The following is a 47,554-nucleotide window of genomic DNA, read 5'->3' on the forward strand; positions in this document are numbered from 1 at the left end:
AGATGTGTATAAGAGACAGGGGTAAGGGTGATTAATGTCTAGAGTTGAGATTCCTACTGTCTACTCCTACTCCCTATTGCCTTAATCAGTGGTTGCGGCTACTGGCGGCATCCTCTAACTGACGCATCACTGCATCCAGGTTGAAGGAGGCTGGCTTCTGGCGGGGAGGAAACTGCAAAAACGCCTCAATTTGTTGCGCCACCAGTCCCTGCATACCGTACATCAGATAGGCATGGGAAATCAGCCAGTCCCAATAGGTATTGGAATTCTCATCTGCCCGTTCAAACGGATCGCGGCGTAGATGGAACATCTTGGGTGCCCGCAATGGCACAAATGGCTCAAACCAACATTGCAGTTGCTTTGCCCGCTGCTCCATCAAGACCAGCTTCCAATCCCCATGTCGGATCGCGATCAGTTCACCATCGTCACTGAAGTAAAAAATGGCGTTGCGGGGGCTTTCCTTGACTTCACCTGTGAAATAGGGCAGCAGGTTAAAGCCGTCAATGTGGACTTTGTACGTGCGATCGCCGATCGTGTATCCGTTCAGTAGCTTTTCTTTGATATTCGGTTCCCCGGCGGCAGCTAAGAGGGTCGGTAGCCAATCCTGGTGGGAAACAATGCCGTTGATTACTGTCCCGGCGGGAAACTTCGCCGGCCAACGGACAAACGCTGGAACTCGCCAACCCCCTTCCCAGTTGGTGTTCTTTTCACTGCGGAAGGGGGTAATCCCGGCATCGGGCCAGGTGTTGTAGTGAACCCCATTATCAGTGGAGTACATGACGATCGTGTCTTCCGCCATGCCCAATTCATCTAGCTTGTCGAGCATTTTGCCAATCAGTTCATCATGCGCCACCATGACATCGTTGTAATCACCCTGACCGCTCTTACCTTTGTGTTTGTCAGGGCAGTGAGTCCGAAAGTGCATGGCGGTAGTGTTGTACCACATAAAGAACGGCTGATCGTCCCGATGGCACTGGTCAATGAAGCGGAGGGCGTGTTCAGTCACCTCTTCATCAATGGTTTCCATGCGTTTCTTGGTCAGCGGCCCCGTATCTTCTACCTTCTGTCCGCTCTTGCCATCTGCCCAACTGTGAATCACTCCACGCGGCCCAAACCGTTGTTTGAAGGCAGGATCTTTAGGGTAATCCGGGTCTTCCGGTTCTTCCTCGGCATTGAGGTGGTAAAGATTGCCAAAGAACTCATCAAAGCCATGCATGGTGGGTAGAAATTCGTCCCTGTCGCCCAGGTGATTCTTGCCAAACTGTCCGGTTGCATAGCCCAGAGGTTTGAGCAATTCCGCGATCGTCGGATCTTCCTTGCGTAAACCGAGATCGGCTCCTGGCATCCCTACCTTAGTTAAGCCTGTCCGGATGGGATTCTGTCCGGTAATAAAGGCGGCACGACCAGCCGTACAGCTTTGTTGCCCGTAGTAGTCAGTAAAAGCAACTCCTTCATTGGCGACGCGATCGATGTTGGGAGTGCGGTAGCCCATCTGCCCCCGGCTGTTATAGCTGATATTCCACCAACCAATATCATCACCCCAAAGAACCAAAATATTTGGTTTCTTGCCCATTGTCATAACTGCTTGTCTCCAGTGGAGTTGGAAGGAATTAATGAATTAGCCAATAAAAGCTGAGAATATTTAGCATTATCTAATACTGTTTTTGTCGTAGAATATTCAAAAATCGCTCTTCTGGCTTGAGTATCAGCGCTTTGTTCTTAACCCTTTAAACGGAATTCTGTAAACACCTCGTAATAGGAGCCGTATCATGTCTGGTAGTTCCGTCCTCCAGTACCGTTTTCGCAACTCCGAGGCACTGAGTCAGGCTTTGAATGCTCGACGGCAGACGACGATCCGGCAACTGAGCTTAAAAGCCTTGCAGTGTGATTTGCTGTTGGTTGAGAGTAAACAGATTAGCTTTTCCTTTACTCAAATATCGTCGCCATTACATGTGATTGGAGCCAAAGGCAAGGGCTGTCTTGAATTTAGCTTTATTTTGCAACCGGGTCAGCAGGACTTTTTTGCCCACGAACTCGCCATCCCCCAAACCACTCTATTTGGATTTGATCCTACACGGGAAGTGAATCTGATCGTGCCTGCCAATAGCCTCATCTGTGTCGCCCAAATTCCAGAGGAGGTGTTTCACCTCTGGGTCGAACTGATGCAACGCTGGGATTTGAATGCTCACTTTTTCAAAACTAACTTTGTCACAATTCCAGACATGATTGATGGTGTGCAAGGTTATCTAAAAAATTTATATGATATAGCACGCCATCATCCTGAGTATTTCAGTGTGGCTCACTCGCTCCCGGTTCTGGAAGATTTCATTCCCTTACTGATCGAGTCCATTCCCACTGCTGTTCCCCCGTTGGATTTATTGTTGCGATCGCCCCGGCGATTTGATCTGGTCAAGCAAGCTGAGGAGTATATGCGATCGCATCTGGAAGCCCCGATCACCTTGATGTCACTCTGTAAAGCGTTGCACATCAGTGAACGACCGCTGAACTACGGGTTTCAGGAAGTGTTTGGGACGAGTCCAATGGCCTATCTGAAAACCCTCCGGTTGCAGGCAGTCAGAACTCAACTGCAACGGGCCGATCCCGAGACAACCGCGATCGCAGAAATTGCCAACCGCTTTAGCTTCCAGAGTCTAGGTCACTTCAGTCGCGACTACAAAACCATGTTTGGCGAATTACCATCAGACACCTTGAAGCAAAGAGAGCGATCGCTGAGAGGATGATTGGAAAGCCTTTGTGCTATCGCGTTCAATCAAGATTAGTTCATTGCTTGCTCAGAGTTTTTTCATTGACATTAACTGTAATCAGTGGCTATTTTCTAGCCGTTTGTAATTGTTACTTTCCTCAAATGTACAATCATCAACACTTCATTTGAACAATTATGGAATTTATCGCTGTAGCACTCTTATCGACAACATTACTCTGTTTGGGTATGGCTGGAAGCATTGAAACTGGCTATAGGCTCGGTAAGCGCAGACTAAAAAAGTATCCCAACAGTAAAACTGAGGGATCGGGTGCCGTTGAGAGTTCTGTTTTTGGTATTTTAGGTTTAATTTTAGCATTCACTTTTACGGGAACATTATCCCGCTATGAGCATCGAGTCAAGCTGGTTTTACAAGAGGCAAACGCCATTGGCACTGCCTACCTCAGGCTTGACTTACTACCAAAGGATACTCAAGATAAGTTGCGTCCACTTTACCGAGAGTATGTTCAATCTCGCATCAATGTATTTGAGTATTATAGAGATCGGCAGCTATCTCATTCTTACTTCCGCCAAAGTCTAAACTTACAAGGTCAAATTTGGGAGATTGCCAATGCGGCTGTTCTGGTAGATAAAAACCCTGGAGTCATTACCCTGGTTCTAAGCTCCACCAATGACATGATTGATGTTGCTAATGAACGGCTGCAAGCAACCCGCACCCATCCCCCAATGATTGTTTACATTCTATTATTTACGCTTGCCCTGGCTTCAGCTTTTTTGGTTGGTCAAACTATGTCCGCCAATCAAAGAAGACCATTACTCTATATGGTCACATTTTGTGTAACCATATCTGCCATCACGTATGTCATTCTTGATTTAGAAAATCCTCGACTTGGGCTAATCCGAATTAACCTAGGCGATAAGGTACTGGTAGAAACTTTAGAAAATATAGAAAATGCGAATTAAACAGGGTGCGTTCTCCTAATTTTTGCTCATGAACGCACAATCAACCGAAAGCCTAAATGGCAGGTAGAGGTATCGATCGATTCATGCTATGCGAGGAGGGCGATCGAGGATGCGCATCCGAGGTTTTTGATGCCGGAATATTCAAAAATTGCTTTTTTAAGCATCGAGATAACTGCGCCGCCTTAAGATGTTATGCAAAATCGCATCTTGCTTGAACTCACTCTATTGAAGTTTTGTCAATGTCCAGGCAATTGATCAAAACATGATCTTGATACCGAATTAGGCTATTACGCATTGAATAAACTCGTATTAGAAGGAAGGAAAGCAGCAGTTATAGTTGTCCGTTGATGTTTCCAACGATCTGGGAAGTGTTTATGGCGCAAGAACGATTGAAAATTTATGCTCGTTTGAGAGCGCCAAAAGCGGCTGCGATCGCGGGGATTATCTTTGCCGTTTTGATCTTCACCTCGATCGTGCTACTGCTGATTTCTTTGCCTGAGCATCCCAGAGAAAGCATGGGGTGGCTGGCTACCAATCAAAACAATCTACTTTTGGTATCCAGTTTGGTTCCCTTCGCCGGGATTGCCTTTCTCTGGTTTATGGGGGTGGTGCGGGATCATCTAGGAGATCAAGAAGACCAGTTCTTTGCCACTGTCTTTTTTGGCAGTGGGTTGCTCTTCCTGGCGATTTTATTTATTGCTACGGCATTAACAGGGACAATCATTATTTTGGCTGGCAACCAGCCTAACCTGATCATTGCATCAAGCATTTACGACCTCGCCTGGACGCTTTCACGCAACCTGATGTATACCTATGCCACTAAAATGGCGGGGGTCTTCATGATTTCTACCAGTAGTCTATTTATTCGCACCCGAGTCATTCCCCGGTGGATGTCGCTTTTGGGGTATCTCCTGGCAGCCATCATGATTTTTAGAATCAGGCAAATCGATCGCGTGGGTTGGGTGTTCTTGGGCTTTCCCCTCTGGATTTTGTTGGTTAGTGTCTACATTCTCATCACTCAATATCGAAAGCAGCCTGAAGTGACACCAATTGAACAATAACGAGAATGTTTGAAACTATATGAGTGTGAGGTTGATTTTAAGATGAAGATTCAAGTTGTACAAAAATGTTTGCGATCGCGCCGTCATCAGTTATCGCAACCCAACATATTGCAACTCAGTCTCTTGAGTACATTCCTGTTGAACTTGGTAATGGTGCTGTGTAGCACAACGGTCAAAGCCGCAGAACCAGATTTCAAAAACTCAACCCCAGAAGCTCCAGCAGAATCAACCCTAGCTGTTCCACTCAACTCGCCTACATCCCTAGCAGATGATGCCTTGCCTGTGGTGACTGAAGTTCCTGGTGCGATCGTAAATCTCAATCCTCCAAGTCAACCACTTTTGACTCAACCACTTCTGAGCATTGAAGCAGACCCTTCTTCCATCCCTGTGATTGAAGATACTTCAACAACCCAACCCATCAGCAAAACAGCGAGTGATTTGTCCGGAGCAAATGCACCTCAAACCAGCGCTCAAGCACCCCTTGCCCAAACAGAAACCACGATCCCGGCTGACAGTTCATCAGAGGTCAAACCAGTTAACAATCCCCTGATGCCACCACCGGGTTGGCGCTTTGATTTTGAGCCTTATCTGTTTCTTCCCCTCGATGTGAAAGGTGATATTTTCTTTGGCAAAGGCAGAAGGCTGCTGTTTCCCAATCGTCCAGGGGTCATTTTAGGTGATGCGGGAATTAATTTAGATGTAGATGCTAGACTCTCTGATATCACAGCCAGAATCACCAATATCTTTGGCATATCGGGGCGGTTTCAAGCCTGGAACGGCAACTTTGGCATCGTTGCAGAAGGATTGTATGTCAATTCCGGGTTTCGCGGCAGTAGCGATGGCAGAACCTTTACCCTCAGAGATCGATTTGACATCTCCATTCCGGGGTTCCAGATCGATACAAGAAATACGCTATCTTCCTTCTCTCTGGGAGCCAGTTATCGATTCTTAACTCTCCCTCTCAGAACCATTACCGATCCTGCCAACCCCAGCAACTACTATCCAGCCATTTCCTTGGAAGCCCTGGCAGGTTTTCGCTACCTGTCCGTTTTCCAAAGTGTGGAATTGGCTCGCGGACCCGACTTTGAATTCAGTGGTAGTGAAGTTAACCCCATGTTGGGTGGAACTGCCAGATTAATGCTGAGTGATCAGTTTGCCCTCTTCTTTAGAGGCGACATCTCCAATCTGGGAGGCGGCAATCTCAAGCAATACTATAATCTGTATGCCGGAGTGGACTGGAAGTTTTCGAGTAGTTTTGCCCTCCGCCTTGCGTATCGGTTCAACCGAATTGAGTTTGTCAAACAAGGTCGCTTTGACGGGGAGAATGGCTTAGATCTCCGGACTCAAGGTGTGCAACTGGGATTATCCTGGCAGTTTTGATTGAGCTAATTGTCCCAATCAGGCAGGATGTCAGTATGCAAAAGCCATTAAGTTCCGTTGCAGATTGATTAGATAGCTATTTTAAAATGTCAAAATATGTTCAAAGAAGGAAAAATAAACCCCTTGGAACAGTAGGGTTTTTGATGACGTTGCTCAGAACATGATTCTGAGGCAAGTTAGTTGTACTCTTAGCTCGATACATTTGCATCGAAATCTCACCTTTGTCCTGTCCTGATCCGGGTGCTCGCGCTCAATCAGTTCTGTCGTCGTGAGGTATTACCTGTGAGGCACTTTTCTAGGGGAATGAGTTCCCCTCTCTCTACGCTTGTCCCATCTTCCCGACATGATTCGTTCTCGTTTCAATGGCAACAGTCATCAGCCTTTGGTTGCCATCACGCTTCTCATTTCCCAGTTGATCAGTGGTCATTGCTCAAGTCAGCTTCCTTCCTCTTGGGTAAAGGTCCAACGATCGATCCAGGCAACACTTTAACCGATCGTTCCTTTAGTCAGTTGATTGTGTTTGGGGATAGCCTGTCCGATATTGGCAATTTGTCCAGCGTCGCCGCTAACTTTGACATTATTTTTCCACCACTACCCTTCGCTCAAACTGGCTCCATTGGCAAGGCTGGGCGAATGACGAATGGAGATCTGACGCAACCAGAAGTTCCAGGGAACCTCTGGGTCGAATATTTTGCTCCCCGTGTGGGTTTACAAGATCAAGTGAAGAATTTAGCTGTGATTGGCTCCACCTCGGGACATGCGAATGTGGTTCCAGCGACGGCCGCCGATCTGGGCATTACGTTGCCTGAAGAGTTACAACTACCAGGAGTGCTGGATCAAATTGCGGGTTATGTGGCAGATCTCAACACCGCCAATCAACCGGCCGATCCAGACGCACTTTATGTAGTATGGGGTGGCGCTACAGATTTTCTCACCCTGTTTCCGACTCCCTCACTATCCTCAGTTGTCAATGCAATAGTGGCTGGAGTGGCGAATGTTGCTAAGGCCGTCACAACTCTAGTCGGAACCGGCGCAGAAACTATCGTCGTTCCCAATCTGCCTAATCTAGGGTTAACTCCCTTTGCGGCTGGTTATAATGCTGCCGGAGCCAATGTTGTTTCTGAGGCAACACTGTTTAGCATTGGGTTTGATTTACTGTTGCAACCGACTTTAACGGTTCTAGAGAGGAAACTTAAGCAAGTGAATCCAGAAGTGGATATTATCCAGATAGACACCTTCTCACTCAGTGAAGCCATCGCTGATGGGAAGTTTGGATTTGAGCATACGATCGACCCTCTATTCAGCCATCTATCTGATCCAAACCTCAATCCCAATGGCTTCGCGTTTTCTGACCCGTTCCATCCCACTACGAGAGTCCATCAGGTATTTGCAGACCTATTCCAAGCCGCTCTATCTCGTCCTGTTGCCAGTCGTGTACTGCAATCGAGTATAGAAGCTATCAATGATCTGATTCCTAGTCGTGAGGGGGCATCATTCATTAGCAGTCTCTTTGGAATGGCACCAGAACATCATCATTTCAAGCACTCGGTCTATCCCAACCGGATGGCGGCATGAGCCATGCGTGGGTAGCACCAATCCGCTTCAGCCAGACACTGGCAATAGAAGTTTTGCATCCATCCTCTGCAATAAGGCAGGATATTAACGTCTTGAAAATCGGGTGACCTTTCCTACTCTCTGCTGAACTCAGGTATCGGGACGATCGTTTCTGATCAATCAGATTAGAGTTGATACGATACACTGGGATAGCTTGCTAGAGGATATGGTCATGGCACGAGGGAATGGGAGCAAAACGGAACCAGTGGCAGAACAGCCCTTGGAAGAGGTTTCGACCGTAGCGGAGTTAGAGGAAACCGCCGCGATCGCAGACGTAGCAGACACATCGGAGCCTGTAGCGGATAGCCAGGATATTGATGATAGTTTAAACGCGTTAAAGACTTTACTGAGTACCGTAGAAAAATTGCAAAAGGTGCGGCAGGAAGTCGGAGACATTAAACCCCTATTGCTGCGGATGTTGGATGGTGAAGTGATCACGGGCGAAGAACTGGAACAACTCAAAACCGGAGTAGGAGGGTTGTTTAAGTTAGTTAGGGCTTACACAGATCACCAAACCGCCTTAGCTAAAGCTCAACCCGCCAGAGAGCTATTAGATCAAGTGCTGAAAGTGCGGAGTTAATCGGTTTAGTGGTGCTCGATCGCTGGCGGATGGGTCGCTTGCCAGATTGAAATTAACCTTGCCCTGTAGCGGTTTACCGACGCTGATCGCTATGGTAGAGCTATGAAGCATCGGAAGTGGTTTAATCTGCGGCAACGCTGGCAAACAATACGGCAATCCTTATCACTTTACCGCTATTGCGGACATGCCATTCATTTAGTTTGGACAACCAATCGGCTGCTCACGATCGCCCTTGCCTCCTTCACCCTGATAGCGGGTGTGCTACCTGCCGCGATCGCCTATGTTGGTAAGCTGATCGTCGATGCGGTCGTGGTCGCGGCGCAATCGGGGGAGCCTGGCAGTCCGACGATCGCGCTGACGTATCTGGGCATCGAAGCGGTACTGGTGGCACTGCTGGCGGGATGTCGGCAGGGGTTTACCCTCTGTCAATCGTTGCTGCGGATGTTGTTAGGGCAAAAGGTCAATTTGCTGATTCTGGAAAAAGCCTTGACCCTGGAAATGCAGCATTTTGAAGACCCAGAATTTTATGACAAGATGACCCGAGCGCGGCGAGAAGCCTCCAGTCGTCCACTCAGCCTGGTATCTCGCACCTTCGGGCTGGTACAGGATACGGTGTCTCTCGTCGCCTATGCCGGGTTATTGCTGAAATTTTCGTTTTTAGCCGTCGTAATTTTGATGCTGACCGCCATTCCCGCATTTGTGGCGGAAACCCGGTTTACCGGGGAAGCGTTTCGCTTATTTCAGTGGCGTACTCCCGAATCACGGGAACAGAATTATTTGGAATGGCTGATGTCCAACGATACTGCCGCTATGGAAGTGAAACTGTATCAGTTGGGGGCAATGTTGCTCAGACGGTATCAGGCAATTTTCGATCGCCTCTATCGGGAAGACCGCAATTTAACCATTCGGCGTGGCATCTGGAGCTATGGGCTGGGGTTAATCAGTACCGCCGCCTTCTACAGCGTTTATATCTGGATTATTTTAGAGGCGATCGTTCGGCGGATTTCCCTCGGTGACTTGACCATGTATCTCACGGTATTTCGTCAGGGACAATCCAGTTTCTCGAATATCCTGAGTGGAATTGGGGGCATGTATGAGGATAGCCTTTATTTATCTAACCTGTATGATTTTCTCGACCAGGAAATTCCTTTATCCAGAGGTGCAGTCAGACAAGGGATTCATCCTGGTGATGGTCTACGGTTTGAACAGGTGACGTTTCGCTATCCCGGCAACGATCGTCCTGCCTTACAGCACGTCTCGTTCCATCTGAAACCGGGAGAAAAACTGGCGATCGTCGGTGAAAATGGTTCTGGTAAAACCACGTTAATTAAACTGTTAACGCGGCTCTATGCTCCCGACTCAGGACGCATCTTGTTAGATGGAGTAGATTTGCAAGATTGGGATCTTCAGGTCTTGCATCGCCGGATTGGCGTGATTTTTCAGAACTTCGTGCGCTACCAGTTTACAATCGGCGAAAACATTGGGGCAGGCGACGTTGAAGCGATCTTGGATGATCACCGTTGGGCGATCGCGGCAGAAAAAGGCACCGCCCATGATTTTATTGCCACGCTACCGGAAACCTATTACACCCGGTTAGGTCGCTGGTTTAAAGGGGGACGAGAACTCTCTGGTGGTCAGTGGCAGAAGATTGCCCTTGCCCGCGCCTTTATGCGAACCCAGGCAGATATTCTGGTGCTGGATGAACCGACCTCAGCGATGGATGCGGCGGCTGAAGCCCAAATTTTTCATCACTTTCGCCGCATGACTCAAAACCAAATGGCAATTTTGATTTCCCATCGGTTTTCAACGGTACGGATGGCGGATCAGATTATGGTGCTGGTGCATGGGGAGATCGTTGAGCAGGGCAGCCATGAGCAACTCCTGCAAGCTGATGGACTGTATGCCGAGCTATTTGCGTTGCAAGCGGCTGGCTACCATTGAATGACCCTTGAGCCGCGATCGTGGGCAGGCAGAGATTATCATGCTTAGTTAGAATAGCTAGGTTTCACCTGAAACCATTGGATCTAGAATGGGGCATTTTACGTCATAGTCATGATGCCGTGGATATAAGGTGAACCGTGATTCAGCTCGTCGTCTGCCTCTAACATCTTATGGGAACCCTGGTTGGTCGATACTTTCAGAATCAGCGCTACGTCCTCGATCGCGAATTGGGACGAGGCGGATTTGGCATCACCTATAAAGCGACCTTGTTGTCGCTAGGACAAACGGTGGTGGTCAAAACCTTGGATGAATCGCTCCGTCAAGATCCCAACTTTGCTCAGTCACAGCAACAGTTTCAGGCGGAAGCTAAACGACTGGCACTCTGTACCCATCCCAACATTGTGCGGGTGATTGACTTTTTTATTGAAGATCATCTCCCCTTCATTGTGATGGAATATGTGCCGGGGCAAACCCTGGATACGATCGCCGCTTCCGACCCTCCTATCCCTGAAGCGACTGCCCTGCATTACATCCGGCAGATTGCTGAAGCCCTGAAAGTTGTCCATCGCAATAATTTATTACATCGAGACGTTAAACCCCAGAATATTATTTTACGACAGGGAACTAATCAGGTCGTGCTGATTGATTTTGGCATCGCCCGCGAATTTTCTCCCGGTTTAACCCAAACCCACACCAGCCTGGTTTCTCCCGGTTATGCACCGATCGAGCAATACCTGCCCCAGGAACGCCGTTCTCCGGCGACAGATGTTTATGGTTTAGCCTCAACGCTCTACACCTTACTGACGGCGCAAGTCCCGATCGCATCCATCCTCCGCGATCGCCAACCCTTACCCAGTCCCCGCGATTTACGTCCTGAGTTGACGGCGGCGGTTAACCAGGCAGTCTTATACGGCATGGCAGTGGAACCCCGCGATCGTCCGGCGAGTGTAGATGATTGGCTGCGTCTGTTGCCGGATGCCTCTGCGGCTCAACCATCCCTGGGCAAAGCTACCAGCCAGGTTGCGACGATCGCCGTCAGTCCAGGGTATCGCTCCTCTCGCCCAGCCGATCCGGTCAGAGAGCCAGGAGCAGTCGCTGACTCTAGCCCTTTTAACTGGCGACCCTTACTGGCGATCGGGCTGGCTGGCATAGCTGTGTTTGTGGCGATCGCGGCCATTCTCTCGCGCTCCACCCCACCCACCACTCAACCTACTACGGTACCCACAGAACCATCCCCAGACACATCGGTAACTAGCCCAGTGCCGACCTTCTCTCCCAATCCGGCTCCTGTCCGGGTCAGCCCATCACCGGAACCGTCTCCCTCTGCCCCAGCCGAGCGATCGCCAGACAGTACCGAATCCCCATCCCCATCCCCAACTGCCACCCCAGATCCGGACGGTCAGGAGGTTGTTCCACCAGCCAGCAACCCAGCCAGCAACGAGACACCCGCTCCCACGGAGCCAGCCCCGACCCTCAATCCTGAGCCCCTGCCACCGGAACCGTCTCCCCCCGCGCCTGAGTCACCGCCTGCCCCACCGGATGCGGCTGAACCCCAATCGGTGAAAGAATTGGAGAAACAAGCCATTGAGCAACAGCGAGAGGTAGAAAAACGCCAAAGAGCACAACAGCGGGAGGCGGCAAAACGTCGGAGAGAACAACGGCAGGACGCTGACGTGATCATTGCGGAATAATCAGCCAATTCCGATCGCTAGTACATTACAGCAGTCTTTAAATGCGTAGACCATAGTGAAGATGGGGAGTAGGGAGTAGGGAGTGGCGAATCTGTGGCTTAACCAGCACTCAGCACCCAGCACTGTCCACTGGAATACTTACTGAACTTACGCCGTTGACGACTAGCCAAGGGCTGAATCAGCAGTGGCGATTGACTTTTTTAGTCTGGTCACAATTTTTTCACATTTCATCTCTAGAATAGTGCTTAATACTACAAATACGCTGAACAACGATCGGGAAAGGGTGATCGGTTGACGGCTATCCCCTGGCTATCTTGGTTTACTTTTGTACCAAACCTAATAGTGTTGAATTGAGTGAATTCAGGTACCGAATAGATCCATCAGTCACCGATTCACGGTTTTACTTGCATCCTTGGAGTTTAGTCAATGCGATCGAGTCTTGGGTGGTGGCAATTTCGTCAGCCGATTATAGGTGGTATTCTTGTTGCCCTATGTTCTGGGCTGATTGGACAAACGGCGGCTATAGCGGAAGTTAGCTCTGATGGGACGCTTTCGACAACGGTTTCTCAATTTAATAACAATTTTTTTATTACCAATGGTAGCCGCTCCGGCAATAATTTATTCCATAGTTTTCGCCAATTTTCTGTGCCTATAGGTGGCTCCGCTGTTTTCAATAATGCTCCTGATGTACAAAACATTATCAGTCGAGTCACAGGTGGTAGTGTTTCTAATATCGATGGCTTTATTGGAGCCAATGGTCAAGCCAATTTATTTTTGATTAATCCTGCCGGGATTATTTTTGGACCTAATGCCTCGGTGTTTGTGGGCGGTAACTTTGTTGCCAGCACCGCGAATAATGTGATCTTTGCCGATGGCACTCGATTCAACACTACCGATACCACCTCCACCCCACTTTTAACTATTAGTGCCCCGATCGGCTTGCAATTGGGAGCTAATGCGGGGGCGATTCAAATGCAAGGTACGCCTGCCCCTAACTTTTTCTTGCGACCCCCTCAATTCTTTTTAGCCAAAAGCGTGGCGTTGATTGGCAGTGAACTAAACTTTAATAGCACTAGCCTATTTGTACCAGACGGGCGCTTGGATTTATGGGCAGTCCGCAATGCTGAAGTTAGCCTTGATTCTCAAGCTGGTTGGCAGTTGACCAGTCCAACGGCGACGGCTGACTGGGGCACGATTACCCTCCGCCAATCCTCCTATCTTGATACCAGTGGAGCGGCTGGAGGAGCAATCAATATTCGGGGACGGGGACTGACCCTTCAGGATGGTTCTGGCATTACTTCGGCTACAGCTGCCTTTGGTCGAGGTCAGGGTATTAACGTTAAAACGACTGAATTTGTTGATTTATTAGGTGTATCTGATCCAGACAACTACCCAACACCTGGGATTTATACCAGTGTCACAGGCAGCAATGCGACAGCGGGTGATATTGCGATCGAAACCGGGCGACTCCGGATCACCAATGCCGCCTGGTTACAATCGCTGATCAGTTTTGGGTTTGACCCTGTAACCTTTGAGCTGTTTCCAATTAATAATTCTAAAAGTGGTGATATCACGGTTCGAGCCGCCGATGTCGAGGTGATTGGCTATAGTCCGTTTACGAGTGCCTTTACCGGGATCCAGTCTCCCAGTGCCATTACCACCCTAGTCTCGGGAGGTTACAACAATGAAAGTGGCAAAATCACGATCGATGCCGATCGCGTCAGGTTACTACAAGGCGGACGGATTAGCACTGATTTAGTCGGGAGTCTCGGGGTCTCTATTCCTGGAGTGATTTTTACCAGTGGCAAAGCGGGCGATATTGCCATCCGGGCAACCGAGCGCCTGGAGATCGAAGGGGTTATCCCGTCTGGGTTAACGGCGGCTGTGATTACGTCCATTCAACCCGGTACGCAAGGGCAGAGCGGTAACATTACGATCGACACGGGCAATCTGACCATCTCCAATGGCGGGGCGATCTCTAGTGCCCTGGCGGGGTATGGGGCAGCAGGCAACATCAACATTCGAGCCACCGAAACCTCGGTGAGTGATCCCCAGATCGACAGCATTAGTAACACAGTCAGTGGCATCACCGTTTCTGTTGCTGAAGGCGCGATCGGTGAGGGAGGTAACATTACCTTGCGTGGCGATCGGCTACGGGTGTTCAATGGCGGACAAATTACCTCATCCAGTTTAGGACAGGGGTCGGCGGGGAACGTGAATGTGCAGGTGAATCAAATTGAGGTTGAGGGTAGTCATAACCTGCCGAATGGTCGCCAACTGCACAGTAGTATTTCGGCATCCTCGAATAGTAGTTTTGCTGCCGGATCAGTCAATGTTACAACAGACACATTACGAGTTCGGAATGGTGCCGAATTGACTGTTAGTAATGCGGGTAGCGGGGATGCGGGCAACCTGAATATTACGGCTCGCAATATTTTCCTCGACAACCATGCCAGCTTACGAGCCGAGGTGAATGGCGGAAGTCAAGGAAATATTCGGCTGCAAGCCAGTGAGTTGCTGTTACTCCGGCATGGTAGCAACATTACCACCAATGCCCGGGGAGCCTCGACGGGGGGCAATATTGATATTCAAGCCGGATTTATCATCGCTTCCCTGAAGGAAAACAGTGATATTGCGGCGAATGCCATCCTGGGCAGTGGAGGCAACATTCAGATCACGACTCAGGGTATCTTTGGGCTCAAGTATCAGCCTCGCCTCACCCCAAACAGCGATATTACTGCCAGTTCCCAATTTGGTCTGAGTGGCTCGGTGCTGATCAATACGATCGATGTTGACCCCAGTTCTGGGTTAGTGCAACTCCCAACCAACCTGACCGATCCGTCCCAATCTATTGCTACCGGGTGTTCCGATGGGCAGAACAGCCGGTTTGTGGCAACGGGGCGAGGTGGTGTTCCCCAGAATCCGACCCAACAGGTAACGAGCGATCGCAGCTGGAATGACATGCGGGATTTGTCTACCTATCGTCATGCCGATCGTCCGGTTGCCCAGCCTCCTACACCACCAACCCTGCTGGTTGAAGCGACCAACTGGCAATATCATGCCGATGGGACGATCGAATTGGTTGCCCAGCAATCCCCGGCAACAATGCCGCACTTTATCAACTGTAGCGGTGTTGCCGCAACAGCCACGTTACAACCATGAATTTAGATCAAGTGACGCTCGATCAGTGGGCTGAATTTAATAGTTTGGGAAAACTAACTTGGTCACTAGCCATACTGTAACTGGATGCTGAGATTCGCAAGGAATCAATTCACGTCTTCAGCCCCCTATCGAGGATGCCTTGATGCTCAAAGCACATGCCCTGTGCCCAATTTGGTTAACCCTATGGATGGCATCGATCGGGATGTCTATGCCTGCTATTGCCCAGATCACTCCCGATGGTACACTCTCCACCACAGTCTCCCCCACCGGAAATGACTTTACGATTACAGCAGGCGATCGCGTTGGTAATAACCTCTTCCATAGTTTCAATCAGTTCTCAGTACCTACTGGTGGTTCTGCCTTCTTCAACAATGCCGTAGATGTGCAGAATATTATCAGTCGAGTCACAGGTGGTAGCCTTTCTAACATCGATGGCTTAATTCGCGCCAACGGTCGTGCCAACTTATTTTTGCTCAACCCCAGTGGGATTCTGTTTGGGCCGAATGCGCGATTAAATCTTGGGGGTTCCTTCATCGCCACAACCGCCACCAGTATCCGGTTTGCCGATGGCATAGAGTTTAGTGCTACCAATGCCACTACAGCACCTTTGTTGACCATAAGTGTGCCGATCGGGCTGCAAATGGGGAGCAATCCAGCGGCGATCGCAGTGCAAGGCACAGGTCATGCAGTTACCTCCGGTACTATCCTAGCCCCGTTCATTCGGAATCCTAGTGCTTCAGAACTGAGGGTGCAGCCTGGAAACACCCTGGCACTGGTCGGGGGGAACTTAACTCTGACTGGGGCCACCCTGAATGCCCCCGAGGGACGCATTGAATTGGGTAGTTTAAGCGCTCCTGGACAGGTGAGTTTGACCCCCATCTCCCAGGGGTATCAGTTAGGGTATGAGCCTGGTCAACGGTTTGGTGACATCCAACTGATGCAGAAATCCTTGCTAACAGTTGGAGCATTACCCAGTCTGGGCGCATTCAATGCCGGGTCGATGCAGTTACAGGGACGGCGGATGCAATTCAGTGATGGTTCAATGGTGCTGTCCAGCAATCTGGGTAGTCTACCCGGTGGTGAGATGCTCCTCCAGGCTTCAGAGGCGATCGTGGTGGTTGGTGCATCCCCTGATGCATCTATTACAACTGGTATTCGTTCCGAAGCGTTGAATACCGGCAAAGGTTCGGCGATTCGGTTGATCGCTCCCCGCTTCATCCTGGCTGAAGGCGCAGGGATTAACACCACTGCCTATAGATTTGCCTCCAGTGGCAATATTGCGATCGAAGCTGGATCTGTGGAAGTATCGGGTTCCTCGACCATCAACCCTACAGGGGTCACCTCTCTGACGACCAGTTCCCGCAGTGCTAAATCCGCAGGCAATCTTTCTATTACCAGTAACAGGCTCTTGGTTTCTGGGGGTGCGGCAATTTCTTCCGTGACCTTTGCGGCTGGCTCCACCGGACAAGTCAGGATTCGCAGTACCGACACGACGATCACTGGAGACAATTTTGCCGGACTCTATAGCAACATTAGTGCCATTACCTATGGTACGGGCAAAGCCCAGACCTTGACGCTGGATACAGCCCGCTTGCAAGTTCTAAATGGGGGCGCGATCGCAACAACATCGTGGGTGATTGGTGAGGCAGGCAATGTCAACGTCAATGCCACAGAATCAATTTTCATTAGTGGGCGCAGTCCAGGGAACAATAGCAGCATTAATTCCGCCGTTATTCGCCCAGAACCACTGCTTCAGCGAGCGTTTGATCTACCCAATGTTCTCTCAGCCAATGCGGGTACGGTGCAGATTACAACCCCTACCCTAACCCTGACAAATGGCGGCACCGTTAGTGTAACCAATCAAGGAACGGGGAATGGAGGCAAGGTTCAGATTGTTACCAATCGGCTGTTTCTCGATCGCCAAGGGAGTATTCAAGCTCAAACGGCCTCAGGCGAAAGTGGTGATCTGACGTTACAGGTGAGAGATCTGATGCTACTGCGCCACAATAGCCTCATCAGTGCCACATCGGGCGGCATTGGTAATGGCGGTAATATTACCATCACTTCCCCTGTAATCGTTGGTGTAGAAAACAGTGACATTATTGCGAATGCCTTTCAAGGTCGGGGGGGCAATATTCAAATTACAACCCAGTCATTGTTAGGGCTACAGTTTCGCCCTCAACTCACCCCAGACAATGACATCACAGCAAGTTCCCAATTTGGCGTGAGTGGGACAGTGCAAGTCAACACGCTTAATGTTGACCCCAGTTCAGGTTTAGTAGTATTGCCAGAAACTGTCGTTGATCCTGCCCAGCAAATTGTGGCGGATTGCTCTGGGAAACCAGGCAGTCGGTTTGTGGCAACAGGACGGGGTGGTGTCCCCCAGAATCCCACTCAACAGGTAACCAGCGATCGCACCTGGGGGGATCTGCGGGATTTATCGGTCTATCGTCACTCCGATCGTCCAGTTGCCCAGGCTCCCATCCCTGCCCCAATGATTGTTGAAGTCACAGGCTGGCAGCGTGATGCCGATGGCACGATCGCATTAGTTGCCCAGCCATCCCCAGCCACCATGCCTCACTTCATCAACTGTAGTGGTCAACTGGAACCAACTGCCGCCATACCGCCCTGATCTGAGTCAATTTAGCGACTGACGACTCAGTGAATATCAAGCTAATTTTTGGTTTCTTTAAAAACCCCGGCTGATTGAACTATTTTTCTCCAATGTCACAATATTTTCACATTTGATGGTTTAGGCTAGTTCACAACCTAACTTAGGTTCAAGTTCGCTGGTTCATGCTGATGCCGTTGTCCGCCCCAATGACGGGCTTTAGCCATCTGCCTCATCCCACCCCCTTGCTTGCTATGTCCCTTCTCTCTTTCCCACGGTTCCCCTGGCATCTGCTACTGCTAAGTTTCTGCCTGACAAGCGGGATGCTACCCACTGTCGCCTGGTCGCAAGTGCCACTTCACTCATCCACTCTGGTCAACCAGACCCAGGTTGCCTCCAGCCCAGCGATGCCCCTGGAACAAGGTCGGGAGCTATATCGATCGGGTCGATTTACCGAAGCGGCTGGGGTTTGGCAATCCGCTGCCCAACACTACCAGGCTCAGGGCGATCGCCTCAATCAAGCCCTGAGCTTAAGTTATCTTTCCCTGACATATCAGGAACTCAACCAATGGGATGCGGCGCAACAAGCGATTCAGCAGAGCCTGACGCTACTCAAGACTGCCAGCCCCCCTGCCGATGCGATTCTGTGGGCACAGGTATTGAATACGCAAGCCAGCTTACAACTGCATCTGGGACAAGCGGCAGCCGCCCTCGAACAATGGCAGCAGGCGCAAAAGTTTTACCAACAGGCTGGGGATACCCTCGGCAGTGTGGGAAGTCAGATTAATCAAGCGCAGGCGTTACAAAGTCTGGGCTTTTATCGTCGAGCGAAACAGCTATTGGAAAACTTGAACCAGACGTTAACCGCTCTCCCCGATTCAGATGTGAAAGTTAGCGGGTTACGATCGCTGGGTTTAGCCCTTCAAACCATTGGCGACCCCGACAAAAGCCAGCAAGTATTTACCCAGGGCTGGGCGATCGCTCAAAAACTGGATGCCAAACCCCAGTTTAGTTCCCTGCTGCTGGGGCTAGGTAAAACATCGGCGGATCTCAGCCAACCCGATGCTGCCCTAGCTTATTTTGAGCAAGCAGAACAGGTGGCGACAAATCCCGGTGAACACCTCCAGGCTCAGTTAGCGCAGTTCAACCTATTTTTGACCTACAACAAACCCGAACTGGTAACTGCCTTAGCCCCGCAACTGCTGCAACAGTTCCGGCAATTGCCGCCTAGCCGTACAACGCTTTACCAGGCGATCAATTTTACGGCTGCCATTAATCGGCTCAACCAGCCCGCCCAACTCGTACCGTTAACAGACTTATCGGCATTAATGGCTGCCACGGTGCAATCTGCCCAACAGATTCAGGATGCCTCCGCCGAAGCCTATGCTTTATATCAATGGGGGCAACTGTATCAACGGACTCAACAAGGGACAGAAGCCCGACAACTGATGCAGCGATCGCTAAACATTGCCCGTCAGCGACAAGCCGCCGATATTACCGCCCAGGCCGCGTGGCGTTTTGGACAGTTGCAGGCACAGGCAGGCAACCGAACCGAGGCGATCGCCGCTTATCTAGAAGCTATCCAGGCCCTCCAAGCCCTACGGACTGATCTGGTAGCCGTCAATACCGATGTGCAGTTCTCCTTTCGAGAGAGTGTAGAGCCGGTGTATCGGGAATTAGTGGCACTACTCTTAGATGGTCAGCCCAGTCAAGCCACCTTAGTGCAAGCGCGGGAATTAATTGAATCTCTGCAAATTGCTGAACTGGATAACTTCTTTCGGGAAGCCTGCTTAGATAAAGCCCAACAGATTGATCAAGTTGATCCGACCGCTACCGTTGTTTACCCGATCATTCTGCCCGATCGGCTGGCGGTGATTCTGTCCACAGCGGGACAACCGTTACGCTACTATGCCACACCTAAATCTCACGCGGAAATTGACCAGACGTTAAGTGATCTGTTAGTTGCCCTCAACCCCGTTTCCGACTCAAAAGTGCGCGATCGCCTATCCCGACAGGTGTATGACTGGTTAATTCGTCCTGCCGAAGCTGATCAAGCCTTGCAACACACCAAAACTCTGGTCTTTGTACTGGATGGTCGCCTACGCAATATTCCGATGGCAGCGTTGTATGACGGTCAGCACTATTTAATTGAAAAGTATGCGATTGCCCTCTCGCCGGGGTTGCAACTGATGGCGGCTCGACCGTTACAACAAACTGGCATTAGCGCGATCGTCGGTGGCATTAGTCAATCCCATGTTGGGTTTAGTGCGTTACCGGCTGTGGAAACGGAGGTGCAGGAGATTACTCAAACCATTCCGGCGACTAAATTGCTGAATCAGGAGTTTACTAGCGCCGCCCTGGCCGATCGTGTGAAAAACCACTCGGCAAATATTGTGCATCTGGCAACCCACGGGCAGTTTAGTTCCCGGATGGAAGATACGTTCTTGTTGACCTGGGATGGCAAAGTCAGTGTCAAGGAACTATCAGAACTCTTACAAAATCGGGGTAGTGCTGAAGGAATTGAATTATTGGTACTGAGTGCCTGTGATACCGCAACGGGAGATGATCGTGCTGTGTTGGGATTAGCGGGGTTAGCGGTGAAATCGGGTGCCCGCTCGACGATCGCGGCGCTGTGGCCCGTTAAAGATCAAGCCGCCGCCCTGTTAATGACTCGCTTCTATAACCAATTGCAAGCCAAAGGAACCACCAAAGCAGAGGCACTGCGGCAAGCCCAACTCCATCTGATCCAGAATACCGATTTTCGCGATCCGTTCTTCTGGTCCACCTTTGTGTTAGTGGGTAACTGGCTGTGATGACATTTCCTGTAACGCTTACTGTCAAGACTTCATGAGGATTTATGCAACAGGCGATCGCTTTACCATCACTCAGTCCATTCCAGGTTATCAGTGTGTTCCCTCAGGCGACAGATCCAATTCCAATTCTCAAATTAATCAATGCTATTAATGGGAGAATTTGTAATTAGATCTTGTTGCCCCACTATGGATAACGGGCATCCTGAACCCAGGATTTGTCGCGCTATCACGATTTCACTCCACATTGTTTAGTTGTACATACCAGGTGCGATATCATGAAACGTCGATATTTAGCCAGTACGCTGAGTAGTTTCGTACTCATAACTGGGAGTGCTTGTACCAGTGCCTATGCTGTGACATTTACACCACCGCCTAACAATAGTGCGCCCAGTCAAGCAACAGGCGGGGCATCTCGGGGCAGTTATTTTACTCCAACTGCCAGTAATGGTGCGCCGAGTCAAGCTACCGGGGGAGCCTCCCGAGGGGGTTACTTTACCCCAGCCGCCGGGAATGGTGCGCCGAGCCAAGCTACGGGGGGAGCCTCCCGGGGCAATCTATTTACCCCAGCCGCCGGGAATGGTGCGCCCCAACAAGCGATGGGAGGAGCATCGCGGGGCAATCTATTCACCCCAGCCGTCGGCAACGGTGCACCCCAACAGGCTGCTGGCGGTGCATCCCGCGTTGGTACCTACTACATCAATCCATCCATGGTTGGTGCTACGGGACCCGCTGCGTTGATTGCGCTGTTACCCCAAACCTTCTATGGCACAACCGTGTCTGAACGTCCCACCTTTTTGGTGTATATTCCTGCCTCCAACGCCACAGAAGCCGTGTTCAGCCTCAAGGATGACGCTGGCAATCTGCAATACCAAATGACCGTTCCGATCGCGGATAAGGTTGGTATCATGCCGATCTCACTTCCGAGTGATGCTCCAGCGTTAGCCGTTGGCAAAAACTACCAATGGTTAATGGCAATCAAACTCGACGGGCAACTCGGCCCCAGCACTCCCTATGTGGATGGTTGGGTTCAGCGTATTCAACCGAGTGCTGAACTCAGCGCCAGTCTGCACCAGGAAGATGCTTTAAAACGAGCCGAGGCATTAGGTAAAAATGGTGTCTGGTATGACTGTGCGGCGACCTTAGCAGCTGTCTATGCCAGCCAACCCACCAATGACACCCTGACCAAGCAATGGGCTGAACTGATGTCCTCTGTAGGCTTACAGGAGATTAGCACTGCACCGATCGTCGCAACAGCTAATTAATCCGAATTAACCCTATCCAGGTTGTGAGAAATACTTGCCCCAATCATTTCTCACAACCGCTTTCACCTGATTATCCCTACCCTGACCCTAACCAATTTCTCGATCGCGCAACCTATGTGGCGTCAATTTCAGGCTTTCGTTCGACGCACTCGTAGCCTTTGGATCATTACTCCTAGTGTGGCGGCTGCCGTGATTGCTGGTCAATCACTGGGACTGTTTAATTTACCTGAATGGAAGCTGCGTGACGAATGGGTACGCCGACGATCGCAACCAGAACTGGCGGAAAATATTGTTATTGTTACGATCGACGAACAGGATATTCAATCCGTCGGCAAATGGCCCATCCCGGACTGGGCACTGGCACAACTATTAGAAAAGATTCGATCGCAGCATCCCCGCAGCATTGGGCTTGATCTTTATCGCGATTTACCGGAAGGTAAGGGACACGATCAACTGGTGCAGGTCTTCCGCAGTACCCCCAACTTGATTGGGGTCGAGAAAATTACCGGAGAACGGGTAAAACCAGCCCCGGAATTACAACAGCGCAACCAGGTTGGATTAGCGGATTTAGTGCTGGATAGCGATCGCAATGTGCGACGAGCATTGTTAACCGCCGTTGATCACCAACAACAGGGCGCACTCAAAGCCGGATTAGCCACTCGTGTTGCCCTTCAGTATCTAGAAGCAGAGGGCATTACCTTAGAGAGTATTGACGAGAAGCAGCAGAAATTTCGTCTGGGTCAACAGATTTACATGCCCATGAATCATCAAGAAGCGGGGTATCCTGATTCTGATCTCGGCGGGTATCAAATTTTATTGAATTGGCATGGGCCAGAAACCGCCTTTCACACCATCGCTCTGCGGGATGTCTTAGCCGGAAAAGTCCCCACCAATCTGATGCGCGATCGCATGGTATTCATTGGCTCAACGGCTGCCAGCACCAATGATTTTTTTGGTACTCCGTTCAGTGCCAGTTTGTTAGCGGCGCAAAAACCCACTCCTGGTGTGGTGATCCATGCCAATATTGCCCACCACCTCGTCCAGGGGGCTAAAACCGGACAAACTCAGTTACAGGGCTTTTCGATGACGGCGTTTTCTGCCTGGATTCTGCTCTGGTCGGCGATTGGGTCAGTGGGTAGTTGGTGGTTAGCAGGTATCCCGACTACTGGCCGGATTCCAGGCGGTAGAATTCTCTGGAGCACGATCGGAATCACTAGCGGACTACTGGCGGGGGGCTATGGCATGTTTCTGGGAGGATGGCTGGTGCCCGTCACCCCTGCGATCGCGGCGTTTATGGGGTGTGTGGTTGCTACAACCAATTCCCGCAAACAACAGACTTTAGAAGTGACGAATCAACAACTGGAAGCGGCAAATGCTCAATTGCTGGATTATTCCAAAACGTTGGAGGTAAAAGTTGAGGAGCGCACTCGGGAATTGGTGGATGCGAAGCAAGCGGCGGACGCTGCCAACCAGGCAAAGAGTGAGTTTTTAGCCAATATGAGCCATGAGTTACGCACTCCGTTGAATGGTATTTTGGGATATGCCCAAATTTTGCAGCGATCGACAACCTTAACGTCTAAGGAATTGCAGGGCATTGATGTGATTCACCAGTGTGGCTCCCATCTCCTAACGCTGATTAATGACATTCTCGATCTATCTAAAATTGAAGCCCGGAAACTGGAACTATTTGAAAATCCCGCCAATTTAGCCGATTTTTTACATGGCGTGATCGAGATTTGCAGTATTCGAGCGGATCAAAAAGGTGTTAGTTTTCATGCCCGTCTCGCCGATCGCTTACCCACCTCGGTGCAACTGGATGAAAAGCGGTTACGGCAGGTGCTGATTAACCTGTTAGGCAACGCGATTAAATTCACCGATAAAGGCAGTGTCACCTTTACCGTTGAGGTTGTAGAGAATACCCATAGTACAACCATGACCGAATCTGCCACCGCAACCTTACGCTTCCAGATTGAAGACACTGGGATCGGCATGTCGGCGGATCAGTTAGAAAAGATCTTTTTACCATTTGAGCAGGTGGGCGAATCGAAACAACGTCCAGAGGGAACGGGGTTGGGCTTAACGATTAGCCAAAAGATTGTGGCGTTGATGAATAGCCAAATTCAGGTACAGAGCCACTTAGGAGAAGGTAGCTTATTTTGGTTTGATCTGACTGTTCCTGTTTTGCAGAATTGGCAGGAAACGGGGCATTCTTTAATTAGTGAAGAAATTATTGGCGTGGGAGGTGATGCCCCTCAACTATTAATTGTCGATGACGATGCCAACCACCGATCGATTGTTGCCACCATTTTGCAAGGTATTGGTTGCCGTGTGTTAGCGGCGATCGATGGCAATCAGGGTTTAGAGTTAGCGACAGTCCACCAACCGGATGCCATTTTGCTGGATTTAGCCATGCCCAATGTGGATGGGTTTGAGTTAACTATGTTATTGCAAGCAGATCCCCTCACAAGTGCCATTCCCATCATTGTTGTGAGTGCAAGTGTATTTGAAGCCGATCGCGAACGGAGCTTACAGGCCGGGGCTAAGGCATTCCTCCCCAAACCTCTGCAAATCGATGATTTATTTAGTACATTGCGATCGCTGTTAGGGGTGGATTGGCTATACAAACGTTCCGCTTCTCCGGCTCACAAAAAGGCAATCACCAATTCGCAGGACTCCACCTTGGCAACTGAATGGGTATTACCATCCTCTACAGAGTTGCAACAGCTTTATCATCTAGCCATGATGGGTGATATTCCAGCGATTGAACAAATGTTAGAGCAATTACAAGCCAAGCCTCAACTCACACCCTTTGTGGCTGAATTAAGTAAGCTGACTGAAACCTTTCAAACTGGTAAAATCCGTAAATTTCTTAAAGCATTTGTCACCACGGAGTCTCGGTAATGACATCAGATATTTCAAAGCCTGTGCATATTTTGTTGGTTGACGATAATCCTAATAATTTAAAGGTGCTGTCAGAAGCAATTCAGGGACATGGTTGGAAGGCGTTGATGGCAACCGATGGTGAATCCGCGATCGAACAAGCTGAGTATATTACCCCCGACTTAATTCTGCTAGATGTGATGATGCCCGGTTTCGACGGCTTTGAAACCTGTCGCCGTTTGAAGGCAAATCCCATCACGCAAAACATCCCGATTATTTTTATGACCGCGTTATCGGATACCCGTGACAAGGTGAAAGGATTCGATATTGGCGCTGTCGATTATATTACCAAACCCTTTCAGCAAGAGGAAGTCGTAGCACGCTTAAAACTGCACCTGAAGATTACGCATCTCACCCAAACACTGGAACAACGGGTGCAGGAACGTACTGCCGAATTAGCTCAGTCGTTGCACCAACTTCAGCAAACTCAACTGCAATTGATTCAGAATGAGAAGATGTCCGCGTTAGGGAATCTGGTAGCGGGAGTTGCCCATGAGATTAATAACCCAGTGGGGTTTTTATCCGGTAATTTGCAGCCAGCGGAAGGGTATGTTAAAGATCTGTTGGGATTAATTGATCTGTACCAGCAGACCTATCCTAACCCCACACCTGACATTCAGGATGAAATTGAAACGATCGACCTGGACTATGTGCGTGATGATCTACCCAAACTCTTAAACTCGATGAAGCTAGGGATCGATCGCATCCGTAACATCAGTACCAGTCTTCGCACCTTTTCGCGGGCGGATAAAGATTACAAAGTTCTGTTTAATATTCATGAAGGGCTGGATAGTACCATCCTGATCCTCAAACATCGCCTGAAAGCCAATGACAATCGCCCTGAGATTGAGGTGATTAGAAAGTATGGCGAACTCCCCTCGATCGAATGTTTTCCGGGGCAATTAAATCAGGTCTTTATGAACGTTCTCGCCAATGCGATCGATGCGTTGGAAGAAGCAAATGTAGGACGTGATTTAGATACCATTAAGGCAAATCCGAACCAGATTGAAATTACGACTCAGGTGTTCGATAGCCAATCGGTGCAAATTCAGATTACTGACAATGGGTTAGGCATTCCAGAAACCGTAAAATCCCGCATTTTCGACCATTTATTTACAACCAAAGCCGTTGGTAAAGGCACTGGGCTGGGCTTGGCGATCGCTCACCAGATTGTCGTAGAAAACCATGCTGGCACGATCGAGGTTCACTCGACCCCACCCCAGGGCACAGAGTTCATCATTACCTTGCCGATTAAAGCCAAAGACCTGTGATCGAGGTTATGGGGTTACTGTGCTGCGCCTGATCGCCTGAAATTTCAAAGCAGGGTGCGATCGAAGAGAAGCGAATACGGTAACTTGAATAGGATTGCTGATTTTTTGCTGGAATGCAGGCAATGAATATTCATGAGTTACGCGAAAACTATACGGCAGCAGAACTGAACCGCCAGGATTTGCACCCCGATCCGTTTCAGCAATTTGAACGGTGGTTTCAGCAGGCTTGCCATGCCGAGGTGCTAGAACCCAACGCAATGGTGTTAGCCACAGCCTCTCCCACGGGACAACCATTAGTCCGGACGGTGTTACTGAAATATTTCGATCGCGATGGCTTAGTCTTTTTTACCAACTACGAGAGTCGAAAGGCGCGGCAAATCAGTGAAAATCCCTCCGTAGCCTTGCTATTTCTGTGGTTGCCATTACAACGCCAGGTGCAGATCACCGGACAGGCAAGCAAGATTTCCGCCGCCGAATCCTTTGCTTATTTCACCTCTCGCCCCCGGGGAAATCAGTTAGGTGCCTGGTGTTCGGCACAAAGTTCCGTGATTTCCTCGCGGCAAGTGCTCCTGATGGAAATGGAAAAGCTGAAGCAAAAGTTTCTCCACCACGAAATTCCCTTACCCTCCTTTTGGGGGGGGTATCGAGTGCAGCCTACTAGCTTCGAGTTCTGGCAGGGTCGCCCCGATCGCTTGCACGATCGCTTTCTCTATACACCCGATCCGCAAGGGAGTTGGGAGATCCAGCGGTTAGCCCCATGAATTTGACCGATCGGATATCCTCAGCTATCCCCCGTTCAGTCTCTGCCTAATCGCGCTCCTGGTAGTCTTCGGCTGATTCGGGATTGAGTTCCCAGCGTTGATGATCTCGCCATTGCAGCTTATTGTGGGTGCGAACCGCTTCCCCTTCTGTAGCTGTAATCCCCATCGATCGCTGCAACTCTTCGGTGACATTCTGATCCGGGGTGGGATTATCGCCACCGACCGCCTCTTCGCCCACCACTTCTGCCTGATACCAGTCATCATCAGGATCGCCACCCGTCACGCCACTGCCCAGGTGGTCGGGTAGCCGCAATTTGAAGATGCGTTGCTCGCTACCCGGCTGATCTTCTAACAGCGCTTCACTGATGGGATCAATGCGATCGGTATCGATCAACTCGGACATTAACACTTCTTCCGGTGGTGTCTCCGATCGCGCGGTGGTTCCATCATCTGGGTTGAGTTTGTTTACATTGACCATATCGTTTTCCCATTGTCATAACAGTCGTGGGTCGGTGACCGGAGGAAAGGGGATCATCCCGATACAGGGATTTGCTCTATCTTTATGCTCCCCTGATGTGCTGGGATTAGTACCAAGACGATAAAAAACGCAACGAATCTATAGCAATCCTGTGGGGAATATGAAAGTTCAGCCGAATCATGAAGGACTGCGATATGGTGGATTGTGAAGCAGAGAGTTGGGTAGAGATAGCGAAGAAGAGAGGGTAGATATGCCAGAGAGTGCCTATCACTGCGACTATATTCCAGGGTTAAGTAATGTACCCGTTGCCCAGTCCAGTATTAGCCATGTGGATGGTCAGCGAGGGCTGCTGGAATATCGGGGTATTCCTATTACCGAACTTGCCGAGAAAAGTAGTTTTATTGAAACGGCATACTTGTTGATTTGGGGACAACTACCAACTCGATCGGAACTAGAAGCTTTTAAACAGGAGATCCAGCAGCATCGCCGGATTAAGTACCGGATTCGGGATATGCTGAAGTGCTTTCCAGAAACAGGACATCCGATGGATGCCTTACAAACCTCGGCGGCAGCCCTGGGGCTATTTTATTCCCAACGGAATCTGGACAATCCCGACTATATTCGGCAAGCAGTCGTGCAGTTGTTGGCACAGATTCCCACCATGGTTGCCGCCTTTCAATTAATTCGGCATGGTAATGATCCGGTCATGCCCAATGATGACTTAGATTATGCCGCTAACTTTCTGTATATGTTGACCGAGCAGGAACCCTCTCCCCTGGCAGCGCAAGTGTTCGATCGCTGCTTGATTCTGCACGCCGAACATACGATGAATACCTCCACGTTCTCGGCATTAGTCACCGCCTCTACCTTGACCGATCCCTATGGGGTGATTGCTTCCGCCGTTGGCACCTTAGCTGGCCCTCTGCATGGAGGAGCCGCTGAAGATGCGTTGGAGATGCTGCAAACGATCGGCTCCGTGGAAAATGTCAGTGCTTATATAGACCAATGTATCCAAACACATCAGAAGATTATGGGTTTTGGGCATCGGGTGTATAAGGTGAAAGATCCTCGCGCCACTATTTTGCAAAGTTTGGCAGAACAACTGTTTACAGATCTGGGTTACGACCCACTTTACGATATAGCGCTGGAATTAGAACGGGTGGTAGAAGATCGGCTAGGTGAGCGAGGCATTCATGCCAATGTTGATTTTTACTCTGGGCTGGTCTATCACCGACTAGGTATTCCTCAAGATTTGTTTACGCCGATGTTTGCGATCGCCCGAGTTGCTGGCTGGTTAGCCCATTGGAAAGAACAACTGGAAGCCAACCGCATCTTCCGTCCCACCCAACGGTATACGGGTGACCATCAGATCACCTATTTACCGATCGAGCAGCGATCGCGACAACCGGTGGATGCCAACTCTTAGGATTATGGATGAAATAAATCCGCCAACTGTTCTGCTAAACCCGCTCTGACCCAATCTTGAACTGATTTACAGCAATTTTCACGTGGCTAAACCACACCACTCCCTACTCCCCATTCCCCATTCTCCATCTTCACTGTGGTTTATTCATCCGACAACGGCTGTAATTCCTATCCCTTAGACTTCCTCAACCAGGGGACAAAGTGGTAAATAAACGGTAAAGCAAGTTTGGGCGGCGGCGCTAGCGACCTGTACTGAACCCCCCAAATACCCGACGAACTTTTTCACCAGTGCCAAGCCTAAGCCTGTGCCGCCTTTTGCCCACCGATCGGTTTGGGGAATTCGGTAAAAGGCATCAAACACGCGATCGAGTTCCGCCGCCGGAATTTCGCTCCCCGAATTACTGATGGCGATCGCGACATAGGGCAGATCAACTGGACGATCATCCGGATTGACAATATGCATGGTTACTGTAATTTCGCAGCCCGGAGGCGTGTATTTACAGGCATTATTCATCAGTTCCGAGACAATCCGAGTTAACACATGGGTATCGGTTTGGATCGCGGGTAGATCCGTAGGAAGATCAATGTGTAACCGTTGCTGGTTCATCTGCATTCGGGCAACGAACGGCTCTAACAAATGGGGTATCCAGTCCTGAAGTTGCACAACTGACAAATCCAGGGGATAGGCTTCTGCGTTTAACCGCTGCATATCGAGTAAATCGTTGACCAGCCGCAATTCCTGATCGGACTGTTCCTTAAGGATATTAATATACCGCCCCAATGCCACGGAACCTGCCTCTGATTCCTGGGCTAAAATGCCAAACTGATCCAGGATGATGGTTAGCATCCGGGTAGCTAATTGAATGTTGGACAGAGGCGTGCGTAACTCATGGGAGACCGTTGCCAAAAAGTCCTCTTTCAGATCATTCAACCGTTGCAATTCTGCCATTTGCACTTCCAGTTGTTTAGCCCGTTCCACGGCTAGATCGCGTTCTGCGGCGAGCAAGCGTTGGGTAACATCCCGAAAGACAATCACAATCCCTGTGACATTGCCGCGACTATCCTGTAAGGAGGTAATGCTATCGGCAATCGGAATTTCAATGCCCTGTTTAGAAATCAGGAGGAACGGATCTTCTAGATAAATCGGTGTGGAGGTTGTGAGAACGGTATCAATCCAGCGATCGAGCACTGGCGTTTGGGTTGGTTGCTCCACAATTCGTAAAACATCAGCCAGGGCCTGATTTCTTGCTTCCTCCTGACTCCACCCGGTTAACTGTTCTGCCATTGAGTTGAGGAATTTCACTCGCCGTTGGGCATCGGCAACGACCACCCCATCCCCCATACTGCGAAATACTGCCAAAAGGAGTTGCTCTCGCGCACAGCGTTGTAAGGCAGTTTCAATGGCAATATAAAGTTCTTTTTCCCCGATCGGCTTTAGAATATAGCCAAACGGAGCGGTGACTTTTGCCCGTTCCAGGGTGCTTTGATCCGAATGTCCCGTCACATAGATCACGGGAATTTGCAGGGTTTGCCAAATTTGTTCGGCAGCTTGAATGCCATCCATCTCGCCCTTCAGCCGAATATCCATCAGCACTAAATCGGGACGCAGTTCGGTGGCTTTGGCGATCGCAGCCGCACCCGTCGCCGCCAGGGCAGGCACACCATACCCCAGAGATTCTAGGGATTCGCGCAGATTGATAGCAATCACCTGCTCATCCTCAACGACTAGAATCTGGGTCGCTTGAGTCGAGGGCAGATTTGATAAAGGCGGGTCCATCATTACGATTTGTTCTCTGGAAAAATAATGCTAAAATCACTCCCCTGATGGCTGGTGATGCTCAGGCTCCCTTCCAGTTGTTCTACTAACCCCTGAATCAGAGTCATGCCCAAGGAGCGAGTATTGGTAATATCAAACTCTGGCGGTAAGCCCACTCCGTTATCCCAAATGTGCAGAGTCCATGTCTGATCATCATTGGACTGGATCTCGATCCAAATATCCCCAGTCCCCAGATTGGGAAACGCATACTTGAGGGCATTAGAAACCAGTTCGTTGATAATTAGCCCACAGGGAATTGCTGTTTCAATATCAAAAAATACTCCTGTGGCTTGAGTATGCAACTGAATGGTCTGAGCATTGATGTTGTAGGACTCTAGCAGATGGCTGGTTAACTCCCGCACGTATTGAGCAAAGTCAATATTTGCCAGATCGGCAGAACGATATAGTTTCTCATGCACTAGCGCGATCGAGGCAATGCGACTTTGGCTATCTCGTAACACGGCATTGATTTGGGGGTCTTGAGTTCGGCGAGATTGCATTTTTAATAACCCATCAACAATTTGCAAATTATTCTTGACTCGGTGATGGATTTCTTTGAGGAGAACTTCCTTTTCTTTAAGCGAGGCGTGAATTTTGGCTTCGACCTGTTTATGCTCAGTAATATCCTGTTGAACCGCGACGAGCACGATGCCATGTTCAGGATGCTCAAAGATGGAGGAGGAGGCTCGACACCAAAACGGTATCCCGTTTTTCTTTACATTATGGACTTCATAGGTAGCTTCTCCGCAGGCAATGATTGTGTCTATCAGGCTCTGGGCAACTTGTTGGGTGTATGTCTGCACATCCTCATAGTTCAAAGTTGAGACATGCTGCCCGGTCAGTTCATTCGGCTCATAGCCAAACATTTGCTCAAATTTGGGATTGGCATACACAATAATGCCATCGGCGGCACGAATCAAACAAATTCCTTCCGCGATGTTGCGGGTAATGACCGCCTGAAGTTCCAAGGCTTGTTCCGCTTGTTTGCGATCGCTGATATCCTGTACCTGAGCAATAAAGTATAGTGGTTGACCGGATGCATCCCGCACCAGCGAGCCATTCAGCAATACCCAAACACTATATCCCTGTTGATGAATATAGCGTTTTTCCATTTGGTAGGCAGAGATTTCGCCTTTCAGCAGCTTTCCAGCATACCGTAAATCATTGTCCAAATCATCAGGAAAGGTAATATTTTGAAAATTCAGTTTCACCAGTTCGGCAGCAGGGTAACCAACTATCTCGCACAACGCTCGATTCACCTGTAAAAATTTACCATCTAACGCGACTAATGCCATCCCGATCGCCGCATCATCAAAGGCACTGCGGAAGCGGGCTTCGCTATCCCGCAATCGTTCTTCTGCCAGCTTATGCGCCGTGATGTCGGTAAAAGAAGTGACTACCGCATAGGGCTGGGGGTGATCCGGGTAGCAGAGTGGCTGGGAATTAATCGCAATCCAGGTAGTGCCCCTGGTTTGACGGATGCCCATGATCACATCGGACTGGGGTTTGCCAGTTCTGAGCGTGACCATTGCCGGATGCTGATTACCGGGAAAAATAGAGCCATCTTCCCGCACTGTGTGGAGATCAAGCTCCATTGAGGTTTGCCCTAATAGCTGTTCTGCCGTTAATCCTAAAATCCGTTCTGCACTTTGATTCCAGGCGGTAATTTCCCCGGTTGCCTGCTGCAACACCACCCCTTCCGTCATGGCTGTCACTACAGACCGATAGCGTTCTTCACTCTCCCGTAACAACTGTTCTGTGCGCTGGCGATCGCTGACATCCCGCGCTATCACCGTAGCGCCGATCTGCTGCCCCTGGGCATCCCGAATCACACTATAACTCACCTCATAGTAATTCTGTTGGCGGGTGGTATCGCCAAATTTCTCTGTGATGGTAAACTCGTTGCCAGCCAGTGCCCGTTGCCATAGCTCAATCACTCTTGCCTGTTCGATCGGTAAATGGGCTAACGCCTGCCGCAGATTGGTACCGAGTTGCACATCATAACCAAAGATTTTGAGAAACTCATCGTGATAGGTCTGGTTAAAGGCAATCAGATGCAGGTTGCGATCGACCGCCGCAATGATATCGTGGCTACCGCTAATAATGCCACTAAGTAGGGCTTGCTTTTCTTGCAATGTGGCTTCTACCTGCTTCAGTTTAGTAATATCGCGACCAACGGATTGATATTCAATAAACTGTCCCTGCGGATCAAATAACATGCGGTTAATCCACTGAGTCCACCGCACTTCTTGACCGACTAAAACTCGGTTTTCAATCAAGACAGTAGGATTATTCGCAGTCATCGATCGCACGAGTTGAGCCACCCGCTCCTGGTCGGCGGCAAAGATGACCGGAGCATAGTTTTTACCAATCAGATCAGCTTGATTTAACCCAAAGTAGCGGCAGTAGGCTTGATTGACAAATTGAATGGTGCCATCGGGCAAATAGCGACAGATTAGTTCGGTTTGATCTTCGATAATGGCGCGATAGCGGGCTTCACTCGCTTGCATCAACTGCTCTGCCCGTTTGCGCTCCGTAATATCAATCACCATCACTCCCACCGCCATCACCTGATGGGCATGATTGAAAATTGGGAAGTAGGACACCCGCCAGTCCAGCAGTTGGTTGGGATAGGCGGCTGTGGTACCCCGTACCTCTTGAGCCGCGATCGGGTGTCCTGTAGTTAACACCTGTTGAAGCAATGGAGTAATTGTTGGAGCCAGGTCTGGTAATAGTTCTGTAACGGTTCGCCCCAGGTGTGCCTCAATGGCAATACCATTGCTTGCGGCTAACGCTTGATTGACTTTAAGATACCGGAGCTGTGGATCGTGGATACACAAACCAATATTGGCAGCACTGGCAGCATTGAAGAATTGATCCAGGAGTTGTTGGCGTTCTGCCAGTTCTCGTTCGAGTTGTTGGCGTTCAGTAAGTTCCTGACGTAGGCGATCGTTGGCAGCCATCAGAGCAGTGGTGCGTTCAGCCACCCGTTGTTCTAACTCTATATTCAGTTGTTGTAATGCCAGTTCTGCCCGTCGGCGCTCTGTCACGTCGATCGCGGCACTCATAACCATTCGTCTGCCATCTGCCAGACTCCCGATCGGAGCAGAGAAAAAGTCCCAAATTCGGGCTTCTCCCTGGCGGGTACGGATTTCAAACTCATGCTCTGCGATCCGCTGACTCAGCGTATAAAGCTGACGAATTTTGGTCTGGACACTGTAGTGTTGTTCTCCATAAGCCAGCACCGTCCAAGCGGCAATAGTGGGCATTTCCGCAGGGGCATATCCAGTAATCTCTGTCCAGGTATGACTAATCTGTAAAATTGCCCCATCGTCGGTATGCAGAATTATTGGAATCGGGGCATTGCTGATCGCCTGTCGGAATTGCTGATCTAACTCGTGTAATCCTGCTTCAGTTTGCTGGCGGCGTTGCTCCGTCTGATTCAAAGATTGGGCTGTCCACCAAACCACGCTTGCCAGTAGTGTTATGGAAACAATAGTCCGACTGGCATGACCAAACTCCGTGGTATACCACTGCTGCTGTTCTCCCTGAAACGTTAACCAGTTGATCAATAGCGGCAATCCGATCACCCAGGGTAACAAGTGCCGTGCCATACTGCCCCCCGGCAACGGGCTGGTGATGATCTGCATCAATCCCCGATCGCAATGGAGCGCTAATACTCCAAGCAAAAACACAATTAAGGTAATGGCAACGGCGGGAGACGCGATCGCAGTTTCCAACAGAAATTCATAAAAAATCTTGGCACCAAACAAATATCCCAGTAGGGGCAACAGGGCAATTAACAATGCCAAACATGCCAACATTTGGGCAATGCGATCGCCGTGAGGATTGTTCTGCCGTAAGTAAAACAGGATTGTTCCTACGAGGATGAAGTTGATCGCGGTTACTTCACCCATCCGTCCTGGGTAAGGTTGCCCCCATTCAGCAACATCTCGAAAGAATCGCTCATCAATTCCTAAATTCCAGCCTAACAGGTACTCACTCAGGGTCAAGACGCTAATCACAATAATGACCCATACTAGACTGGCACTCAGGAGGCGTAAGCGCTGTTGCTGCGATCGCGACTTGAGTGCGGGTTCAAGCTGCAATGCTCCTAGCGTTAGCCCTGCCAACACAAAACAAATCGCTGAGTTGGCTTTCATGGTTGCCGGATAGTTCAGGAGTCCCTGCTTTAGTTCATCAAGCTGAAACTGCCAACCCAGGAGTACCAATAGCCCCATCAGGACAGTAAACACGATCGCAAATCGAACTACCCACTTACTCATGAACTCAGGAACACAATAAATCAGCGTACATTTATTCTCCTGAGAAACGTTGAGAAACTTGTGAGGGCGGATGCTCTGGGAGCGATGCAACCATGGCGAGGTCAGTGGAGGCTAAGTACAGAGGGCTATTGAATCATTGAGACCTTTTCCCAGTATTTATTTAAACGAATAAAAATAAATCTGTCGCTAGATAGATGCATAGTGGTTTTTAGCTCAAAAATTTTCGATTGAGCAGCGGAACAAAGCGGTCAATGATTTCCTTACCGTTCGTTCGGTATAATGGGCGATCGACCGATTTTTGGGGCTGGCAATGTCTAAACAAACCTATGTACCCACGTTACTAAAGCTATTTCGGCAATTTGGTTATGCTGGGGTCACCCTTGCCAAAATCTCTCAGGCAACTGGTTTAGGCAAGGCTAGCCTCTATCATCACTTTCCAGGAGGCAAGGCAGAAATGGCGGCTGCCGCCTTAACCCATGTCAATCAGTGGTTAGAAACCACGATTCTGCCGCTCCTTTCTCCACAGAATGCTCAAGCCAGTACGATCGCGGCTATTCAGGCAATGGTGGAAGAGGTGAATCGCTTCTTCAATTACGGTCAAAACTCTTGCCTGTGGGCCGTATTAGTGTTGGAACAAACAAGCGACGACCTCTTCCATTCCCAAATTCGCTGGGCATTTTCCCAATGGATTGAAGCGATCGCCAATAGATTGATGGCTGCCGGATTAGAGGCAGACTTAGCTAAGCAACGTGGCGAAGATGCGATCATGGCAATTCAGGGTGCCTTGATTCTATCCCACGGTCTTCAGGATTGTGCCGTGTTTCAACGCATGATTTACCAACTACCCCAAAAACTCTGTCAGGGCATTCAAGAGCCGTAAAGCCCATTGGGCAAGATCGTAGAGTGATGCTGTAAGGAAGATGGGTAGGTTGTCCGGTTTCAGAGAAATAGGATTTGGTGATCGGAGTTGAATGATGGCTGTATTCTAGCAAGGAAGAATTGACCCATTCTTCTAATGACGTAGAAGTCTTAAGCCACTAAGGATAACTAAAACAGTTGATCCTTCGTGCCCGATGACCCCCAGTGGTAATGTGATGTTGCCAATGAAATTAGTGATAATCAGGAGCAAAATAAAACTGAGCGCAAAGGCAATGTTTTGTTTAACAACAGTTTGAGAACGTTGCCCTAGACGAATGGCAGTTGCAATTTTTTCCAGGCGATCGGTCATCAAAACGATATCTGCGGTCTCCAATGCGACATCACTTCCAGCGGCTCCCATCGCAATGCCAACGGTGGCTTGAGCCAGTGCAGGTGCATCATTAATACCATCTCCCACCATTGCAACCGTTTGGTACTGCTGCTGGAGTTTTTGAATAATCTGAAGTTTCTCTTCGGGAAGCAATTCTGCATAAACCTGGTCAATTCCAATTGATTGCGCCACGCTACTTGCTGTTTGTTGATTGTCCCCTGTCAGCATGACGATCGCTTCAACTCCCATCCGTTTCAGTTGGGCGATCGCAGCAGTTGCTTCGGGTCGAAGGGTATCGGCGATCGCAATTAATCCAACCACGTTGTCTGCTTCAGCGACCCAAACCACCGTTTTGCCATCTTGTTCCAGGCGATTGGTAGTTGTCAGCAAATCCGCTGGAACGGTTTGTACGCTCGATTGGACAAACGTTGCTTGCCCCACGCAAACGGGAATAGTTTCCTTTAAACCAGTAATTCCCTGTCCGGGTTGTGCCTGAACAGAGGCTACAGATACATTTGTCGTGGACAAACCTTGAGTTGCGTACTGATAAATTGCCTGCCCAATGGGATGTTCTGAGTAGGCTTCCAGTGCTGCTGCGAGGTTTATCACATCGGCTTCGGTGTATCCTGCGGCTGCAATGACTTTGTAAACCTGGGGTTTTCCAGTGGTCAATGTTCCCGTTTTATCGAAGGCGATCGCCCTGACCTTGCCAATCAATTCCAACTGGGCACCACTTTTGAATAAAATGCCCTGCCTGGCTCCATTAGCAATGCCCGATAGCAATGTGGGCATAATGGCGGCAACCAGCGCACAAGGCGACGCAACGACGAGGAAGATTAAGGCGCGGTAGATGGTCGTTTCCCAACTCCATTCCCAGAGAAAAGGAGGCAGAATTGCCAGCAGAATTCCCGCCAAAACCACCACACGGGCATAGCCCCGCTCAAAGCGTTCAATAAATTGCTGGGATTTGGGCTTTTCGGTCTGTGCTTGTTCCACAACGCGGATGATTCGTTGCAACAAGCTACTTTCAGGTGGTTGATGTACCTTCAGCAGTAAGGCTCCATAGCCATTTAACGTTCCTGCAAACACCTCATGCCCGATCGTTTTCTCAACGGGAAGCGATTCTCCCGTGATCGCGGCTTCATTGAGAGCTGTTTCTCCCTCCAGAATCACGGCATCTGTGGGGATCAGTTCTCCTGGCTTGACTCGGATGCGATCGCCTACCTGTAAATCTGAGATTGGTACAGTTCGTTCTTGCCCGTTAACCACCACTCGTGCGGTGTCTGCCGTTAAGCTCATTAAGCCCCGAATACTCCGCTCAGTCCGTTGCATAGCATAGCCTTCCAGCGCCCCACTGATGGCAAAAATCAGGATCAGAATGGCTCCATCCACAATCAGGTAGTACTCCTGCCGCCACAGTCCCAGGAATGCGGCTCCGAGGGCTGCCACAATCATCAACAGATCCACATCCAGTTCTTTCTCCTGAAGTAATGTGGTCAATCCTTCACGGGCACTTGCAAACCCGCCAATGACATAGGCAGCAGGCAGAAGGAATAACGCCAACCCCAGCCAGTTGAACTGCAAGGCACTCCAACCCAGCAGCACTAATATTCCACAAAGCAATGCTGCCAGGGCATCGGGATGATCGGTGGCAACGCGAGTCAAGCGAGTAGGGTAGAGCATGGACAGAATCAAGAACATCTGCTCTCAGGCTAAACCTTGACATTAATGTTAATGTCAAGCTTGTAGGCTCTTTTTGGGTGGAAATGACGCAAGCATTGACGATCAAAGAATTAACCGATGCCGTTGGGGGCAGGATTACCCCTCGGATGGTGCGGCATTACCAATCAAAAAGAGCACGGACAGCATCTGCGGCTTGACGGTCAGACAAATTCTCGATGAACTGCATTGCATCACACAAACTAACGCGAATTGCCACGGAACTTGAACAGGTTGTCCTCTTCTCGAAAAGAGAGAGACGAAGGTTTCATCCTGGTAGATACTGCATTCGACGACCCACCACTACCTTTGCTTGTTGTTGGGCATAAGCGATCGCGGTAGCTCTACCGATTCTCGATGTGCCTCCAGTGACTAACGCCACCTTATCCTGAAGTATCATTCTATTTCTCCTAAAATCTAAGTCCGGTGTTTCTCTCTTGAAGGAAAGAAATGGCAGCGCGTTTTTATCACTCAGTCAATTGCAGGACAATCTTGCCTCGCATTCTTCCCTGTTCTAAACGTTGATGAGCTTGAACGATATCGCTCCAAGGCAGAACTGAATCAATGACAGGTCGAATCTGGTCGCGTTCAATCAGCTTCCTCAGTGCGTCCAATTTGTCTCTATACTGAGGACTGAAAACGAAGTGAATCGTCAAATTCTTACCCCATGCATCAAGAAGTGTTTGAGGAGTTGCAGTATCAACGATTGTGACAAGTTTTCCAAATGGATGAATCACTTCTGAGCTACGTCCAATCGTGTCTCCTCCAACTGTGTCTAAAACCAAATCAACACCCCGACCATTCGTTTCTCGCCCAATCACTTCAATATAATTTTCATGCTTGTAGTCGATGGGATAATCTGCACCCAGCTTCTTAACGAAGTCAAAGTTTTCTGCACTGCATGTTGTATATACATAAGCACCCATTGCTTTCGCCAGTTGAACTGCGATCGAACCGACTCCACCCGCTCCAGCATGAATTAGAACTGTTTCACCGACTTGTAAATTCCCTCTGGTTACAAGGCAGTCCCAAGCGGTTCCTCCTGCTAACGGCAAGCAAGCTGCCTCAACATGGGTCAAATTAGTCGGCTTAACTGCAACAATGCTTTCCTCTGCAACGTGGTATTGAGCATAACTACCAAACTCGCCAAAAATCTGGGGTGAGTAGTAAACTTCATCTCCAACTTGGCAATGAGTGACTGCCTCTCCAATCGCTTCAATCACACCCGAAACGTCAACTCCGATAATTGCAGGGAGACGAACTAAATCTTTGTAGTCACCTCGACGGGTTTGATAATCAAGGGGATTGAGCGAGGTTGCATATACTCTTACCAGAACTTGGGTTGCTTTTGGAACTGGCTTCGGTATGGTTTGAAATTCAAACACCTCAGCACTACCAAAAGCGGTCAGTACCGCAGCTTTCATGTACTCCATATCAGCCTCTGCCATGCAATTACAATTAAAAACTCAAGATTGATCTGCTTGATGACGCTGCTTGATACCTGTAACGAGGTCGGTTACTTGACGTTGAACTTCTGCACTCAGCGAGTCAAACGCGCCCAAGAAGAATTGCCGTTCTAGCGTCAACTTCCGGGCACGATTCCAAGCATCAATCATCTGGTGATGGAAAGTACGGATTGCCGACTTGTTAGCAGTAGTAGTGGTTTGCGTTGTTTGTGAATTCATAGTTTTGAGCGATTGAATTAGAGTGATGCGGTTGCCTCAATTTCAGGTGCATAAATCATTTCGTCTTCTTTGCGCCAAGCTGGATCAACCAGACAAACGAAAACAATAGGTTCGTCACCATAGTTGTGAAGGAACTGGATGGCATTTGGAGGAATGTAAACCGTATCGCCTGGTTCAATGCGACGAGCTTCGCTATTGACGACATTTTGCCAATAGTGCTAATGATGTAATAAACCTCAGAAGTCTTTAGAGAATGGGGAATCGAAGCGCATGCGCCCAACTGTAACGTAGGTTGATATTTTGTTTGTCAGGATGTAGCAGTTCGCGCAGAACAGTTCCATCTCCAGCGATAATTTTTTCACAGTCGTTTAGTTTGTGGATCAGCATCAGTTTAGGCTTGCAATTACACAATCGGATCAAGCTCAGGAGCTGTGAATTTCGGCGAAGAAAGGATCACTGATTATTCCTGCTGAAGCAAGTCCAGCAGGACGGGATTGACCTGATCCGTATGAGTCCAGTTGATCGCGTGTGGTTTGCCAGGAATGACAACCAGTTGACTGTTTTTAATCAACTTGGGTAGTCTTGCTGCGGTGGACTCAGTCCCTTTTGCAGACGCACCTACGGCAATATTCCACATGAGAACGGTTTTCTGAACCCGCTCTGAGCCGTATTTGCCAAGATAAGGTGTGACTTGGCCTGTTCCCATTGAGAAACCGACCAGCAGCACTCAGTTTTGGTTTGATTCCTCTAATGAGCTTATAAACGTCTGCACTTCTGGAGACTTGATAATCTCCATACATCACCAGCATAACCTTAGCACTCAGCCCACCTTGCATCCAATCTTGGGTTGAAGGTGGGATAAGTAAGGAACGCTGGCTACGATCGTTGCTGATCATACTACATGCGTAGCAGACAGGAAACCTTGCAATTGACTTGTTCGATTCACTTGACTGATCTCTATTAGCATAAATTCAATATAAGAGATCGCTTTCAAGCCGTCGTCTATCGTGAGTTAACTTTTTTACAGTACAAATTGATAGAGTAACTATGCGATCGCAAAGTAGAAGGCTAACTATAACTTAAGGTAGAATCCGAATTTGATTGAAAGTATATTTTATAAACTAACAATGCCGCGTTTCACAGCAACAATCACCGCTTGGGTACGATCGCTCACATCTAACTTATTCAAAATCCGATTGACATAGGATTTAACCGTGCCTTCACCAATATTCAAAGCCACCGCAATCTCAGGATTACTCATTCCCTATGCGAGTGAGCGGAGTACTTCTAGTTCTCGTTCACTCAGTTCTGGATTGCTGAGGCGCTGTACTGCAACTTGATGAAGTTGAGTAGCGCTTCTTGTTCTAAAACGTCGGATGAATAGGTCCACTGAGCGGGTGTCAGCTTGCGGGTGATCGTCGCCCGTTGATGTTGAATCTTCTCAGTATTGCGTGCAAGGCAAGCGGCAAAAAAAGCGGGTTGCAGAGCCTGAATTTCACGTTCCATCTCAAACACATGAATCCGGAGATTAATCATCTCATTGATGATGTCAAATGGACTGCTGACGCTGTAATCAATCGGAAGTTGAGCTGAATTGGGTAACTCTAATCGCATTCCTGAATTGAATTGACAATATGCTGCGCCAGCATAGGTCAAAACTACGATTTCAGCGATGAAAAATCATGAATCTTTTCGATACGTGTCAAGAACCAATTATCTTATCCTTGTCGTATCTTATGCAAAAGTGATGAATAAAATTACTAAATTCTCATGCGCTCAAGCTAGAGCCTGACTCAATTTGCGAGGGACGGCAATCCGCGAAGGTAATGGCTTCATTATCCAGAAACCCCGCGATCGCCATCTCAAGCACCATTTCTAGCGGGTACTGAGTTTCTTGAGCATGAGCTCTTCGCCGCGACTGGACTGAGATGCTCATCATTTTGCTGAGGAGGTCGGGATGTACTGGCTGATTGCATGAGTCCCTTGCAGGATATCTGGCATGATTGGGTGATTTATCGATGCTTAATCCACCTCTCCTCGACAGCGGGGGCAGAGACCATGATTGAGGTCTTGTGCTTTTGTATTGGCTAAACAGCAATAACAAAGCTGAAAGCGATCGGTCAAATTCTCCAGGATTTCGCCACCATTGCAATCATAGAATTGAGCCATGCCGACCAATCTTCGGATGAGCGCTTGGGTTTTCTCCATGCCCAAGCCCTCGAAGAGGTGTTCTTGATCCATCAACTTTAACAGGTCATTCAGCATGTAACTGCCGGAGTGATTGGACATAATTGGTGTTCAAGATTGATTGCTAAGTGTCACCATCATTTTAGTATAAAAGTACTACTTTTATTTTTAGGAATAATTGCATCCTTCTTTGTTTGCGTGGAAATTGTGCAAATAGTAAAGGAGCGATCGGATGACATCTCTCCGTGGAAAGAAGTACGAACAGCTAAATTTCAGGAACTTCAGCGAGTTTTCTTCCCTCCCATTGAGTCAAAAACTGCTTGGGATCGGGGCGATGAATTTCTGATTGCTGAGTTGCATTGCCATCCGAATTTTAGGAATCTTTCCTATCGGAGTAGGCTACTCAGTCCTGAAAGCGGTTTACGGGTAGGACAAAACCGGGCAGCACGTCTTCGCCCGAGAGTTAAGTCGGCAGTTGTCGCACCTCTTTAGGTTGCCCCTGGCGGTAAATCTCGACTTGTTGATCCTGGGGATTCAATATCCAGCCCAATCGAACTCCGGCATCCATGTATTCCTGCATCTTTGCCCGCAGCAGTTCCAAATTATCGGTAGGAGAGCGTAACTCGATCACAAAGTCAGGGGCAATGGGAGGGAATTTGCGTCTCTGTTCTGGAGTGAGAGCTTGCCAACGGGATAGTTCTACCCATGCGGCATCCAGGGAGCGATCTTCCCCATTGGGCAATTTGAACAGGGTGGATGATCTGAAGGTTTTGCCCAATTGGGACTGACGATTCCAAATGCCCAGGTCAGTACCAAACTCCGCTTCATAGCTACCGCCCTCCCCACCAACAGGAGACATAACAATCAAAGCTCCCTTAGCACTCCGTTCAATGGTCAGGTCAGGGTTACTGAGACAAAGCTGGTAGAACTGTTCATCGGTGAGACGAACCTCTGTTATCTCCAGCACTAGTGGCAACGTCAGTGAAACCATAGCACCGTCCCGATAATTCCCATTAGGTTTCTGAGTTTTATTATGTCATTTGCAATAGCAGATAGAATTTGGTTCCTTACCAACAGCTAGAAGGGTGCAACGAGAGCGATCGCCCCATTGCCAGTCTTGCCGTGTTAGGCGACGAGCATTTTACTTTGCGACTGCGATTGTTACCAAACTAAGCGCGATCGCAATTATGTAATTCTATCTTATTTCAATTTACTTATTGTACTTAAAAAACTGGTTACCCAAATACTTTGAATAAGTTATATGGGATTATAAGCAGTTCCAGTGTTCACGCGGAATGCCTTGATTATCAATACTTCTATTTGTCAATACTGAGGGGGCGTCAATATTCATATTGAAATTTTTCATGATTTGAATTGCTTATCGTTTAGCCGTTAAGCTGGATAAGATAAGTGCTGAGTTTCTGATTCAAAAGCTGCATGGAGAAAGGACAAATAAACAGTGTGGCTATAACCCTTGATATACAAGCATTCCAGTAAAGTGTATAGATTCCTGATCCCCAAGTGTCGCGTACCACGATAACTGACCGTGATCCGCCAGTATTTGACCGCGATCAATAGAGTTTAGAATGCTCGCTGGGAGTGGATTAGATCGAGATGTTGAGCGGGGTTGAGAATCTGGACTCAATGAAAACGTTCCACGGTATTTGACCGCGCTCCCTCTATAATCAGGTATTCTTTTGATCGAGGTTGCGCGATGGACAATGCAACCGAACTGATTTCAGACTCCCCTGTCGGTGCTCCTGCAACGCAACTTGCTCTGAGGTTGCCTGAAACGGATACAGACGATCAGTGGGCGATCGTCCATAGCGGCAGCGAACTGCCGGATTATGTGCAACAGCGAATGTGTATAATTCAGCAGCTATTGGCAGCACGAGGGACGAAAACTTATATGCAAGTGCAGCGGCAAGCTGCCCGCAGTTTAGGAATTAGTGTGCGAAGCCTGCGACGACTGGTGAAAGCATGGCAGGAGTTAGGCGTTGCCGGGTTGTCACGCCAACCGCGATCGGATCAGGGCAGAATCAAAGTTAGCCAGGAGTGGCAGGACTTCATTGTAAAAACGTATAAGGATGGCAATCGTGGGAGTCGGCAAATGAGTCCGGCACAGGTTGTCGTTCAAGTGCAGGCGCGTGCCCAAACGCTTGGGGTTGAGGACTACCCTGGACGCACGACCGTTTATCGCATTTTGCGTCCGCATATTGAGAAGCAACAACAAAAACGAGTGTGCTAGCGCACAGGCTACGCCAACGCTAGGTTGGCGACAGGACCGATTGACACTGCACACGTGGGAAGGATTAGCGATCGCGATCGAGTGCTCAAATCAAGTGTGGCAGGTGGATCACACCCGCGCTGATGTGTTGGTCGTCGATCAATCTGGGGAACTGTTGGGGCGACCGTGGTTAACGATTGTTGTAGACACCTATTCGCAGTGCATTATGGGCATTCATCTTGGCCTTGATGCACCTAGTTCCGCTGTCGTGTGTTTAGCCTTACGCCACGCCATTATGCCCAAGCAATATAGTTCCGCCTACGAATTGCAAGGGAACTGGGGGACGTATGGGTTGCCACAGTATTTGTACACCGATGGGGGCAAAGACTTTCGATCTCAGCATCTAGAGCAAGTCGCAACGGAATTAGGAATTGTGCTGTGTCTGCGACGCAAGCCCTCAGATGGCGGAATTGTGGAGCGACCCTTTGGCACGTTTAACACGCAGTTCTTCTCTACCCTTCCCGGCTACGTCAGCAGTAACGTGGAGACGCGATCACCTGCGGCAGAATCGGAAGCTTGTTTGACTCTGATGCAGCTAGAGCAATTATTGGTGCGTTACATCGTAGATCACTACAACCAGGCGATTGATGTACGCATGGGCGACCAAACCCGGCTAGGACGATGGGAAGCGGGGCGAATTGCTCAATTGCCATTGTTAGGGGAGCGAGAGTTGGATTTGTGTTTGATGCGGCGGGATCAGCGTCGGGTATATCGAAGCGGCTATCTTCAGTTTGCTAGTCTCACTTACCAGGGTGAGCATTTAGCGGCGTATGCCGGAGAGACGGTGATTTTGCGCTACAACCCACGAGACATCACGACGGTTTATGTGTATCAACTTCAAAATAACCAAGAAGTTTTTTTGACCCGTGCCCACGCAATGGGCTGGGAAACCGAACTCCTGTCCTATCGGGAGGCACAAGCCCTAAGTGAACGTCGACGGGCCGCAGGCAAAGCGATTGACACTGGATCGCAGTTAGCGGAAGTGCGATCTCGCGATCGGCGGGTCAAGCAATTGCAACGGCAACAACGACAGAAACTGGATGCAGATCCAATTAGCCCCCCTACCTTGCTGTCTGCTCCAACGATTCAGACGGATGCTGTATTACCAGTTCAATCAACCACAGAACTGGTGGCGGAAGAGGTGAAACCGAAAAAGCCTGTGCCGTATGTGCGGGTACTGGACTATGAACAGATGAGACGAGAGGCAGGATTGCTATGAAGTCAGAGGAGCGAGAATGGATTGTATTGTCATCGGACTCAGTCAAGCCAGAAACACAAGAAGCGATCGCCCGCCTTCAGTGGCAATGATTTGTGGAACTAGCGGCTGTGCAACAATTTCACGACTGGTTAGATGACAAGCACCAATGTCGGCAGGCTTGTCGGGGCATTGGGGACTCTCGAACTGGGAAGACGATCGCCTGTGATGCATACCGACTGAAACACGCCACGCAAACCACCAGTGGGGATGCCCCAACTATTCCTGTGATTTACTGGCACGCGACGACCGAGACTGGGCAACGAGAATTGTTTGTGGGGTTACTGGAGCATCTGAAATACCGCATCACCAATGGTACGATTTCTGACTTACGGGAGCGCGTCTATCGGTTGCTACGCACCTGTCAGGTAGAGATGATTATCCTGGATGAAGCACATCGGTTTCGCCCCAAGACCTTTTCCGAGATCCGCGACATCTTCGACCTGCTGAAAATCTCTGTCGTGCTGGTGGGAACGGATCGCCTGGATGCCGTCGTGCGTCGCGACGAGCAGGTGCATAACCGCTTTATGGCCTGTCACCGCTTTCATCGGTTTGATAGTCAAGCCTTAGAAGATACGACTGCAATTTGGGAGGAGTATGTGTTGCGATTACCACAGCCTTCTAACCTGACCAGTGCGGCAATGCAGAAAATCTTGGCAGCGACTACAAGGGGCTACCTGGGCACACTTGATGAAATTCTCCGGAATGCTGCCCGTCGTGCTTTACAGAGTGGGCAATCGCGTATTGAAGCATCGCTACTGAGTCAAGTTGCCTTAGAGTACAAGTGATGCGGGATGAAAGCTGGGTATTTCGAGTTGTTCCCGTGCCAGGAGAAAGCCTCGGTCACTTTTTGGGACGCTTCCGCCGCGCCAATCAGTTGAGTCATCGGGCAATTGCTGATCACTTGGGAGTGCGAGTGATCTGGGTGCAGGCATGGGAACAACCATCACGCCGACGTAACCCAACCGAGCTACAACTGATTGCCCTATCCAAGCTGGTTGAGGTAGACCCCGAACAACTGGTAAAGATGTTGCCCCCGGTTCGCCTGCACCTACAAACCCGGTTGTGTGCAGTCTGCTATGCAGAAACGTTTGTGCATCAGGCTAACTGGCAGCAGGAGGGCAGAGAGGGGTGCGATCATCATACCCTCCGTCTACTTTCAAATTGCCCAATCTGTGGAACCGGATTCCGTACCCCTGCATTGTGGGAGAACGAACGCTGTGAGCACTGTGGGCTGCCGTTCATTCAAATGCGGGTATATCAGTCGAGTGTGTGGCTGGAGTGATTGCTCTCCTCTGCCCAGTCAGGTTGTTAGTAACAGCAGCTTGACTGCCCAAATGACCTCTCTACCTGAAATCGGTTCATGAGCCTGTTGGAACTGCTTCTTGAGGCGCGTCAGTAGCTCTTCCTGCTCCACAATGTCATTGGAATAATTCCATTTGCCTGGTGAAAGCCTGCGGCTGATGATCGCCCGTTCAACCTCGATTTTGTCAGTGTTTAGTACAGCACAGGCAGCATAAAATGCAGGCTGAAGAGCTTGGACTTGCTGTTCGAGTTCCGCCAGTTGAGCGCGAAGGTCAATCATCGTATTGATGATCTCGATCGGGTCAAGGAGGTTGGCGGCTGAGTCCGTGGAGAGAATGGGTGGATTGGAACCTAACTTCATAAGTAGCTTCAGAGATATGAGTGAAGCTACTTTAGGGGCAATCGTATTTGTCGGTCGAGGAAGAAACGCTTAAGGTTGTAAACAAAACACTTTTATGGAAGCAGCAGGTGTTGCCCTCACCTTCATAACCACGATCGTTAACCAAGAGCAATCTCAGCCATGTAGTCTTATCTTATCTTATCTTATCTTATTTTATTTTATCTTATTGTATCGTGTAAGTTGGCTCTTGATTGCTTAAATAAACTAAGCGGGGTTGTGTGCAGTTTTAGTGTTTATGCTGAAAGGTCTAATTATTGATGTGCCTATGTTGTCTAACAATCAGTTTTGGGGCCGTCTTAATGCTGAAATGCCTAAGCTAGAAGAGCGTTTTAGCTTTAGATGACAAATAGTGTGAGACACCCTACCTGGCTTTCAGCCTCTAAATTTACTGGGTACTTGGTGTGAGATTAAGGGTGACAAGTCTGAGATATAACCCCACGTCTCTTTTAAGATATCTTATCTTATCGTATTTCTTCGATATTTGGATATCTTATCATTCTTGTGTTTTTTCTACTTGTTGAGGTGGGCTCTGGTGCCAAGTTTAGCGATCTCTCTGCTACAGTTAGCTGTCCTTATTCCACCCTGAAAAGGAGCATGGCTATGACGCTTGCCTAGTAAGGCTTTCAGCGTGGATGTTAGTTTGGGTGTTTCTGGGTATGCTCGTTCTGGCCTGCAATCCAGGCTACGATC

Annotated in this window: 36 protein-coding genes; 21 read left to right on the top strand and 15 right to left on the bottom strand. The window is 49.3% G+C overall.

Translation table 11 applies throughout. The features are described from left to right. Positions 1 to 85: 85 nt before the first annotated feature. Positions 86 to 1,573, bottom strand: coding sequence for an arylsulfatase (locus ACN4EK_RS24515; RefSeq protein WP_431660905.1), 1,488 nt, complete (start codon positions 1,571 to 1,573; stop codon positions 86 to 88). A 196-nt stretch (positions 1,574 to 1,769) separates the two neighbouring features. On the opposite strand from ACN4EK_RS24515, the gene ACN4EK_RS24520 reads away from it, so the two are divergent. The 15 genes from ACN4EK_RS24520 to pdxH all read left to right on the top strand — a co-directional run bounded on the left by ACN4EK_RS24520 (position 1,770) and on the right by pdxH (position 26,772). After that, positions 1,770 to 2,741, top strand: coding sequence for an AraC family transcriptional regulator (locus ACN4EK_RS24520; RefSeq protein ID WP_431660906.1), 972 nt, complete (start codon positions 1,770 to 1,772; stop codon positions 2,739 to 2,741). Positions 2,742 to 2,899: 158 nt separating this feature from the next. After that, positions 2,900 to 3,685: a bestrophin-like domain gene (locus tag ACN4EK_RS24525; protein WP_431660907.1), complete on the top strand. Its 786-nt coding sequence runs from the start codon at positions 2,900 to 2,902 to the stop codon at positions 3,683 to 3,685. A 374-nt stretch (positions 3,686 to 4,059) separates the two neighbouring features. Continuing rightward, positions 4,060 to 4,746 carry a hypothetical protein gene (locus ACN4EK_RS24530; protein WP_431660908.1) on the top strand — a complete coding sequence of 229 codons (687 nt, stop codon included), beginning with the start codon at positions 4,060 to 4,062 and terminating at the stop codon, positions 4,744 to 4,746. Between the two features lie 42 nt (positions 4,747 to 4,788). Continuing rightward, positions 4,789 to 6,126, top strand: coding sequence for an outer membrane protein (locus ACN4EK_RS24535; protein ID WP_431660909.1), 1,338 nt, complete (start codon positions 4,789 to 4,791; stop codon positions 6,124 to 6,126). Positions 6,127 to 6,429: 303 nt separating this feature from the next. After that, positions 6,430 to 7,701 (top strand): SGNH/GDSL hydrolase family protein, encoded by a 1,272-nt coding sequence (locus ACN4EK_RS24540; protein WP_431660910.1) that lies wholly within the window; start codon positions 6,430 to 6,432, stop codon positions 7,699 to 7,701. A gap of 211 nt (positions 7,702 to 7,912) precedes the next feature. Continuing rightward, positions 7,913 to 8,320 (top strand): hypothetical protein, encoded by a 408-nt coding sequence (locus tag ACN4EK_RS24545; protein ID WP_431660911.1) that lies wholly within the window; start codon positions 7,913 to 7,915, stop codon positions 8,318 to 8,320. Between the two features lie 102 nt (positions 8,321 to 8,422). Beyond that, positions 8,423 to 10,261: an ABC transporter ATP-binding protein gene (locus ACN4EK_RS24550; RefSeq protein ID WP_431660912.1), complete on the top strand. Its 1,839-nt coding sequence runs from the start codon at positions 8,423 to 8,425 to the stop codon at positions 10,259 to 10,261. 170 nt (positions 10,262 to 10,431) lie between these two features. Then, on the top strand, positions 10,432 to 11,952 hold the full coding sequence (locus tag ACN4EK_RS24555) for a serine/threonine protein kinase (protein ID WP_431660913.1): 1,521 nt from the start codon (positions 10,432 to 10,434) through the stop codon (positions 11,950 to 11,952). Positions 11,953 to 12,378: 426 nt separating this feature from the next. Further along, positions 12,379 to 15,114 (top strand): two-partner secretion domain-containing protein, encoded by a 2,736-nt coding sequence (locus tag ACN4EK_RS24560; RefSeq protein WP_431660914.1) that lies wholly within the window; start codon positions 12,379 to 12,381, stop codon positions 15,112 to 15,114. A 142-nt stretch (positions 15,115 to 15,256) separates the two neighbouring features. Next, positions 15,257 to 17,746 (top strand): two-partner secretion domain-containing protein, encoded by a 2,490-nt coding sequence (locus ACN4EK_RS24565; protein ID WP_431660915.1) that lies wholly within the window; start codon positions 15,257 to 15,259, stop codon positions 17,744 to 17,746. A 302-nt stretch (positions 17,747 to 18,048) separates the two neighbouring features. Further along, the gene (locus tag ACN4EK_RS24570) at positions 18,049 to 20,538 is read left to right on the top strand and encodes a CHAT domain-containing protein (RefSeq protein ID WP_431660916.1); all 2,490 of its coding nucleotides are present in this window, start codon (positions 18,049 to 18,051) and stop codon (positions 20,536 to 20,538) included. 275 nt (positions 20,539 to 20,813) lie between these two features. Further along, positions 20,814 to 21,800, top strand: coding sequence for a DUF928 domain-containing protein (locus ACN4EK_RS24575; RefSeq protein WP_431660917.1), 987 nt, complete (start codon positions 20,814 to 20,816; stop codon positions 21,798 to 21,800). Positions 21,801 to 21,914: 114 nt separating this feature from the next. Beyond that, a complete protein-coding gene (locus tag ACN4EK_RS24580; protein ID WP_431660918.1) occupies positions 21,915 to 24,701 on the top strand; it encodes a CHASE2 domain-containing protein in 2,787 nt (928 codons plus the stop codon). Next, the gene (locus tag ACN4EK_RS24585) at positions 24,701 to 26,011 is read left to right on the top strand and encodes a sensor histidine kinase (protein WP_431660919.1); all 1,311 of its coding nucleotides are present in this window, start codon (positions 24,701 to 24,703) and stop codon (positions 26,009 to 26,011) included. The genes ACN4EK_RS24580 and ACN4EK_RS24585 overlap by 1 nt, the downstream gene beginning before the upstream one ends. 122 nt (positions 26,012 to 26,133) lie before the next feature. After that, the gene (gene pdxH, locus ACN4EK_RS24590; protein WP_431660920.1) at positions 26,134 to 26,772 is read left to right on the top strand and encodes a pyridoxamine 5'-phosphate oxidase; all 639 of its coding nucleotides are present in this window, start codon (positions 26,134 to 26,136) and stop codon (positions 26,770 to 26,772) included. A gap of 46 nt (positions 26,773 to 26,818) precedes the next feature. Here pdxH and ACN4EK_RS24595 read toward each other — a convergent pair whose 3' ends face one another. Beyond that, positions 26,819 to 27,250 (bottom strand): DUF6335 family protein, encoded by a 432-nt coding sequence (locus ACN4EK_RS24595; RefSeq protein ID WP_431660921.1) that lies wholly within the window; start codon positions 27,248 to 27,250, stop codon positions 26,819 to 26,821. A gap of 250 nt (positions 27,251 to 27,500) precedes the next feature. Between ACN4EK_RS24595 and ACN4EK_RS24600 the strand changes: the two genes are divergently transcribed. After that, on the top strand, positions 27,501 to 28,676 hold the full coding sequence (locus ACN4EK_RS24600; protein WP_431660922.1) for a citrate synthase: 1,176 nt from the start codon (positions 27,501 to 27,503) through the stop codon (positions 28,674 to 28,676). A 174-nt stretch (positions 28,677 to 28,850) separates the two neighbouring features. Here ACN4EK_RS24600 and ACN4EK_RS24605 read toward each other — a convergent pair whose 3' ends face one another. Beyond that, complete coding sequence (locus ACN4EK_RS24605; protein WP_431660923.1) at positions 28,851 to 30,455, bottom strand: hybrid sensor histidine kinase/response regulator; 1,605 nt, start codon at positions 30,453 to 30,455, stop codon at positions 28,851 to 28,853. Then, a complete protein-coding gene (locus tag ACN4EK_RS24610; RefSeq protein ID WP_431660924.1) occupies positions 30,455 to 34,777 on the bottom strand; it encodes a PAS domain S-box protein in 4,323 nt (1,440 codons plus the stop codon). The genes ACN4EK_RS24605 and ACN4EK_RS24610 overlap by 1 nt, the downstream gene beginning before the upstream one ends. A 310-nt stretch (positions 34,778 to 35,087) precedes the next feature. Here ACN4EK_RS24610 and ACN4EK_RS24615 point away from each other — a divergent pair, with 310 nt between their 5' ends. After that, on the top strand, positions 35,088 to 35,657 hold the full coding sequence (locus tag ACN4EK_RS24615; RefSeq protein ID WP_431660925.1) for a TetR/AcrR family transcriptional regulator: 570 nt from the start codon (positions 35,088 to 35,090) through the stop codon (positions 35,655 to 35,657). A 132-nt stretch (positions 35,658 to 35,789) separates the two neighbouring features. Here ACN4EK_RS24615 and ACN4EK_RS24620 read toward each other — a convergent pair whose 3' ends face one another. The 10 genes from ACN4EK_RS24620 to ACN4EK_RS24665 all read right to left on the bottom strand — a co-directional run bounded on the left by ACN4EK_RS24620 (position 35,790) and on the right by ACN4EK_RS24665 (position 42,608). Beyond that, entirely contained in the window at positions 35,790 to 37,709 is a 1,920-nt protein-coding gene (locus tag ACN4EK_RS24620; RefSeq protein ID WP_431660926.1) for a heavy metal translocating P-type ATPase, read from the bottom strand. 304 nt (positions 37,710 to 38,013) lie between these two features. Next, a complete protein-coding gene (locus tag ACN4EK_RS24625) occupies positions 38,014 to 38,145 on the bottom strand; it encodes a hypothetical protein (RefSeq protein WP_431660927.1) in 132 nt (43 codons plus the stop codon). Positions 38,146 to 38,212: 67 nt separating this feature from the next. After that, complete coding sequence (locus ACN4EK_RS24630) at positions 38,213 to 39,193, bottom strand: zinc-dependent alcohol dehydrogenase family protein (RefSeq protein WP_431660928.1); 981 nt, start codon at positions 39,191 to 39,193, stop codon at positions 38,213 to 38,215. An 18-nt stretch (positions 39,194 to 39,211) separates the two neighbouring features. After that, positions 39,212 to 39,430 carry a hypothetical protein gene (locus ACN4EK_RS24635; RefSeq protein ID WP_431660929.1) on the bottom strand — a complete coding sequence of 73 codons (219 nt, stop codon included), beginning with the start codon at positions 39,428 to 39,430 and terminating at the stop codon, positions 39,212 to 39,214. Positions 39,431 to 39,890: 460 nt separating this feature from the next. After that, on the bottom strand, positions 39,891 to 40,136 hold the full coding sequence (locus ACN4EK_RS24640) for an alpha/beta fold hydrolase (RefSeq protein WP_431660930.1): 246 nt from the start codon (positions 40,134 to 40,136) through the stop codon (positions 39,891 to 39,893). A 408-nt stretch (positions 40,137 to 40,544) separates the two neighbouring features. After that, complete coding sequence (locus ACN4EK_RS24645; protein WP_431660931.1) at positions 40,545 to 40,691, bottom strand: response regulator transcription factor; 147 nt, start codon at positions 40,689 to 40,691, stop codon at positions 40,545 to 40,547. Between the two features lie 41 nt (positions 40,692 to 40,732). Continuing rightward, positions 40,733 to 41,044, bottom strand: a complete 312-nt coding sequence (locus ACN4EK_RS24650) for a hypothetical protein (RefSeq protein ID WP_431660932.1) — start codon at positions 41,042 to 41,044, stop codon at positions 40,733 to 40,735. Positions 41,045 to 41,198: 154 nt separating this feature from the next. Beyond that, complete coding sequence (locus tag ACN4EK_RS24655) at positions 41,199 to 41,366, bottom strand: hypothetical protein (protein ID WP_431660933.1); 168 nt, start codon at positions 41,364 to 41,366, stop codon at positions 41,199 to 41,201. Between the two features lie 86 nt (positions 41,367 to 41,452). Beyond that, entirely contained in the window at positions 41,453 to 41,719 is a 267-nt protein-coding gene (locus tag ACN4EK_RS24660; RefSeq protein WP_431660934.1) for a hypothetical protein, read from the bottom strand. A 361-nt stretch (positions 41,720 to 42,080) separates the two neighbouring features. Further along, positions 42,081 to 42,608, bottom strand: a complete 528-nt coding sequence (locus ACN4EK_RS24665; RefSeq protein ID WP_431660935.1) for a Uma2 family endonuclease — start codon at positions 42,606 to 42,608, stop codon at positions 42,081 to 42,083. Positions 42,609 to 43,331: 723 nt separating this feature from the next. Here ACN4EK_RS24665 and ACN4EK_RS24670 point away from each other — a divergent pair. The 4 genes from ACN4EK_RS24670 (at position 43,332) to ACN4EK_RS24685 (ending at position 46,444) form a co-directional block, all read left to right on the top strand. Then, the gene (locus ACN4EK_RS24670; RefSeq protein WP_431660936.1) at positions 43,332 to 43,865 is read left to right on the top strand and encodes a helix-turn-helix domain-containing protein; all 534 of its coding nucleotides are present in this window, start codon (positions 43,332 to 43,334) and stop codon (positions 43,863 to 43,865) included. Positions 43,866 to 43,905: 40 nt separating this feature from the next. Then, positions 43,906 to 45,123, top strand: coding sequence for a transposase (locus ACN4EK_RS24675; protein ID WP_431660937.1), 1,218 nt, complete (start codon positions 43,906 to 43,908; stop codon positions 45,121 to 45,123). Positions 45,124 to 45,230: 107 nt separating this feature from the next. Further along, entirely contained in the window at positions 45,231 to 45,947 is a 717-nt protein-coding gene (locus ACN4EK_RS24680; RefSeq protein ID WP_431660938.1) for a TniB family NTP-binding protein, read from the top strand. Further along, a complete protein-coding gene (locus tag ACN4EK_RS24685; protein ID WP_431660939.1) occupies positions 45,947 to 46,444 on the top strand; it encodes a helix-turn-helix domain-containing protein in 498 nt (165 codons plus the stop codon). The genes ACN4EK_RS24680 and ACN4EK_RS24685 overlap by 1 nt, the downstream gene beginning before the upstream one ends. An 18-nt stretch (positions 46,445 to 46,462) precedes the next feature. On the opposite strand, the gene ACN4EK_RS24690 is transcribed toward ACN4EK_RS24685, so the two are convergent. Further along, positions 46,463 to 46,825: a hypothetical protein gene (locus ACN4EK_RS24690; protein WP_431660940.1), complete on the bottom strand. Its 363-nt coding sequence runs from the start codon at positions 46,823 to 46,825 to the stop codon at positions 46,463 to 46,465. Positions 46,826 to 47,554: the final 729 nt, after the last annotated feature.

Source organism: Pantanalinema rosaneae CENA516 (assembly GCF_050753385.1).
Lineage (GTDB): Bacteria > Cyanobacteriota > Cyanobacteriia > Leptolyngbyales > Leptolyngbyaceae > Pantanalinema > Pantanalinema rosaneae.

Coding starts and splice junctions, on each gene's coding strand:
- ACN4EK_RS24665 (WP_431660935.1), bottom strand. CDS start 42,608: ATGGTTTCACTGACGTTGCCACTAGTGCTGGAGATAACAGAGGTTCGT.
- ACN4EK_RS24610 (WP_431660924.1), bottom strand. CDS start 34,777: ATGAGTAAGTGGGTAGTTCGATTTGCGATCGTGTTTACTGTCCTGATG.
- ACN4EK_RS24605 (WP_431660923.1), bottom strand. CDS start 30,455: ATGATGGACCCGCCTTTATCAAATCTGCCCTCGACTCAAGCGACCCAG.
- ACN4EK_RS24620 (WP_431660926.1), bottom strand. CDS start 37,709: ATGCTCTACCCTACTCGCTTGACTCGCGTTGCCACCGATCATCCCGAT.
- ACN4EK_RS24540 (WP_431660910.1), top strand. CDS start 6,430: ATGAGTTCCCCTCTCTCTACGCTTGTCCCATCTTCCCGACATGATTCG.
- ACN4EK_RS24655 (WP_431660933.1), bottom strand. CDS start 41,366: ATGAGCATCTCAGTCCAGTCGCGGCGAAGAGCTCATGCTCAAGAAACT.
- ACN4EK_RS24670 (WP_431660936.1), top strand. CDS start 43,332: ATGGACAATGCAACCGAACTGATTTCAGACTCCCCTGTCGGTGCTCCT.
- ACN4EK_RS24625 (WP_431660927.1), bottom strand. CDS start 38,145: ATGATACTTCAGGATAAGGTGGCGTTAGTCACTGGAGGCACATCGAGA.
- ACN4EK_RS24630 (WP_431660928.1), bottom strand. CDS start 39,193: ATGGCAGAGGCTGATATGGAGTACATGAAAGCTGCGGTACTGACCGCT.
- ACN4EK_RS24650 (WP_431660932.1), bottom strand. CDS start 41,044: ATGCGATTAGAGTTACCCAATTCAGCTCAACTTCCGATTGATTACAGC.
- ACN4EK_RS24685 (WP_431660939.1), top strand. CDS start 45,947: ATGCGGGATGAAAGCTGGGTATTTCGAGTTGTTCCCGTGCCAGGAGAA.
- ACN4EK_RS24595 (WP_431660921.1), bottom strand. CDS start 27,250: ATGGTCAATGTAAACAAACTCAACCCAGATGATGGAACCACCGCGCGA.
- ACN4EK_RS24565 (WP_431660915.1), top strand. CDS start 15,257: ATGCTCAAAGCACATGCCCTGTGCCCAATTTGGTTAACCCTATGGATG.
- ACN4EK_RS24575 (WP_431660917.1), top strand. CDS start 20,814: ATGAAACGTCGATATTTAGCCAGTACGCTGAGTAGTTTCGTACTCATA.
- ACN4EK_RS24530 (WP_431660908.1), top strand. CDS start 4,060: ATGGCGCAAGAACGATTGAAAATTTATGCTCGTTTGAGAGCGCCAAAA.
- ACN4EK_RS24635 (WP_431660929.1), bottom strand. CDS start 39,430: ATGAATTCACAAACAACGCAAACCACTACTACTGCTAACAAGTCGGCA.
- ACN4EK_RS24660 (WP_431660934.1), bottom strand. CDS start 41,719: ATGTCCAATCACTCCGGCAGTTACATGCTGAATGACCTGTTAAAGTTG.
- ACN4EK_RS24600 (WP_431660922.1), top strand. CDS start 27,501: ATGCCAGAGAGTGCCTATCACTGCGACTATATTCCAGGGTTAAGTAAT.
- ACN4EK_RS24545 (WP_431660911.1), top strand. CDS start 7,913: ATGGCACGAGGGAATGGGAGCAAAACGGAACCAGTGGCAGAACAGCCC.
- ACN4EK_RS24550 (WP_431660912.1), top strand. CDS start 8,423: ATGAAGCATCGGAAGTGGTTTAATCTGCGGCAACGCTGGCAAACAATA.
- ACN4EK_RS24535 (WP_431660909.1), top strand. CDS start 4,789: ATGAAGATTCAAGTTGTACAAAAATGTTTGCGATCGCGCCGTCATCAG.
- ACN4EK_RS24555 (WP_431660913.1), top strand. CDS start 10,432: ATGGGAACCCTGGTTGGTCGATACTTTCAGAATCAGCGCTACGTCCTC.
- ACN4EK_RS24520 (WP_431660906.1), top strand. CDS start 1,770: ATGTCTGGTAGTTCCGTCCTCCAGTACCGTTTTCGCAACTCCGAGGCA.
- ACN4EK_RS24645 (WP_431660931.1), bottom strand. CDS start 40,691: ATGAGTAATCCTGAGATTGCGGTGGCTTTGAATATTGGTGAAGGCACG.
- ACN4EK_RS24640 (WP_431660930.1), bottom strand. CDS start 40,136: ATGGGAACAGGCCAAGTCACACCTTATCTTGGCAAATACGGCTCAGAG.
- ACN4EK_RS24690 (WP_431660940.1), bottom strand. CDS start 46,825: ATGAAGTTAGGTTCCAATCCACCCATTCTCTCCACGGACTCAGCCGCC.
- ACN4EK_RS24525 (WP_431660907.1), top strand. CDS start 2,900: ATGGAATTTATCGCTGTAGCACTCTTATCGACAACATTACTCTGTTTG.
- ACN4EK_RS24560 (WP_431660914.1), top strand. CDS start 12,379: ATGCGATCGAGTCTTGGGTGGTGGCAATTTCGTCAGCCGATTATAGGT.
- ACN4EK_RS24585 (WP_431660919.1), top strand. CDS start 24,701: ATGACATCAGATATTTCAAAGCCTGTGCATATTTTGTTGGTTGACGAT.
- pdxH (WP_431660920.1), top strand. CDS start 26,134: ATGAATATTCATGAGTTACGCGAAAACTATACGGCAGCAGAACTGAAC.
- ACN4EK_RS24580 (WP_431660918.1), top strand. CDS start 21,915: ATGTGGCGTCAATTTCAGGCTTTCGTTCGACGCACTCGTAGCCTTTGG.
- ACN4EK_RS24570 (WP_431660916.1), top strand. CDS start 18,049: ATGCTACCCACTGTCGCCTGGTCGCAAGTGCCACTTCACTCATCCACT.
- ACN4EK_RS24515 (WP_431660905.1), bottom strand. CDS start 1,573: ATGGGCAAGAAACCAAATATTTTGGTTCTTTGGGGTGATGATATTGGT.
- ACN4EK_RS24615 (WP_431660925.1), top strand. CDS start 35,088: ATGTCTAAACAAACCTATGTACCCACGTTACTAAAGCTATTTCGGCAA.